The organism is Kitasatospora sp. NPDC057500 (genome assembly GCF_042802195.1).
Lineage (GTDB): Bacteria > Actinomycetota > Actinomycetes > Streptomycetales > Streptomycetaceae > Kitasatospora.
The window spans coordinates 1-57,102 of the sequence record NZ_JBHVER010000016.1 but is presented as its reverse complement, the minus strand read 5'-3'; the positions used below and the strand labels follow the sequence as shown (position 1 = coordinate 57,102).

At 73.9% G+C, this 57,102-nt stretch carries 49 protein-coding genes; 26 read left to right on the top strand and 23 right to left on the bottom strand.

Annotated features, from left to right (window positions below; all coding sequences use genetic code 11):
- The first annotated feature begins 150 nt into the window (after positions 1-150).
- The 6 genes from ACFU74_RS05975 (at position 151) to ACFU74_RS05950 (ending at position 9,240) form a co-directional block, all read left to right on the top strand.
- On the top strand, positions 151-2,928 hold the full coding sequence (locus ACFU74_RS05975) for a hypothetical protein (RefSeq protein ID WP_380752411.1): 2,778 nt from the start codon (positions 151-153) through the stop codon (positions 2,926-2,928).
- 104 nt (positions 2,929-3,032) lie between these two features.
- Positions 3,033-4,052 (top strand): phosphate ABC transporter permease subunit PstC, encoded by a 1,020-nt coding sequence (gene pstC, locus ACFU74_RS05970; protein ID WP_380752408.1) that lies wholly within the window; start codon positions 3,033-3,035, stop codon positions 4,050-4,052.
- A gap of 58 nt (positions 4,053-4,110) precedes the next feature.
- Positions 4,111-5,301, top strand: coding sequence for a phosphate ABC transporter permease PstA (gene pstA, locus ACFU74_RS05965; protein ID WP_380752405.1), 1,191 nt, complete (start codon positions 4,111-4,113; stop codon positions 5,299-5,301).
- A 47-nt stretch (positions 5,302-5,348) separates the two neighbouring features.
- Positions 5,349-7,322, top strand: coding sequence for a substrate-binding domain-containing protein (locus tag ACFU74_RS05960; RefSeq protein ID WP_380752402.1), 1,974 nt, complete (start codon positions 5,349-5,351; stop codon positions 7,320-7,322).
- A complete protein-coding gene (locus tag ACFU74_RS05955) occupies positions 7,319-8,275 on the top strand; it encodes a class E sortase (protein WP_380752399.1) in 957 nt (318 codons plus the stop codon). Before ACFU74_RS05960 ends, ACFU74_RS05955 begins: the two co-directional genes overlap by 4 nt.
- Positions 8,276-8,298: 23 nt before the next feature.
- On the top strand, positions 8,299-9,240 hold the full coding sequence (locus ACFU74_RS05950) for a phosphate ABC transporter ATP-binding protein (RefSeq protein WP_380752396.1): 942 nt from the start codon (positions 8,299-8,301) through the stop codon (positions 9,238-9,240).
- Positions 9,241-9,258: 18 nt separating this feature from the next.
- On the opposite strand, the gene ACFU74_RS05945 is transcribed toward ACFU74_RS05950, so the two are convergent.
- A complete protein-coding gene (locus ACFU74_RS05945) occupies positions 9,259-10,098 on the bottom strand; it encodes an HAD family hydrolase (protein WP_380752393.1) in 840 nt (279 codons plus the stop codon).
- Positions 10,099-10,280: 182 nt separating this feature from the next.
- Between ACFU74_RS05945 and ACFU74_RS05940 the strand changes: the two genes are divergently transcribed.
- The 6 genes from ACFU74_RS05940 to ACFU74_RS05915 all read left to right on the top strand — a co-directional run bounded on the left by ACFU74_RS05940 (position 10,281) and on the right by ACFU74_RS05915 (position 15,149).
- Complete coding sequence (locus ACFU74_RS05940; protein WP_380752390.1) at positions 10,281-10,469, top strand: hypothetical protein; 189 nt, start codon at positions 10,281-10,283, stop codon at positions 10,467-10,469.
- Positions 10,470-10,532: 63 nt separating this feature from the next.
- On the top strand, positions 10,533-11,420 hold the full coding sequence (locus ACFU74_RS05935; RefSeq protein WP_380752387.1) for an LLM class flavin-dependent oxidoreductase: 888 nt from the start codon (positions 10,533-10,535) through the stop codon (positions 11,418-11,420).
- A gap of 150 nt (positions 11,421-11,570) precedes the next feature.
- On the top strand, positions 11,571-12,545 hold the full coding sequence (locus ACFU74_RS05930; RefSeq protein WP_380752384.1) for an ABC transporter ATP-binding protein: 975 nt from the start codon (positions 11,571-11,573) through the stop codon (positions 12,543-12,545).
- Complete coding sequence (locus ACFU74_RS05925; RefSeq protein WP_380752381.1) at positions 12,529-13,440, top strand: ABC transporter permease; 912 nt, start codon at positions 12,529-12,531, stop codon at positions 13,438-13,440. The genes ACFU74_RS05930 and ACFU74_RS05925 overlap by 17 nt, the downstream gene beginning before the upstream one ends.
- Before the next feature lie 9 nt (positions 13,441-13,449).
- Positions 13,450-14,367 carry an ABC transporter ATP-binding protein gene (locus ACFU74_RS05920; protein ID WP_380752378.1) on the top strand — a complete coding sequence of 306 codons (918 nt, stop codon included), beginning with the start codon at positions 13,450-13,452 and terminating at the stop codon, positions 14,365-14,367.
- Positions 14,368-14,429: 62 nt separating this feature from the next.
- Complete coding sequence (locus tag ACFU74_RS05915; RefSeq protein ID WP_380752375.1) at positions 14,430-15,149, top strand: ABC transporter permease; 720 nt, start codon at positions 14,430-14,432, stop codon at positions 15,147-15,149.
- Between the two features lie 28 nt (positions 15,150-15,177).
- Here the strand turns inward: ACFU74_RS05915 and ACFU74_RS05910 are convergent, their stop codons facing one another.
- Entirely contained in the window at positions 15,178-16,440 is a 1,263-nt protein-coding gene (locus ACFU74_RS05910; RefSeq protein ID WP_380752372.1) for a CynX/NimT family MFS transporter, read from the bottom strand.
- Between the two features lie 76 nt (positions 16,441-16,516).
- Complete coding sequence (locus tag ACFU74_RS05905) at positions 16,517-17,257, bottom strand: FadR/GntR family transcriptional regulator (RefSeq protein WP_380752369.1); 741 nt, start codon at positions 17,255-17,257, stop codon at positions 16,517-16,519.
- Positions 17,258-17,476: 219 nt separating this feature from the next.
- On the opposite strand from ACFU74_RS05905, the gene ACFU74_RS05900 reads away from it, so the two are divergent.
- Positions 17,477-18,241, top strand: coding sequence for a sporulation protein (locus tag ACFU74_RS05900; RefSeq protein WP_380752366.1), 765 nt, complete (start codon positions 17,477-17,479; stop codon positions 18,239-18,241).
- 78 nt (positions 18,242-18,319) lie between these two features.
- Here ACFU74_RS05900 and ACFU74_RS05895 read toward each other — a convergent pair whose 3' ends face one another.
- From ACFU74_RS05895 to ACFU74_RS05850, 10 genes are all read right to left on the bottom strand, one after another.
- Positions 18,320-20,074 (bottom strand): LCP family protein, encoded by a 1,755-nt coding sequence (locus tag ACFU74_RS05895; protein ID WP_380752363.1) that lies wholly within the window; start codon positions 20,072-20,074, stop codon positions 18,320-18,322.
- A 215-nt stretch (positions 20,075-20,289) separates the two neighbouring features.
- Complete coding sequence (locus ACFU74_RS05890) at positions 20,290-21,144, bottom strand: HAD family hydrolase (protein ID WP_380752360.1); 855 nt, start codon at positions 21,142-21,144, stop codon at positions 20,290-20,292.
- A gap of 95 nt (positions 21,145-21,239) precedes the next feature.
- A complete protein-coding gene (gene serS, locus ACFU74_RS05885; RefSeq protein WP_380752357.1) occupies positions 21,240-22,514 on the bottom strand; it encodes a serine--tRNA ligase in 1,275 nt (424 codons plus the stop codon).
- A gap of 502 nt (positions 22,515-23,016) precedes the next feature.
- A complete protein-coding gene (gene pheA / locus ACFU74_RS05880; RefSeq protein ID WP_380752354.1) occupies positions 23,017-23,952 on the bottom strand; it encodes a prephenate dehydratase in 936 nt (311 codons plus the stop codon).
- Positions 23,953-24,100: 148 nt separating this feature from the next.
- Positions 24,101-25,399, bottom strand: coding sequence for an iron uptake transporter deferrochelatase/peroxidase subunit (gene efeB / locus ACFU74_RS05875; protein WP_380752351.1), 1,299 nt, complete (start codon positions 25,397-25,399; stop codon positions 24,101-24,103).
- A 13-nt stretch (positions 25,400-25,412) separates the two neighbouring features.
- Positions 25,413-27,464: a FixH family protein gene (locus ACFU74_RS05870; RefSeq protein ID WP_380752348.1), complete on the bottom strand. Its 2,052-nt coding sequence runs from the start codon at positions 27,462-27,464 to the stop codon at positions 25,413-25,415.
- 12 nt (positions 27,465-27,476) lie between these two features.
- A complete protein-coding gene (locus tag ACFU74_RS05865; RefSeq protein WP_380752346.1) occupies positions 27,477-27,986 on the bottom strand; it encodes a copper chaperone PCu(A)C in 510 nt (169 codons plus the stop codon).
- Positions 27,983-28,663: an SCO family protein gene (locus ACFU74_RS05860; RefSeq protein WP_380752343.1), complete on the bottom strand. Its 681-nt coding sequence runs from the start codon at positions 28,661-28,663 to the stop codon at positions 27,983-27,985. Before ACFU74_RS05860 ends, ACFU74_RS05865 begins: the two co-directional genes overlap by 4 nt.
- A gap of 102 nt (positions 28,664-28,765) precedes the next feature.
- Positions 28,766-29,530 carry a YcnI family protein gene (locus ACFU74_RS05855; protein ID WP_380752340.1) on the bottom strand — a complete coding sequence of 255 codons (765 nt, stop codon included), beginning with the start codon at positions 29,528-29,530 and terminating at the stop codon, positions 28,766-28,768.
- A 207-nt stretch (positions 29,531-29,737) separates the two neighbouring features.
- Positions 29,738-30,577 carry a hypothetical protein gene (locus tag ACFU74_RS05850; protein ID WP_380752337.1) on the bottom strand — a complete coding sequence of 280 codons (840 nt, stop codon included), beginning with the start codon at positions 30,575-30,577 and terminating at the stop codon, positions 29,738-29,740.
- A 228-nt stretch (positions 30,578-30,805) separates the two neighbouring features.
- Between ACFU74_RS05850 and ACFU74_RS05845 the strand changes: the two genes are divergently transcribed.
- A complete protein-coding gene (locus tag ACFU74_RS05845; protein ID WP_380752334.1) occupies positions 30,806-31,456 on the top strand; it encodes an ATP-binding protein in 651 nt (216 codons plus the stop codon).
- 120 nt (positions 31,457-31,576) lie between these two features.
- Here ACFU74_RS05845 and ACFU74_RS05840 read toward each other — a convergent pair whose 3' ends face one another.
- Positions 31,577-32,626: an LPXTG cell wall anchor domain-containing protein gene (locus tag ACFU74_RS05840; protein WP_380752331.1), complete on the bottom strand. Its 1,050-nt coding sequence runs from the start codon at positions 32,624-32,626 to the stop codon at positions 31,577-31,579.
- 106 nt (positions 32,627-32,732) lie between these two features.
- Positions 32,733-33,749 (bottom strand): LAETG motif-containing sortase-dependent surface protein, encoded by a 1,017-nt coding sequence (locus ACFU74_RS05835; protein WP_380752328.1) that lies wholly within the window; start codon positions 33,747-33,749, stop codon positions 32,733-32,735.
- Positions 33,750-33,938: 189 nt separating this feature from the next.
- Here ACFU74_RS05835 and alc point away from each other — a divergent pair, with 189 nt between their 5' ends.
- From alc to ACFU74_RS05820, 3 genes are all read left to right on the top strand, one after another.
- A complete protein-coding gene (alc, locus tag ACFU74_RS05830; protein ID WP_380752325.1) occupies positions 33,939-35,039 on the top strand; it encodes an allantoicase in 1,101 nt (366 codons plus the stop codon).
- Between the two features lie 70 nt (positions 35,040-35,109).
- Positions 35,110-35,373, top strand: coding sequence for a hypothetical protein (locus ACFU74_RS05825; RefSeq protein ID WP_380752322.1), 264 nt, complete (start codon positions 35,110-35,112; stop codon positions 35,371-35,373).
- 58 nt (positions 35,374-35,431) lie between these two features.
- The gene (locus ACFU74_RS05820) at positions 35,432-36,760 is read left to right on the top strand and encodes an amidase (protein WP_380752319.1); all 1,329 of its coding nucleotides are present in this window, start codon (positions 35,432-35,434) and stop codon (positions 36,758-36,760) included.
- A 10-nt stretch (positions 36,761-36,770) separates the two neighbouring features.
- On the opposite strand, the gene ACFU74_RS05815 is transcribed toward ACFU74_RS05820, so the two are convergent.
- On the bottom strand, positions 36,771-37,430 hold the full coding sequence (locus ACFU74_RS05815; protein ID WP_380752316.1) for a TetR/AcrR family transcriptional regulator: 660 nt from the start codon (positions 37,428-37,430) through the stop codon (positions 36,771-36,773).
- A 139-nt stretch (positions 37,431-37,569) separates the two neighbouring features.
- Between ACFU74_RS05815 and ACFU74_RS05810 the strand changes: the two genes are divergently transcribed.
- Both ACFU74_RS05810 and ACFU74_RS05805 read left to right on the top strand, forming a co-directional pair.
- A complete protein-coding gene (locus tag ACFU74_RS05810) occupies positions 37,570-38,493 on the top strand; it encodes an alpha/beta fold hydrolase (RefSeq protein ID WP_380752313.1) in 924 nt (307 codons plus the stop codon).
- On the top strand, positions 38,490-39,113 hold the full coding sequence (locus ACFU74_RS05805; RefSeq protein WP_380752310.1) for a TIGR03086 family metal-binding protein: 624 nt from the start codon (positions 38,490-38,492) through the stop codon (positions 39,111-39,113). Before ACFU74_RS05810 ends, ACFU74_RS05805 begins: the two co-directional genes overlap by 4 nt.
- A 1,019-nt stretch (positions 39,114-40,132) precedes the next feature.
- Here the strand turns inward: ACFU74_RS05805 and ACFU74_RS05800 are convergent.
- Together ACFU74_RS05800 and ACFU74_RS05795 are read right to left on the bottom strand one after the other, a co-directional pair.
- On the bottom strand, positions 40,133-42,043 hold the full coding sequence (locus ACFU74_RS05800; protein ID WP_380752307.1) for an acyl-CoA synthetase: 1,911 nt from the start codon (positions 42,041-42,043) through the stop codon (positions 40,133-40,135).
- 128 nt (positions 42,044-42,171) lie between these two features.
- Positions 42,172-43,455 carry an amidohydrolase gene (locus tag ACFU74_RS05795; RefSeq protein ID WP_380752304.1) on the bottom strand — a complete coding sequence of 428 codons (1,284 nt, stop codon included), beginning with the start codon at positions 43,453-43,455 and terminating at the stop codon, positions 42,172-42,174.
- 223 nt (positions 43,456-43,678) lie between these two features.
- Between ACFU74_RS05795 and ACFU74_RS05790 the strand changes: the two genes are divergently transcribed.
- Positions 43,679-44,749, top strand: coding sequence for an Lrp/AsnC family transcriptional regulator (locus ACFU74_RS05790; protein ID WP_380752301.1), 1,071 nt, complete (start codon positions 43,679-43,681; stop codon positions 44,747-44,749).
- 9 nt (positions 44,750-44,758) lie between these two features.
- On the opposite strand, the gene ACFU74_RS05785 is transcribed toward ACFU74_RS05790, so the two are convergent.
- Positions 44,759-45,523: an alpha/beta hydrolase gene (locus ACFU74_RS05785; RefSeq protein WP_380752298.1), complete on the bottom strand. Its 765-nt coding sequence runs from the start codon at positions 45,521-45,523 to the stop codon at positions 44,759-44,761.
- Entirely contained in the window at positions 45,520-45,723 is a 204-nt protein-coding gene (locus ACFU74_RS05780) for a hypothetical protein (protein WP_380752295.1), read from the bottom strand. The genes ACFU74_RS05785 and ACFU74_RS05780 overlap by 4 nt, the downstream gene beginning before the upstream one ends.
- A 169-nt stretch (positions 45,724-45,892) precedes the next feature.
- Here ACFU74_RS05780 and ACFU74_RS05775 point away from each other — a divergent pair, with 169 nt between their 5' ends.
- Both ACFU74_RS05775 and ACFU74_RS05770 read left to right on the top strand, forming a co-directional pair.
- Positions 45,893-46,456 (top strand): PadR family transcriptional regulator, encoded by a 564-nt coding sequence (locus tag ACFU74_RS05775; RefSeq protein ID WP_380752293.1) that lies wholly within the window; start codon positions 45,893-45,895, stop codon positions 46,454-46,456.
- A gap of 73 nt (positions 46,457-46,529) precedes the next feature.
- On the top strand, positions 46,530-47,891 hold the full coding sequence (locus tag ACFU74_RS05770; protein ID WP_380752290.1) for an MFS transporter: 1,362 nt from the start codon (positions 46,530-46,532) through the stop codon (positions 47,889-47,891).
- A gap of 30 nt (positions 47,892-47,921) precedes the next feature.
- Here the strand turns inward: ACFU74_RS05770 and ACFU74_RS05765 are convergent, their stop codons facing one another.
- Complete coding sequence (locus ACFU74_RS05765) at positions 47,922-48,539, bottom strand: TetR/AcrR family transcriptional regulator (protein ID WP_380752287.1); 618 nt, start codon at positions 48,537-48,539, stop codon at positions 47,922-47,924.
- A gap of 133 nt (positions 48,540-48,672) precedes the next feature.
- Between ACFU74_RS05765 and ACFU74_RS05760 the strand changes: the two genes are divergently transcribed.
- The 3 genes from ACFU74_RS05760 to ACFU74_RS05750 are packed head-to-tail and all read left to right on the top strand — an operon-like array spanning position 48,673 to position 53,179.
- Positions 48,673-49,950 (top strand): MFS transporter, encoded by a 1,278-nt coding sequence (locus ACFU74_RS05760; protein ID WP_380752284.1) that lies wholly within the window; start codon positions 48,673-48,675, stop codon positions 49,948-49,950.
- 53 nt (positions 49,951-50,003) lie between these two features.
- Positions 50,004-52,295 (top strand): glycoside hydrolase family 3 C-terminal domain-containing protein, encoded by a 2,292-nt coding sequence (locus tag ACFU74_RS05755; RefSeq protein WP_380752281.1) that lies wholly within the window; start codon positions 50,004-50,006, stop codon positions 52,293-52,295.
- Positions 52,292-53,179: a polysaccharide deacetylase family protein gene (locus ACFU74_RS05750; RefSeq protein ID WP_380752278.1), complete on the top strand. Its 888-nt coding sequence runs from the start codon at positions 52,292-52,294 to the stop codon at positions 53,177-53,179. The genes ACFU74_RS05755 and ACFU74_RS05750 overlap by 4 nt, the downstream gene beginning before the upstream one ends.
- 211 nt (positions 53,180-53,390) lie before the next feature.
- Here ACFU74_RS05750 and ACFU74_RS05745 read toward each other — a convergent pair whose 3' ends face one another.
- Together ACFU74_RS05745 and ACFU74_RS05740 are read right to left on the bottom strand one after the other, a co-directional pair.
- Complete coding sequence (locus ACFU74_RS05745) at positions 53,391-54,350, bottom strand: pirin family protein (protein WP_380752275.1); 960 nt, start codon at positions 54,348-54,350, stop codon at positions 53,391-53,393.
- A gap of 139 nt (positions 54,351-54,489) precedes the next feature.
- Positions 54,490-54,990, bottom strand: a complete 501-nt coding sequence (locus tag ACFU74_RS05740; RefSeq protein ID WP_376137792.1) for an SseB family protein — start codon at positions 54,988-54,990, stop codon at positions 54,490-54,492.
- Between the two features lie 226 nt (positions 54,991-55,216).
- On the opposite strand from ACFU74_RS05740, the gene ACFU74_RS05735 reads away from it, so the two are divergent.
- Positions 55,217-57,046 carry an acyl-CoA dehydrogenase gene (locus ACFU74_RS05735; protein WP_380752271.1) on the top strand — a complete coding sequence of 610 codons (1,830 nt, stop codon included), beginning with the start codon at positions 55,217-55,219 and terminating at the stop codon, positions 57,044-57,046.
- Positions 57,047-57,102: the final 56 nt, after the last annotated feature.

Sequence of the window (57,102 nt, the reverse complement as noted above, 5' to 3'; positions counted from 1 at the left end):
TGTGGTCCCGTACATCCGGGCGATCCGAGCCGTCCATGTACGGCTGGCCGAATGGTGACGGACCATCGGCTGCTTCTGGCCAGTCACATGTCCACGGTCCGGCCGGTTCCCTCGTCTACGCGCGCAGCGCGTTCCCTGGAGGTGCACGTCATGAGAGTCCGTCCACCGGGTTCGAGAGCCCTGGGGAGGTGGGGCAAGGGGCTGCTGGCGCTGGCGCTGGCCTGGGCCGTCGTCGGGGTCTCGGCGATCCTCCCGCTGGGCGCGGGCACGGTGTCCGAGGCGTCCGCCGCCTCGCCGAAGACCGTCGCGGGTCCGCGGCTCTGGAAGCCGAACGGCGAGGGCGGGACGTACGGTGATCCGGGCAAGGTCACCGTCTCGGACACCACCGACCTCTCCAACCAGGTCGTCCACGTCTCCTGGGAGGGCTTCACCCCGACCGTCGACCCGTCCGGCAAGCCGCTGCGCTCGGTCAAGCTGAACAGCAACACCGGCCAGGACCTCTACGCGGTCCGGGTCTACCAGTGCCGCGGCACGGACCCGACGATCTTCGACTGCTACGGCAGCAGCCTCTTCGGCGCCGCCGACCCGAGCAAGGGCTTCTTCCAGGAGCGGCCCGCGGCCGGCACCCAGAACCCCGAGTTCCCGTTCAACGGCAGCGTCCGGGTGACCGGCCCGGACGGCCGGGGCGAGGCCGACATCGAGGTCTGGACCTCGCAGGAGAGCCAGAAGCTGGGCTGCGACGCCGCGCACCCGTGCTCGATCGTGGTCGAGGCGAACTACGGCGGCGACTCGCTCGGGGCGAACAGCGGTGAGGCGCGGGCGGACTGCACCGACCACTCGCTGGACAACCCGGCGATCAACGGCTTCTACGCCAACGCCTCCGAGTCGGTCTACAGCACGAGCTCCGCGGTGAACGAGAACTGGTTCCCCGGCGAGGCCTGCTCCTGGGCGAACCGGGTCGTGGTCCCGCTGACCTTCGCCCCCACCCCCGGCGAGTGCGAGAGCGCCGCCATCGACCTGGAGATGGCCGGCCTGGCGATGGCGAACCGGGCGATCCAGCAGTGGCGCTCCGGGCTCTGCAAGGGCGAGGCGCCGCTCGGGATCTCCTACATCCCCTCGACCGGCGAGCCGCAGGCGCGTGCCGCCTTCCGCTCCCGCAAGGGGCCGGACCTGGCGCTGACCGCCCTGCCGGAGAGCGAACCGGCGACCCGTCCGCACGTCTACGCGCCGCTCGCCACCGGCGCGATCTCCGTCGTGTACGTGGTCGACGACCCGGTGAGCACCAAGCAGTTCAGGCACATGAACCTGACGCCGCTGCTGATCGCGAAGATGCTGACCCAGTCGTACACGCTGGCCATCGGCGCCAGCATCGAGTCGGTGGCCGGGAACCCGGACTGCGTCTTCGAGGACAAGGAGTTCCTGGCGGTCAACCCGATCCCGGCCGGCAGCGGCGAGGCCTGGCCCAAGTGCGGTTCCAGCCCGTGGGTCCCCAACTCGGCCCCGATCGTGCTCGCCGGGACGACGGACCTGATCCAGCAGCTCACCACCTGGATCGCCGCCGACCCGGAGGCCGCGCGCTTCCTCCAGGGCGCGCCCGACGCGTGGGGCACCCGGCTGAACGCCTTCTACCAGCGGCCGGCGTACAGCGGCTACCCGGTGGACGCCATCCGGGTGCAGGACTACTCCGGTCCGGGCAACGTGAAGCAGTTCGAGATGAACCCGGTGAACGGGCTGGCCCAGGTGGCCCGCAACGTCCTGCTGAACAAGCCCACCTGCCAGCTCTGGCAGGTGGACCCGGACGGCCGGCACGCCGCGTGCCCGCCGGTCGACCCCGGCCTGCGCGGGCTGTTCGCGATCATGGACAGCGGACAGGCGAAGGCGTACGAGCTGCCCGAGGCCGCGCTGCGCAACCCGGCGGGGCAGTTCGTCACCCCGAGCCTGACCGGCCTCCAGGCCGCCGTCGAGGTGATGGCCACCGACCCGGCCACCGGCACCCAGCGGCTGCCCTACGGCGCGGGCGGCGACTTCGCCCGTGCGGCCGGGGCGTACCCGCTGACCACGGTGCAGTACGCGATGGCCCCCACCGAGGGCCTCTCGCCGACCAAGGCCAAGGTCGCCTCGGAGTTCCTGCGGCGGGTCACCGACCGGGGCGAGGGGCAGCGCTACGGCTCCGACGCCGGCCGACTGGCCCGTGGCTTCCTCGCGCTGACCGACGCTCAGCTGGCCCAGGCGCAGAGCGCGGTGAAGCACGTCGCCGCCCAGGACGGCGCCTACCCCGGCAACCAGACCGGCCCGGTTCCCACGCCCACCCCGGAGTCCGGCGGCAACCCGGGCGGCGGCGGTTCCGGCGGCACCGGCGGCTCGGGCGGTACCGGCGGCACGGGTGGCACGGGCTCGACCGGCTCGGGCACCGGCGGTTCCGGCGCCTCGGGCGGCACGGGCACGGACGGTTCCGGCACACCGGTGTCCCCGGTCTCCGACGGCTCGGCCGGCACCGGCGGCACGAGCGGTGCGGGCGGCACGGGTGGCACGGGCTCGACCGGCTCGGGCACCGGCGGTACCGGCTCGCGCTCCGGGGGCACCTCCGGCACCGGCGGCACGGGCACCGGCGGCACCGCGGGCACCTCGGCCGGCACCGGTGGTGCCGCAGCGGGGGCCAAGCCCGCGGGGGCGGCGCCCGGCGCCACGCCCGCCCCGTCCGGCGCGGCCAAGGGCCCGCTCGCGGCGGCCCCGGTCGCCGCCGGCACGCCGGCCGCCGACCGGTCGGGCTCGGCCAGGCTGCTGCTGCCGATCGCGCTGATCGCCGGCATCGCCCTGCTCCTGGGCGGCCCGGCGGCGCTGCTCCTGGCGGGTACGCCCGCCGGCGCGCGGATCGCCGCGGGGGCGTCCGCCCTCCGTGCGCGGTTGCGTTCGGTCCGGCGGTCCTGAGGGCCGATCCGTGACGACTCGGCGGGGCCGCCGTTCAGGCCCCGCCGAGTCCCTTCCCCCGTTCCCCGCACCAGTTCCGTTCCGAGCGCGCCGGAGAGCAGACCATGACAGCCGCCGCCGGGCCCGCGACACCGTTCGCCGCGGCCCCCCACCAGCCGGACCCCGACGTACCCCGCACCATCACGGCCCCCTCCACGCCAGGCGACCGGGTCTTCCGCGGCCTGCTGAGGGCGGCCGGCCTCTCGGTCTTCGCGATCATGGGCCTGATCGCCTTCTTCCTGATCCTGCGCGGCGCGGACGCGCTGCGGGAGGTCGGATTCTCGTTCTTCACCGAGAAGAAGTGGCAGACCCAGGCGCACAACTTCGGCATCGCCTCGGTGCTGCCGAACGGTCTGCTGATCGCCGTGATCGCCCTGGTCATCGCCGTTCCGGTGGCCCTGGCGACGGCGATCTTCATCTCGGAGTACGCACCGGCCCGGATGCGCGCGACCCTGGTCTCGCTGGTCGACCTGATGGCCGCGATCCCCAGCATCGTCTACGGCCTCTGGGGCTTCTTCTTCCTCCAGCCGAGGATCATCGGCTTCTCCCGCTGGCTGACCAACCACCTCGGTGACGCGATCCCCTTCCTCAAGGTGCGCACCGGTGACATCGGCACCTCGTACACCTCGTCGACCTTCATCGCGGGCGTGGTCGTCTCGCTGATGATCATCCCGATCGTCACCTCGCTCTGCCGCGAGGTGTTCTCCCAGGCGCCCCAGGGCGAGCGCGAGGGCGCCTACGCGCTGGGCTCGACCCGCTGGGGCATGGTCCGCACGGTGGTGCTGCCGTTCGGCAAGGGCGGGGTGATCGGCGCGGTGATGCTCGGCTTCGGCCGCGCGATGGGCGAGACCATCGCCGTCGCGCTGATCATCTCGCCGAACTTCGAGGTCATCACCCACATCCTGGAGAACGGCGCCAACTCGATCTCGGCGCTGATCGCGCTGCGCTTCGGCGAGTCCGACCCGCTGGCGCTCTCCGCGCTGATGGCGGCCGGTCTGGTGCTCTTCATGCTCACCCTGCTGGTCAACCTGGCGGCCGGGTTCGTGATCAACCGGTCCCGCTCCGGCGCGGCCACGGCGGACTGACCATGACCCTCACCCCCCGCCCCCGCCCGTTGCCGCCCCGTCGTGAAGGGACGACCCGATGACCACGCTCGACCTGCCGGCCGACGCCGCGCCCGCCGCGCCCGCCGTGGCACCCGCCGCTCCGGAGGACGCCCGTCCCCCGCTGCCCGAGCGGAAGCTCAAGCTCGGAGGCGTCACCCGCGAGGACGTGCTGACGGTGTTCGGCGCGTTGTCCGGCTCGCTCGCGCTGGACTGGCTGCTCTACGAGCGGGTGCTGCCCTTCAGCGGCGCGTTCGGCTTCCTGCTCTGCTGGTACCTGTTCTTCCTCGGCGGCTACTTCCTGCTCGGCCGGCTCCAGTGGGGCGCCCTGCTGGTGCGCGAACGCCTGGTGTCCGTGGTCGCCTGGAGCTCGGGCGCGCTGGTGGTGGCGCTGATCGCCGAGCAGATCGGCTACGTGGCGCTGCGCGGCATGGACGCCGCCCGGCACTCCAACTTCTTCACCGAGTCGATGGAGACCACCGCGGCGCTCTCGCCGATCACCTCCGGCGGCGCGATCCACGCGGTGGTCGGTTCGCTCGAACAGCTGGGCCTGGCCACCCTGTTCGCGGTCCCGCTGGGCATCGCGGCGGCGGTCTTCATGTCCGAGGTCGGCGGTCGGATGGCCCGGCCGGTGCGGACCCTGGTGGAGGCGATGACCGCGCTGCCGTCCATCGTGGCCGGCCTGTTCGTGCTGGGTGTCGTGATCATCACCTTCGGCTTCGAGAAGAGCGGGTTCGCGGCCTCGCTGGCGCTCACCGTGATGATGATGCCGATCGTCACCCGGGCCGCCGAGGTGGTCATCCGGCTGGTGCCCGGCACCCTGCGGGAGGCGTCCTACGCGCTCGGCGGCAGCCAGTGGCGCACGGTGTGGAACGTCGTCCTGCCGACCGCCCGTCCGGGCCTGGTGACCGCGGTGGTGCTCGGCATGGCGCGCGGCGTCGGCGAGACCTCGCCGGTGCTGCTGACCGCCGGGTTCACCACGCAGTTCAACGGCAACCCGTTCAGCGACCGCCAGGTCTCGCTGCCGCTGTTCATCTGGAACTACGTCAAGCAGCCCTACCCCGACATGGTCGCGCGGGCCTTCGCGGCCGCGCTGACCCTGATGGTCGTGGTGCTGATCCTCTTCGTCACCGCCCGGGTGATCGGCGGCCGCCGCCCCGGCGACCTGAGCCGGCGGCAGCGGCGGCGCGAGCAGGTCCGACGGGCCATCACGGCCGGGAGCAACCGCTGATGTCACCACTGACCGCACCAACCACCCTCCGTACCAGAGGAGTTCCCATGTCGTGGGAGGCCGCAAGCCGCCCCGTGGCACGCACCTTCGCCATGCTGCTGACCCTGTCCCTCGCCGCGGCCTCGCTGCTGCTGGGCCAGAGCACCCCGGCGTTCGCGGCCACCTCGCTGAACGCCGACGGGTCGAGCTGGGCCGGCCCGGCCATCGACCAGTGGCGCAATGACGTCAACCCGCAGGGCATCAAGATCAACTTCAGTGCGACGGGTTCGGCCGCCGGCCGCAACCAGTGGTCCATCGGGCAGAACGACTTCACCGCCTCCGACGTGCCGTTCCGCACCAAGGAGGACACCGGTCTCGGCAGCGGCGGCCACGAGGGCGGCGCGGGCAACATCGAGAACCCCGTGTACGGGTACTCCTACGTCCCGATCACCGCCGGCGGCACCGCGTTCATGTACAACCTCTCGATCGGCAACAAGCAGGTCCGGGACCTGCGGCTGTCGCCGGACACCATCGTCGGCATCTTCACCAACAAGATCACCAACTGGAACGACCCGAAGATCACCGCCGACTACGGCAGGGCCCTCCCGTCGATCCCGATCACCCCGGTCATCCGTTCGGACGGCTCCGGCGCCACCGCGCAGTTCACCCGGTGGATGCAGCACACCCACCAGGCCGAGTGGGAGGCGTACTGCCGCAGCGTCAACGGCGTCGGCTGCGGTGACTACACCGAGTTCTTCCCCAAGGCGGGCCGGATGGCCGCGCAGAACGGCTCGGACGTCGTCGCCAACTACATCATGGGCGCCTCCGGCGCCGGCACCATCGGCTACGACGAGTACGCCTTCGCCAAGGGCAGCAACTGGCCGGTCGTCAAGGTCCTCAACCCGGCCGGCTACTACTCGCTCCCCACCGCGTCCAACGTCGCCGTGGCGCTGACCGCGGCCCGGATCCGCGGCGTCGACGACAACACCTCGCCGGACGACCCGAACTACCTCCAGCAGAACCTCGACGGCGTCTACACGATGAACGACCCGAGGTCCTACCCGATCTCCAGCTACAGCTACCTGATCGTGCCGCGCAAGGGAGCGGCGCTGCCGGTCCCGCCGCGCTTCAACGACGAGAAGGGCAGCGCGCTCAGCCGCTTCATCTCGTACGTGCTCTGCGCCGGCCAGGGCAAGGCCGACGACCTCGGGTACTCGCCGATCCCGCGCAACCTGGTCCGCGGCGGCATGCTGCAGACCCAGCACATCCCCGGCAACGCCAGCCCGGTCGACCCCAACTCGCTGTCGAACTGCGACAACCCGACCTTCAACGCCGCCGGTGAGCTGACTGTCCTCACCAACGCCCCGCAGCCCAACCCCTGCGACGCCAAGGGCACCCCGCTCGACTGCCCCAACGGCGGCGGCTCGGGCGGCTCGGGCTCCGGCGCCTCCGGCGGCAGCGGCTCGGGTGCCTCCGGCGGCAGCAGCACCGGCGGCACCGGCGGATCGGGTTCCGGCGGCACCGGCGCGGGCGCCGCCGCGTCGACCGGCGGCAACGGCGCGGTCGGCGGCAAGGCGGCCAACGCCACCACCGGCGGCACCGGCGCGGCCGGCGGCACCGGATCGGCCAACGGCTCCAACGCCGCCACCGGGGGCGCGGGTTCGGCCTCCGGCGGTTCCGGCGGGACCGGCACCGGCGGGACCGGCACCGCGGCTGACGGCGGAGCCGCCGGAGCCGCGCCGGCCGACCCGGCCGCCGACCCCGCGGCCGTCGACCCGGCGGCCGCCGACGGCGCGGTCGCCGGCGAGGAGCAGGCCGCCGAGCAGGTCGTCGACCCCCAGACCGGCCAGGTGGTCGCCCGTGCCCGCACCGGCGGCGGCTCCACCGAGGTGGCGGCCAACGTGGTGGAGGTCGGCGGACGCCCCGAGGACTGGACGCTGACCGTCCTGACGGCGCTCGAACTGCTCGCGGTCGTGATCGTCCCGCCGCTGCTCGGCCGCCGCCTGCTGCGCCGCCGCACCAACACCGGAGGCCGGTCATGACCGCCCCGGCGCTGGAGAAGCCGGCCTCCGCCACCCGGCCCGCGTCCCCGCCGGCCGGTCCGGCCGGACCGGCGGCGGCCCCCGCGGCCGGGAAGGAGCCCAAGCCGGGCGGCGGATCCGACGGCGGCACCGGCCGGACCGCCGGGCGCACCCGCTTCCTCCAGGGCGCCTGGGCGGTGAGCCTGCTGGCCGCGCTCACCCTGGGCTTCGTCGGCTACCTGTTCACCCTCTCGCACCTCCAGCAGAAGCACTTCCAGTCGACGTCCTACAAGACCTTCCGGGACCAGCTGGGCAAGGCGACCGCGCCGACCGGCAGGGCCGCGGACGGCGCCCCCGTCGCACTGCTGGACATCCCGGCGATCGGGCTGCACCAGGTGGTCGTGGTCGAGGGCACCACCGGCCGGGACCTCATGAAGGGCCCCGGCCACCGCCGCGACACCGCGCTGCCCGGCCAGACCGGCGTCGCGGTGCTGTTCGGCCGCGGCACGACCTTCGGTGCGCCGTTCGGCGACCTGGCCAAGCTCCGGGTGGGCGACAAGATCGAGGCCACCACCGGACAGGGCAGGTTCACCTACACCGTCAACGTGTACGGCGACGGCGACCACCCGATCGTGGACCCGGCCCGCAACCGGCTGGTGCTGGTCACCGGGGACTCCGACCTCGCCCCGCGCTCGACCGTGCTGGTCGGCGCCCGACTGGACGGCGACGCGCAGCCCAACCCCGGCGGCCGACCCGCCGGCACGCCGTACGACAAGGCGCTGGCCGCCGACAAGAGCGCGCTGGGCGCACTGCAGCTGTGGTCGCTGGCCCTGCTCGGAGCGGTGACCGCCGTTGTCGTGCTGGCCCGGTACTGGCGCCGCTCGGCCGCCTACCTCAGCCTCGCGCCGGTGATCGGCGCGCTGCTCTGGGCGGTCTACGAGAACGCCGCCGCCCTGCTGCCCAACCTCTACTGAAGCGCGCCCGGAGGACCGTACCGATGACGGATGCACCGATGACCGACCTGTCGCACGACCAGGCCCCGGGGGCCGACGAGACCACGATGACCCTGCCCGCCGTCCCGTCGGCCGGCGGCCACGGGCAGGACGGGCAGCACCTGCTGTACCCGCAGGACGCGCACTACGACGGCTACGACCAGGAGCCCGTCCTGGCCGGGCTGGAGACCCGCGACGTCTCCGCCTGGTTCGGCTCCCGCAAGGTGCTGGAGCGGGTCTCGCTCGCCATGCCCGCCGGCGAGGTGACCGCGCTGATCGGCCCGTCCGGCTGCGGCAAGTCCACCTACCTGCGGATCCTCAACCGGATGCACGAGATGGTCCGCGGCGCCGCGCTCTCCGGCGAGGTGCTGCTGGACGGCGACGACGTCTACCGGCCCGGCCGCCGCCCCGCCGAGGTGCGGCGCCGGATCGGCATGGTGTTCCAGCGGCCCAACCCGTTCCCGGCGATGTCCATCAAGGACAACGTCTCCAGCGGTCTCAAGCTCGCCGGGATCAAGGTGTCCAGGGACGAGCGCGAGCACCTGGTGGAGACCAGCCTGCGCCGCGCCGGCCTGTGGGAGGAGGTCGCCACCCGGCTCGACACGCCGGGCGGCTCGCTCTCCGGCGGCCAGCAGCAGCGCCTGTGCATCGCGCGCTCGCTGGCCGTCGAGCCGGACATCCTGCTGATGGACGAGCCGTGCTCGGCGCTGGACCCGACCTCGACCCGCCGGGTCGAGGAGACCATCGCGGAGCTGCGCGGCCGGCTGACCATCGTGATCGTCACCCACAACATGCAGCAGGCGCAGCGCGTCTCGCAGTCCTGCGCGTTCTTCCTGGCGACGCACGACACGCCCGGCCGGATCGTCGAGGCCGGGCCGACCGAGCAGGTGTTCAACTCCCCGCACGACCAGCGGACCTCGGACTACGTCAACGGCCGCTTCGGCTGATCCGGCCCCGGACCCGTCCTACTCGCCGCGGTGCCGGAGGATCTCCTCCAGCACCGCGGCGACGCCGTCCTGCTCATTGCTCACCGTGTGCAGCGGCACCGCCGCCAGCACCTGCGGATGGGCGTTCGCGACGGCGTACGCGGTGCCGGCCCAGGCCAGCATCTCCAGGTCGTTCGGCATGTCGCCGAAGGCCACCACCTCGCTCCGGTCGATCCCCCGCCCGGCGCACCAGCGGGCCAGCGTGCTGGCCTTGGTGACGCCGGGCGCGCTGATCTCCAGCAGCGGTATCGGCGCCGAGCGGGTGATCTCGGCGAGGCCCGCGGCGGCCTCCCTGGCCTGCGCGAGCAGCTTGTCCGGCTCCAGGTCCGGGTGCTTGGCGAGCAGCTTGAACAGCCCGCGCACCGGACCGCCCGGGCCGAGCAGCTCCTCGGCCGGCCCGACCGGGTGGTTCTCGTCCTGCCCCCACATCTGCACCTCGTACCCGGGCTCGCGGGCGAACCCGGCCGGGTACTCGAAGGCGAACGCGGTGCCCGGCAGCCTGGCCCGCAGCCGCCCCACCACCGCGAGCGCGTCCTCCGCCGCCAGCGGGAACGACTCCAGCAGCGCGCCGCGCCGCACGTCCACCACGGCGCCGCCGTTCGAGCAGATCGCCACCCCGTGGCCGCCGATGTGCGCGCTCACCTGCTGCATCCAGCGCGGCGGCCGGCCGGTCACGAACACCACCTGGATCCCGGCCGCCTCGGCGGCGGCCAGGGCGGCGGCGGTGCGCTCGCTGACGGTGCCGCCGGAGCAGAGCAGGGTGCCGTCCAGGTCGGTGGCGATCAGCCGGGTCGGGGGAGCGGTGCGCGGTGTGGTCACCGCTCCATCTTCGCCCACCGCCGGAACACGCCCGCACGCCCCGCCCCGCGGCCCCGCCGCGATCACCGCGACGCGTTTCGGCCCCCGCTGCGCCAGTTCCGGCCGATCCGCCGGCTTCCGGGGTGTCCCACCCCCGCCGACCGGGCAGAACCCCCTCGGCCACCCCGTCGGCAGGAAGAGCCATGCGAACTCGCCAGGTCCCAGACGAGATCGAGATCGAGCCCGCGCCCCTCCCCGAGGAGGAGGCCCCACCGGCCTCCCGCGAACCCGTGCTGATCGGCGACATCCTCTTCGAGACCCTCGCCGACCTCGCCCGCCGCACCACCCCCGCCCACCCCCTCCACCTCCCCGCCCAACGCCCGCACCCCTGACCACCCCGCTCCCCGGCGAGTCGCCCACCACTCCGGCCCCCGGCACCCGAATAGGGTCGGGCCATGCGACTGAGCACGGTGATCCTCCCCATCCATCGGTGGGGCGAGGGTCAGAAGATCTGGCGGCGGGCCGAGGACCTCGGCTTCCACGCCGTGTACACCTATGACCACCTCTCCTGGCGGAGCTTCCGCGACGGGCCGTGGTTCGGCGCCGTTCCGACGCTGACGGCGGCGGCCGCGGCGACCGAGCGAATCCGGCTGGGGACGCTGGTGACCTCGCCGAACTTCCGGCACCCGGTGACGCTGGCCAAGGACCTGATCACCATCGACGACGTGTCCGGCGGGCGGCTGACCGTGGGGATCGGGGCCGGCGGGACCGGGTTCGACGCGACGGTGACCGGGCAGGAGGCGTGGTCGCCGAAGGAGCGGGCGGACCGGTTCGGGGAGTTCCTGCCGCTGCTGGACGAGCTGCTGCGCAACGACGCGACGACCAGCGAGGGCCGGTACTACTCCGCCGTCGAGGCGCGGAACGTCCCGGGCTGCGTGCAGACCCCGCGGGTGCCCTTCTACGTCGCCGCCGCCGGGCCGCGCGGGATGCGGCTGGCGGCCGAGTACGGGCAGGGCTGGGTGACGTACGGCGACCCGAAGGCACCGGCGGACGTGCCGGTGGAGCAGGCGCCCGCCGTCATCGCGACGCAGATCGAGAAGCTGACGGCGGCCTGTGCGGAGCGCGGCCGGGACGTCGCGACGCTGGAGAAGATGCTGCTCCAGGGCTCGACGGCGGAGCGTCCGCTGGAGTCGCTGGACGCGTTCGTCGACTGGGCCGGCACCTACCGGGAGCTCGGCATCACCGAGCTGGTGGTGCACTGGCCGGTCCCCGACTCGGTCTTCGCCAACGACCTGGCGGTCTTCGAGCGCATCGCCACCGAGGCCCTCGCCCAGCTGGGCTGACCGGCGGTCCGGGGACGGCGGTGCGTCACGGCCGCCGTCCCCGGGCGCATCCCCTAGGGGAAGGGCGGGGCGCCGTCATACCGGAGCAGCAGGCGGGGTCGTCATCGCAGCTCATGACCGGGCGCGCGGACGGGCACTACGTTGAAGCGCGTGTCCACTGTCATCAAGACGGACGGCCTCACCAAGAGGTTCCCCCGGGTGACCGCCCTCGATCAGCTGACCGTTGAGGTCGAGCCCGGGGTGGTCGGTCTGGTGGGGGCGAACGGGGCGGGCAAGTCCACACTCATCAAGATCCTGCTGGGGCTGGCCCCGGCGACCTCCGGGACCGGGCGGGTGCTCGGGCTGGACATCGCCACCCAGGGGTCGGAGATCCGCGAGCAGGTCGGCTACATGCCGGAGCACGACTGCCTGCCGCCCGACGTCTCGGCCACCGAGTTCGTGGTGCACATGGCGCGGATGGCCGGGCTGCCGGCCGCCGCCGCGCGTGAGCGGACCGCGGACACGCTGCGGCACGTCGGACTGTACGAGGAGCGCTACCGCCCCATGGGCGGCTACTCGACCGGCATGAAGCAGCGGGTGAAGCTGGCGCAGGCGCTGGTGCACGACCCCAAGCTGGTGCTGCTGGACGAGCCCACCAACGGGCTGGACCCGGTCGGCCGGGACGACATGCTGGCGCTGATCCGCCGGGTGTACACGGACTTCGGCATCTCGGTGCTGGTCACCACCCACCTGCTGGGCGAGCTGGAGCGCACCTGCGACCACCTGGTGGTGATCGACGGCGGCCGGCTGCTGCGCTCCTCGTCCACCGCCTCCTTCACCGGTACGACGGCCACCCTGGCGGTCGAGGTGACGGACCACCCCGAGGACCACGCCCTGGACGCGAGCGCCGCGGTGCGCGAGCGGCTGGCGGCGCGCGGGCTCGCGGTGGAGACGGACGGCGCGCGGATCCTGCTGGTCCGGCTGGCGGGCGACGACACGTACGACACGATCCGGGACGCGGTCGCGGACCTCGGGCTCGGGCTGGTCCGGCTGGAGGAGCGGCGGCACCGGGTCGCCGAACTGTTCACGCAGAACGCGGAGACGACGCAGCACGAAGGGGGTACCGCAGATGTCGCTGCCTCCTGAGTCCCGGCCGGCCGACACCGGCGTCATCCATGACATCGGCTACCGCGGCTACACCGGCCCCCGGCTCGGCCGGGCGTACGCCGCGCGCTCGCTGTTCACCCAGAGCCTGCGCGGTGCGTACGGCCTGGGGCGGTCCGGCAAGTCCAAGGTGCTGCCGATGATCGTGCTGGGCGTGGCCACCGTGCCGGCCCTGATCATCGTGGCGGTCGCGGTGATGACCGCCTCCGAGGAGCTGCCGGTCGACTACGCGCAGTACCTGAGCGCGATCGGCCTGGTGATCTCGATCTTCCTGGCCTCGCAGGCGCCGGTGCTGTTCTCCCGGGACCTGCGCCACCACACCGTGCCGCTGTACTTCTCCCGCCCGATCACCCGCGCCGACTACGTGCGGGCCAAGTTCGGCGCGATGGTCTGCGCGCAGCTGCTGCTGATGATCGCCCCGCTGCTGGTGCTGTACGTCGGATCGCTGCTGATCAAGCTGGACTTCGGCGAGCAGACCGCGCACTTCCTCTACGGCCTGGTGGCCGCGGTGCTCTACGCGCTGGTGCCGACCTCGGTCGCGGTGGTGATCGCCGCCGCCACCCCGCGGCGCGGCTTCGGGGTGGCCGCGATCATGGGCTACCTCGCGGTCAGCGCCACGGTGTTCGGCGTGGTGGTCGGGATGAGCCTGGACTCCGCCGGCTTCGGCGAGGGGCTCCCGGACTCCGCGCAGTGGGCGGCGCTGATGTCGCCCGTCGCGATGGTGGAGAGCCTGACCAACCAGCTGTTCGACCTCGGCTCCGGCCCCGAGCGGATCCACGCGCCGGGCGGGCTCGGCCTGCTGGTGTTCACCGCCGTCGCCGCCGCGATGGTGGCCGGCTCCTACCGGCTGCTGCTGCGCCGCTACCGGAACGTTTGAGAGGGCGTCATGGCCACCATCACCATCGACAAGGTCTCCCGCTGGTTCGGGAACGTGGTCGCCGTCAACGACGTCAGCATGGCGATCGGCCCCGGCATCACCGGCCTGCTGGGGCCGAACGGGGCCGGGAAGTCGACCCTCATCCACATGATGAGCGGCTTCCTGGCGCCGTCCAGCGGGGCGGTGACCCTGGACGGCGCGCCGATCTGGCGCAACCAGCAGGTGTACCGGCAGATCGGCCTGGTCCCCGAGCGGGAGTCGATGTACGACTACCTGACCGGCTGGGAGTTCGTCCTCGCCAACGCCGAACTGCACGGACTGGCGCACCCGGGCGCCGCCGCCCGCAGGGCGCTCGCCCTGGTCGAGATGGAGTACGCCCAGGAGCGGCGGACCGGCACCTACTCCAAGGGCATGAAGCAGCGGGTCAAGATGGCCTCGGCGCTGGTCCACGACCCGGCCGTGCTGCTGCTGGACGAGCCGTTCAACGGCATGGACCCGCGCCAGCGGCTCCAGCTGATGGACCTGCTGCGCCGGTTCGGCGAGGACGGCCGCACGGTGCTGTTCTCCTCGCACATCCTGGAGGAGGTCGAGCAGCTGGCCCGGCACATCGAGGTCGTGGTGGCCGGACGGCACGCCGCGTCCGGCGACTTCCGGAAGATCCGCCGACTGATGACCGACCGCCCGCACCGCTACCTGGTGCGTTCCAGCGACGACCGGCGGCTCGCGGCGGCGCTGATCGCCGACCCGTCGACCTTCGGCATCGAGCTGGACCGGCAGGAGGACGCGCTGCGCATCCAGGCGGTGAACTTCCAGGGGTTCACCACGCTGCTGCCGAAGGTCGCCCAGCGGGCCGGCATCCGGCTGTACACCGTGGCACCGGCGGACGAGTCGCTGGAGAGCGTGTTCTCCTACCTCGTCTCCGCCTAGCGCGGGCAGCACCCGCCGACCGGAACCCACCACCACCAGGACCCCAGGAAGGCCGACCCACCATGAACCCGACCGTCGCCAGGCTGACGCTGCGCGGCCTGCTCGGCCGCCGCCGCGGCCTGCTGCTGCTGGTGGTCCCCGCTCTGCTGCTGACCGTCTCGGCGATCGCCGCGGGGTCCAGTGGCGACAAGCACGACCTCGTCGTGAACGTCCTCGGCAAGCTCGGCCTCGGCACCCTGCTTCCGATCCTGGGCCTGGTCGTCGGCACCGGCGCCATCGCCACCGAGATCGACGACGGCTCGATCGTCTACCTGCTCGCCAAGCCGCTGCCGCGGTGGAAGATCATCACCACCAAGCTGGCGGTCGCGATCGGCACCACCTGGGTCTTCGCGGCGGTGCCGACGCTGATCGCCGGGCTGCTGCTGTACGGGACCAAGGAGGGCCTGGCGCTCGGCTACACGGTCGCCGCGCTGGTCTCCGGGGCCGCGTACAGCGCGCTGTTCCTGCTGCTCGGCGTGGTGACCCGGCACGCGGTGGTGGCCGGGCTGGCGTACGCGCTGGTGTGGGAGTCGCTGTTCGGCAACTTCATCGAGGGCGCCCGGACGCTCAGCGTCCAGCAGTGGGGCCTGGCGGTGGCCGAGGCGGTGGCCGCCGAGGGCTCGGTCACCTCGGCGGTCTCGCTCGGCGCGGCCGTGCCGCTGCTGCTGGTGGTCGCGGTGGCGGCGACCGTGCTGGCCTCGGTGCGGCTGGCCGGGCTCACCCTGGCCTCGGAGGAGTCGTAGGGTCCGCCCGTAGTCCGGGCGGACGGCGTCAGAGCGTCCGGTTGCGCCCGGCGCCCCAGCCCGCGGCGGCGACCACGGCGGCCAGCACCAGCATCAGCGCCAGCGGCGTGGTCCAGCCGCCGGTCAGCTGGTGCAGGGCGCCGGCGCCGACCGGGCCGGCCGCCGCGACCAGATAGCCGACCGCCTGCGACATGCCGCCCAGCTGGGCGGCGCCGCCGACGCTGTCGGTGCGCAGCACGATGAAGGCGAGCCCGAGGCCCAGCGAGCCGCCCTGGGCGACGCCCAGGATGGTGGCCGCCACCCAGGCGCCGGGCACCGGGGCGATCAGCAGGACGGCGATGCCGAGCCCGTTGAGCGCGGCCATCGAGACGGCGAGCGCCCGCTGGCGGGTCATCCGGCCGGCGAACAGCGGCACCAGGAAGGCGCCGGCCACCTGCACCAGGTTGGAGAAGGCGAAGACCAGGCCGGCCTCGCCCCGGTCCATGCCGTGGTCGGCCAGGATGGTCGGCATCCAGGCGACCAGGGTGTAGACCAGCAGCGACGAGATGCCCATGAACAGGCTGATCTGCCAGGCCAGCGGCGAGCGCCAGATGCCCTCGATCGGGCGGGAGGAGGCCGCCGGGGCGGCCGGCCCCGAGGCGCCCGCGGCAGCGCCGGCGGCCCGCGCCCGCAGCACCTGCGGCAGCCAGGCCACCGCCGCGACCAGCGCCAGCACCGACCAGGAGCCGAGCGAGGCCTGCCAGCCGCCGCCGAGCGCGTGCTCCAGCGGCACCGAGAGACCGGCCGCCATCGTCGCGCCGACCAGCATGGTGGTCGAGTAGACGCCGGTCATCGCCGCGGCCCGGCCCGGGAACTCGCGCTTCACCAGGCCCGGCATCGACACGTTCAGCACGGCGATCGCGACGCCGATCACCACGCACCCGGCGTACAGCGCCGGCACCGACGGCAGCACCCGGAGCAGCACGCCCGCGCCGAGCACCAGCACCGCGCCCAGCACCACCCGCTCGGTGCCGAACCGCCGGGTCAGCCGCGGGGTGAGCGGGGCGCCGACGCCCTGGAAGAGCACCGGCACGGTGGTGATCAGCCCGCTCGCGGTGGCGGAGAGCCCGAAGGTCTGCTGGATCTCGGCCACCATCGGCGACACCGCCGCCAGGCAGGCGCGCATGTTCAGGGCGACCAGCACGATGCCGGTCAGCAGCAGCGCGGGGTGGGCCAGCCGGCTGCGGACGGGGAGCGCGGCGGAGCCGGCGGCGGTGGTGACAACCGGCTGCTGGGCACGGGTGACGGCCATGGGTGGTGCTGCTTTCGTGGAGTTCGAGGCGTGCGGGGGCACACCGGAGGAGCGGGGAACGGGGGCCTCGGCCCGTTCACTTCCGGGCGGCGATGGCGGCGAGGAGCTGCTCGACGGCGGCGGTCGGCTCGGCGAGCAGCGCGCGACACGCCCGCTCGGCCAGCTCCGGGTCGCCGCTCTCGATCGCGTCGACGAGCGCCTGGTGGGTCGCCACGACCACCTCGGGCATCTCGTGGTCGCCGAACGCCGTCCGCATCGACTCCCGCACCGAGGCGCCGAAGTAGCGGTACACCTCGGTCAGTGCCGGGTTGTGCGCGGCCTCGACGACGGCGGTGTGGAACTCCAGGTCGTGCTCGACGGTCGCCTCGCGGCCGGCCCGCTCGGGGTGCGCCGCGATCACCTCGGCCTCGCGGGCCAGCGCGGCCCGCATCCGCCGGACGTCCTCGGGGGTGTGCCGCAGCGCCGCCAGCCGGGCGGCCTCGGCCTCCAGCGCGGCGCGGACCTCCAGGACGTCCCGCACGCCGGAGCGCTGCACGCCGCGCAGGACGGCGGCCGGGTCGCTGGTGGAGCGCACGAAGGTGCCCTCGCCCTGACGGGAGACCAGCATGCCCGCGTGCACCAGCACCCGGATCGCCTCGCGCACGGTGTTGCGTCCGATGCCGAGGCGCTCGGCGAGCTCGTGCTCGGTCGGGATGCGCGAGCCGACCGGCCAGACGCCGGCGCTCAGCTGCTCCCGCAGCTGCTCGATGGCGGTGTCGACCAGGGAGCGCCGCCCGGCGGTCTGCAGCGTGTCGTTGCCGCTGTTCGCGCTGCTCATGGCGGGCTCTCCTCCCGGGGGCGGGCCGGCACGGGCCCGGCGCACGGCCTCGTCGGCCTCGGTCGTCGGTCATCCTACAACTGCTTGTCCGGTCATCCTACAACCAGAGTTGAAATGGGCCGGGAACCGTCCGGGGCGGCCTGGCGTTCCTCCGGACGACCGGCGATCCGGTAGGACGGAGCCCGGTCCACACCCATTTGATGCGAGGAGAGCGTCCGCATGGTGTTCAAGAAGCTGCTCGGTGCCCTGGGCGTCGGCGGTCCCGGTGTCGACACCGTCCTGAGCACGCCGGTCGTGCAGCCCGGCGGGACGATGGCCGGCACGGTCGAGCTGACCGGCGGGACGGTGGAGGCGGACATCCGGGGGATCACGCTGACCCTGGTCGCCCGGGTGGAGATCGAGCACGAGGACGGGGAGAGCACCGGCCTGTACCCGTTCGCGCGCTTCTCGGTGACCGCGCCGCTGAAGCTGGCGCCGGGCGAGAACCGCTCGATCCCGTTCGCCGTCCAGGTGCCGTGGGAGACGCCGGTCACCAGTGTCGCCGGGCAGCGCCTGCACGGCATGCAGCTCGGGGTGCGCACCGAGGTCGACATCGCGGGCGCGCTGGACAAGGGCGACTCCGACCCGCTGGAGGTCGAGCCGCTGCCGGTGCAGCGCGGGATCCTGGACACCCTGCTCCAGCTGGGCTTCCGGTTCCGCTCGGCGGACCTGGAGGCCGGGCACATCCGCGGCACCGGGCAGACGCTGCCGTTCTACCAGGAGATCGAGTACTCCTCGGCGCCGCAGTACGCGCACGCCTGCAACTCGCTGGAGATCAGCTTCGTGACCACCGAGGGCAAGGTCGAGGTGGTCCTGGAGGCCGACCGGCGCGGCGGTCTGTTCGGCGGCGGCGGGGACGTGATCCGCACCCATGTGGTCGGCCACGGCCAGGCGGACGAGGACCTCACGGGCCTGGTCGACGGCTGGATCCGCGCCGCGCTCTGAGCCCGCGCTCCGGCCCGCGCACGGGACCACGCGCTCCGGGCCCGCCCCGCCCGGCCGCCGGCCGTCAGCCGTCAGCCGTCAGCCGTAGGAGACGTTGCTGCAGATGTCGTCGTCGGCGGACCGGGCCCCGCCCACCACCTCGGCGGGCAGCCGGGCCGGGGCGCTGGCCGCCGCCGCGGCGGCGGCCGGGGAGGGCGCGCCGAGCGCGGCCCCGGCGTAGTCCAGGCCGAGCCGCACGCTGATCCCGGCCCTCGGGCCGGGGGCCACCGCGGCGCCCGGGAACAGTGCGGCGACCTTCTGCGCGTTGGTCCGCTGCCCGGCCCCGTACTCGACGGTGGTGGTCGCCGCCCGGGCGCCGCCGCGCGCGGTGGCCGTGGCGGAGACGGTGACCCGGGCCGCCCGGAGCGTCTCGGCGGCCCGGGCGGCCAGGCCGGGGGTGCCGGTGCCGTTGTGGACGGTGACCCGGATCGGCGCGCCGTCGGCGCCGAGCGTCGCGGGCGGGGACGGCGGGGAGGCCGGCGGCGGGGGCGGTGCGGCGGCCGCGTCCGGCTGGTGGCCGGTGGCGTCCTGGCCGTCGATGGTCCGGTCGGCCTGGAGGGTCCGCCACAGGGTGTCGACCGCCGGGTGCACCAGGTCGATCCGCGCGCCGTTGTAACGCCAGGGCGTGGTCAGGAACTTGACCTCGTGCAGGTCGATGTCCTTGAGCGTCAGCGCGAAGTCCACCAGCTTGGCGGCCGAGTCGAGGCCCGGGTCGACGGTCATCGACCGGGTGGCGGCGTCGGCCAGCGGCAGCAGCGTCGCCGGGTTCAGGCCCCTGCTCTTGATCCGGGCCAGCAGCGAGGCCAGGAATGCCTGCTGACGCTTCATCCGGCCGACGTCGGAGTCGTCGCCGATGCCGTGCCGCAGCCGGACGTAGTCCAGCGCCTGCTGCCCGGAGACCCGCTGGCGCCCCTTGGCCAGCACCACCTTGCCCTTGCGGCCCAGGTTGGGGTTGATGTCCCCCTCGTGGACGGCGTTCGGCAGGCAGACGTCGACGCCGCCGACGGCGCCGGTCATCGCGGCGAAGCCGGCGAAGTTGACCTCGATGGTGTGGTCGATCCTGATGCCGGTGAGGCGCTCCACCGTGTTCTGCGTGCAGGCCGGGTTGCCGGCCTCGTAATTACCGACCGAGAAAGCGGAGTTGAACATCTGTCCGGGCTGCTCCCGGGTCCAGGTGCCGTTCGGGAGCTTGCACCGGGGGACGGTCACCAGGGCGTCGCGCGGGATCGAGACGCCGACCGCGTGCCGGTGGTCGGCGTGGACGTGCAGCAGGATCGTGGTGTCGGAGCGGGCGCCGACCTCGTTGCCGCCACCGAGGTCGCTGTTGCGCCCGGCGCGGGAGTCGGAGCCGATCAGCAGCAGGTTGACGGGCCGGTGGCCGTGCGCGTCGGCGGTCGGTTCGGGCGGGCGGTCGGGGGCGATGGCGTCGGGGTCGAAGGACCGGAGGTTGCCGTTCAGCCGGTAGTACACCGCGCCGCCGGCGCCGGCCAGGACCACCAGCAGCCCGGCCACCGACCAGGCGATCAGCCGCCGGGCGCCGCGCCGGCCGTCGCGCGGCCGGGCCTGCGGGGCGGCCCGCCGCCGGGTCGGGGCGCCGCGGCCCTGGGCGGCGCGGTTCTGCGCGCCGCGGTTCCAGGTGACCCGGTTCTGCGCGGCACGCCGGGCCTCGGCGCGGCCGCCGCGCGGCACCGGGATCCGGCCGGGGGCGTCCTCGGGAGGGTCGGTCCGCAGACCGCCGTCGGCGCGCCGACGCCCAGCCGGATCCGGCGGGCTCTCGCCCCACTGGACTGACATGGCGCGCACCTCTCAGCGGCGGAAGCGGGCAACCCTGGGAGCATACAAACTCCTCCGGTGCCGCCCGGCCGCCGAAGACGGCCGCACCCCCGCCGACCCGCGGCTTCGCCGGACCGGCTCGCCGCAGCGTCACTCCAACGGCTGAATCCGCGGGGCCGGGGCGGACGTTCACCCGGTGGAGCCGGCGGACCCGGCGGGCCCTGCGGGGCGGGTCGTCAGAGCAGTCCGGCCGGGTACAGCCGCTCCAGCACGGCCGCGACGCCGTCCTCGTCGTTGCTCAGGGTCACCTCGTCGGCCACCGCGAGCAGTTCCCGGTGCGCGTTGGCCATCGCGACGCCGTGCCGCGCCCAGCCGAACATCGGCACGTCGTTGGGCATGTCGCCGAAGGCGATGGTGTCGGCGGCCTTCACCCCGAGCCGACGGGCGGCGATGGCCAGCCCGGTGGCCTTGGAGAGGCCCAGCGGCAGCAGCTCGACGATGCCGGCGCCGGCCATCACCACGCCGACCAGGTCGCCGGCCGCGCGGCGGGCGGCCTCGGCGAGGGCGTCGTCGGTCAGGCCGTGGTGCTGGATGTACAGCTTGCTGATCGGGGCGGTGAGCAACTGGTCCTTGGGGGTCCGGACGACCGGCAGGTCGGAGCCGATCTGCAGCTCGTAGCCGGGACCGGCCAGCACGTCGCCGTCCAGGCCGTCCTGGTTGGCGGCGACCGCCAGCGGTCCGGTCTCCTCCTCGATCCGCTCGATCGCGAGGGCGGCCACCCGGCGGTCCAGGGTGAGCGAGGTGAGCAGCCGGTGCTCGCCCGCGTCGTAGACCTGGGCGCCCTGGCCGCAGACGGCTATGCCCCGGTAGCCGATCTCGTCGAAGACCGGGCGGGCCCAGACGGCCGAGCGGCCGGTGACGATGATGTGCACCGCCCCGGCCGCGGTGGCGTCGGCCAGCGCCGCGCGGTTGCGCGCCGAGACGCTCTCGACGCTGTTCAGCAGGGTGCCGTCGAGGTCGGTGGCGACCAGCCTGAAGGGCAGGCCGCCACCGTCCAGGGGGGAGACGGGGCTGGGGCTGGTGGTGCTCATGGGCCGTGGTCTCCCGGGAGTTGCTTCGTTACTGCGTTCCGCGTCGCCGCGGTGCCGGCCGGTGCCGGGCGGGTTCGGGCCGGCCGGTGCCGGTGCTACTTGGCCGGCGTCAGGACGGTGCGACCGCCGAGGTAGGGGCGGAGCGCCTCGGGGACGACGACCGAGCCGTCGGCCTGCTGGTGGTTCTCCAGGATCGCCACGATGGTGCGCGGGACGGCGACCAGGGTGCCGTTCAGCGTGGCCAGCGGGCGGACCTTGCCCTCCTCGCGCATCCGGATGGCGAGGCGGCGCGACTGGTACTCGGTGGTGTTCGAGGTCGAGGTGACCTCGCGGTACTTGCCCTGGGTGGGGATCCAGGCCTCGATGTCGAACTTGCGCGCGGCCGAGGCGCCGAGGTCGCCGGAGGCGACGTCGATCACCCGGTAGGGCAGTTCGAGGGCGTTGAGGAAGTCCTTCTCCCACTGGAGCAGGCGGCGGTGCTCGTTCTCGGCGTCCTCGGGCGTGGTGAAGACGAACATCTCCACCTTCTCGAACTGGTGGACGCGGATGATGCCGCGGGTGTCCTTGCCGTAGGTGCCGGCCTCGCGGCGGAAGCAGGACGAGTAGCCGGCGTAGCGCAGCGGCAGCTTGTCGGCGTCGAGGATCTCGTCCATGTGGTACGCCGCGAGCGGGACCTCGCTGGTGCCGACCAGGTAGCGGTCGTCGCCCTCCAGGAAGTACACGTTCTCGGCGGCCTGGCCGAGGAAGCCGGTGCCGTCCATGGCCGCCGGGCGGACCAGGGCCGGGGTGATCATCGGGGTGAAGCCGGCCGCGGTGGCCTGGGCGATCGCCATGTTGACCAGGGCGAGCTCCAGCAGCGCGCCGACACCGGTCAGGTAGTACGACCGGGCACCGGCGACCTTGGCGCCGCGCTCGGTGTCGATCGCGCCCAGCAGCTGGCCCAGCTCGACGTGGTCGCGGGGCTCGAAGCCCTCGGCGGCGAAGTCGCGCGGAGTGCCGATCTCCTCCAGGGTGACGAAGTCCTCCTCGCCGCCGACCGGGGCGGCCGGGTCGATGAGGTTCGCCAGCGAGCGGAGCAGCCGCTCGGCCTCCTCCTTGGCCCCGGCCTGCTCGGCGTCGGCGGCCTTGACCTCGGCGGCCAGCTCCTTGGTGCGCTGGAGCAGGGCGGCCTTCTCCTCGCCCTGGGCCTTGGCGACGAGCTTGCCGAGCGACTTCTGCTCGTTGCGCAGCTCGTCGAAGCGGGTGCCCGAGGACCTGCGGCGCTCGTCGGCGGAGAGGAGGGCGTCGACCAGGTCGACGTCCTCGCCACGGACGCGCTGCGAGGCGCGCACTCGGTCAGGGTCCTCACGGAGCAGGCGAAGGTCAATCACGGGCCCAAGCCTACCGGGCGGGGACCTGTCCACCGGTACCGGATTTCCCCTGGGGATAACTCGCCCCAGCCTGTGGATAACCTTTGTGGGCAACCGCCCCGCCGCTGGTTATCCACAGGCTGGGGCCGTCGGCTGTGGATCGTGGGACGGCGCCGGTGGGCGGCACGGCGAACCAGGGAATTCAAGTTTCAAACCTGAATTGACCTTCTCGGGTGAGCGAATTGAAGCACTCGGACGGGTGATTTGCTGGCACCTGGGTGACTCTGGTCTGATTAGTCATCTCTGCGACGCAAACCGATGATCCGACCGAAACGTGCAGTGGCTATACCGGTTTGTCGACTCGTCCCCAAGCCTGTGGATAACTCGGGCCTGTGGACAGCGCCCACCCCTGTGGACAAGCCCCGCACCGGGGCGGCCGCCCTGTGGACGGCCGCCCGGCGGGGTGGAAAACGGTTCGAAAAGGACGGACGGCCGCCGAATGGCGCCCCGGTGTCCGGCCGGTTCAGATGTCCCCGCGCCCGTCCAGGCACCGCGAGAGCCAGTCCGCGGCCGCGCCGAAATCCGCGTCCGAGGTGCCGGGCCGCTGGTGCACCGAGGCCTGCCGGTCGGCGCGCGGATAGGAGCCGAGGAACCGCACCTGCGGGCAGATCCGCTTGAGGCCCATCATCGCCTCGCCCACCCGGCGGTCGCTGAGGTGCCCCTCGCAGTCGATCAGGAAGCAGTAGTTGCCCAGCCCCTCCCCGGTCGGCCGGGACTCGATCCGCATCAGGTTGACCCCGCGCACCGCGAACTCCTGGAGCAGCTCCAGCAGCGCGCCCGGGCGGTCGTCCGGCAGCCAGACCACCATCGAGGTCTTGTCCGCCCCGGTCGGCGAGGAGACCCGCCCGGGGCGGCCCACCAGCACGAACCGGGTGGTCGCGCTCTGCGCGTCCACGATGTCCTTGACCAGCGGGTCGAGGCCGTAGATCGGCGCCGCGAACTCGCCCGCGAACGCCCCGTCGTACCGGCCCTCGGCCACCAGCCGGGCGCCGTCCGCGTTCGAGGCGGCGGACTCCCAGTGTGCGTCCGGCAGGTTGGCGGCCAGCCAGCGGCGGACCTGCGCCTGGGCCACCGGGTGGCTGGTGACGGTCTTCACGTCGGCCAGCGCGGTGCCCGGCCGCACCAGCAGCGCGAAGGTGATCGGCAGCAGCACCTCGCGGTAGATCATCAGCGGCGCGCCGGACGCCAGCTCGTCGTTGGTCGCCGTGACGGCGCCCTCGACCGAGTTCTCGATCGGCACGAACGCGCCGGACGCCTCGCCGCCGCGCACCGCGTCCAGCACCAGCAGCACCGAGGACATCGGCACCAGCTCCCGGGTCGCCGCCTCCGGCAGGGTGCGCAGGGCCGCCTCGGTAAAGGTGCCCGCCGGCCCGAGGTACGTGTAGCGGGTTGCCGACATGACGCCTCCAAGGGGAACGGGGCCTGTGGGAAGAACGGCGGATCGCCGAAAGGAGTCACCTTAGCCACTTCGTCCCCCGCCCGTGATCGCGTTCCGCTCCGTGGGCGGGGGAGGTACGAGTGCTGGACGGCCGGGCCGTCCCGGCAGGTCAGCCGAGCAGGCCCTGCCCGACGTAGCCGCCCTGCGGCGCGCCGGGCGGGACGGCGTACACGCCGCTCGCCTCGTGCCGCAGGAACCGGGAGAGCCCGTCGCCGCGGGCCAGCTTGCGCTGCACGGGGGTGAACCCCTTGCGCGGGTCGGCCTGGAAGGCGAGGAAGAGCAGCCCGGCGTCCGGCGAGCCGTCGGCCAGCAGCCCGTCGTGGTACGAGAACCCGCGCCGCAGCATGGCCGCCCCGCCGTTGGCGGCCGGGGCGGCGACCCGGACGTGCGCGTCCGAGGGGATGGCCAGCGACCCGTCCGGCGCCTGCGCGGCGAGGTCCACCGGCGCCCGCTCGCCCGCCCCGTCGGGCGCGCCGAGCGGGGCGCCGTCCGACTTGCGCCGCCCGATCACCCGCTCCTGGCGGTCCACCGGCAGCGCCTCCCAGTTGTCCAGCAGCATCCGGATCCGCCGGAACACCAGGAACGAGCCGCCCGTCAGCCAGTCCGGCTGCTCCCCCCCGGCGGCGACGAACACCTTGGACCCGAAGCCCTCCTCGCCGGGCCGGGGGTTGTTGGTGCCGTCGATCTGGCCCATCAGGTTGCGTCCGGTCATCGGAGCGGCGGTGGCGCCGGGCGTGCGGGCGAAGCCGGACATCTGCCAGCGCAGCGCCGCCGTGCCGGCAGCCTGGCGCTGCAGCACCCGCAGGGCGTGCACGGCCACCAGCGCGTCGTCGGCACCGATCTGCACGAACAGGTCGCCGTCCCCGCGCGCCGGGTCCAGCGCGTCGGCCGGGAACGCGGGCAGCGGCTCAAGACCGGCCGGGCGGCGGTCGGCCAGGCCGGTCTTGTCGAACAGGCCCGTGCCGAAGCCGAAGGTGACGGTGAGCGAGCAGGGGCCGGCGTCCAGGGCGACCTGGTTCTCGAACTCGTCGGCGGGCTCGCCCGCGGCCATCCGGTCGGCCGTCCGCGACCAGCGTCGGAGCAGGGTCCGCAGGCCGTCCCGGCCGGCGCCGGCGGCCAGGTCGAAGGCGGCCAGCTGGACCCGGGCCTGCTGGGGTTCGAGGATGCCGCCCTGGTGCTCGCCGTGGAACGGCACCCGGGCGGGGCCGAGGCCGCCGGCCGGAGCCGCGGCACGCCGCGCGCCGGGCCGGTCCACGGCCAGGGCGGTGGCGGCGCCGGCGCCCGCGCCGACCACCAGGCCGGCCCCGGCGGTGCCCAGCAGGGCCCGCCGGGTCAGACCGCCCCCGGGGCTCCCGGCGGTGCCGTCGTGCCCGACGGCGCCGCCGGTGAGGTCGGTGCTGCTCTCCATCAGGGTGGTCCGCCTATCCGATCTTCAGCTGCTTGATCTCCGTGGTCTGGTCGATCTCGGAGGATCTGACCACCACCGACACCACCCAGTTCCCGGCGAGCGGCAGCTGCGCCGTCCCGGTCCAGCGACCGGTGCCCTCGGCGGTCAGCGGGACGTCGAGCGGGCCGAGGTCGCGGTCCGGCAGGGTGAAGGCGAGCTGCACCTCCGGCACCTCGACCGGCTGCCCGTCGGAGCCGTCCAGCTTCAGGTGCACCTCGTTCGACCCGGTGCCCGCCGGGTTGAGGGTGACCGTCGCGGTGCCCTTGGCGTTCGGCGTGCGGCCCTTGGTGTCGTACGGGAGCTTGAGCTCCACGGTCCGGCCCGGGTCCGTCTGCGGGGCGGGTGCCGCGCCGCCGGCCGCCGGGGCGGCGCCGTTCGCCGGTCCGGCGCCGATCTCGTCGGCCACCCGTCCGGGCGGGGCGTTGGTGAGCAGCGTGGTGGCGACCAGGACGGCGACCGCGACGGCCGCCTCGGTCAGCACCGAGCGGCGCAGCCCGGCGCGGGCCGGGGTGAGCCCGCGGTCCCGGTCGGCGTTCTCCCTGGCGGCCCGCTGCCGGGCCAGCTGGGCCCGCCGCACCGGGTCGTCGGAGTCCGCGCCGCCCTCGCCGGTACGGCTGGTGGAGGTGCCGGTGGTGGCGGTGCCGCCGTCCGGGCCGGCCGCGACGGCGACCGCCGCCGGGACGACCTCGGCCGCCTCCTGCGGGGTGGCGCGCAGCCGGGCCAGCCAGCCGCGGGACAGCCAGGCGGCGCCGAGCATGGCGATCACGCAGCCGGTCTTCACCAGCAGCAGCCGCCCGTACTCGGTGCCGGTCAGCGCGCCCCAGCTGCCGACGCCGCGCCAGGACTGGTAGACGCCGGTGGCGGCCAGCACCACGACGGCGCCGAAGGCGAGCTTGGAGAAGCGGTCGGCGACGTCCGCGCCGATCCCCTCGCGCAGCCCGATCAGCAGGGCCGCCAAGCCGCCCAGCCAGAGCGCCATCGCGACCAGGTGGAGCATGCCGAGCGGCAGCGCGAGCCAGACCTGGATGCCCACCGAGGCGTGGTCGGCGCCGACCCAGGTCGCCGAGAGCGCGACGGCCAGCACCAGTCCGGCCACCCCGAGGCCCAGCCGGGCCTCGCGCTGCGGGCGTTCGGCGGCGCGCCGCTCCAGCTCCCGCAGTTCGGCCTCCTCGCCGTCGGCGTCGTCGACGGAACCGTCCGCAGCCCCGGCGGCGCGGCCGGCGGGCTGGCCGAGCTGGCCGACCAGCAGCGACAGGAACACCCCGCTCGCCGCGAGCAGCAGCAGCCGGGCGGCCAGCGCGGTGCCGATCCGCTCGTCCAGGGTGCTGCGGACCAGCGACAGGTCGAAGGCCTTGGCGATCCCCGAGCCCCGCTCGTACGGGCCGCGCAGCATCAGCACCGCGACGGTGGACACCAGCAGTGCCACCCAGCCGGTCATCAGCAGCCGCTGCACCGGGCGCCGGGCCGCCCCGGCGGGCCAGCAGAGCAGCACGAAGCCGGCCGCGCCGGCGAGCAGCGCGAACGCCCCGTACGCGACGGCCCGTCCGGTGCCGTAGAGCGCGGCGACCAGCCCGTCCGCGTCGGCGTTCTGCAGCGCGGTGGCGGAGACGGTGGTGGCCGAGGGTGCGCCGATGGAGAAGATGAACGCCCCGCCGATGGGGTGGGAGTCCTCGGAGACGGCCCGCCAGGCGACGGTGTAGGTGCCGTCGGCGAGCCCGCTGCCGAGTCCCACCCGGGCGGTGTTGTCCTTGCCGTCGGCGTGGGTGGGGCCGCCCGCGTCCACGGCCTTGCCGGCCGGGTCGAGCACCCGCACCGAGTCCGGGGAGAGCGAGACGGCCTCGCTGAAGGTCAGGGTGACGGACGGCGGCGCGGTGGGCAGGACGGCGTTCTGCGCGGGGTCGGAGGACTGCAGGGCGGCGTGCGCGGAGGCCGGTCCGGCGCCGGCGAGCAGCAGCGCGAGGACGGCGCCGAGCACGCCGAGCAGCCCGGCGATCCGCCGTCCCATCAGTCTCGGTGCGATCAGCATCGTGGGGGTCCCTTACTGCTGGCCGGGGCGGTAGGTGAGCTCCTTGACCGGCACCTTGACCGAGATGGTGCCGGTGCGGGCGAAGGTCAGGTCGAGTTCGAGTTCGTCACCGAGGGCGGGGGCCTTCTGCCATCCCATGATCATCAGGTGGTTGCCGCCGCGGGCGAGCTGGAGCGCGCCGTTCGCGGGCACGTCCAGCCGCTCGACCTGCTCCATGGTGCTGGCCGTGGAGCGGTGCATGGTGACCGAGGAGGCGCTGGGGCTGGAGACCTTGACCAGTTCGTCGCCCTGGCCGCCGTCGTTGCGCACCGTCAGGTAGCCAGCCGCCATCCCGCCGGCCGGCGGCAGCGGGATGTAGGAGTCGGCGACGCTCAGCCGGGCCGGTGTGCCGGCCGCCGCGGGGGCGCCGCCGTCGCCCTGGCCGCCGGCCCCGCAGGCGACCAGGAACGCGCCGCCGCCCAGTGCCGTCGCCAGCGCCGCCCCCGCCAGGGCCGTCCGGCGGAAGCCGAGGGAGCCCTTCACGCGGCGACCCCCTTCGCGAGCAGCGGCAGGTCGTGCTCGTAGGTCTTCACCTCGGTGCCGCTCAGGTAGAGCAGGTGGGCCTTGTCGTCGGACGGCAGGAAGGCCAGCACCTGGGCGCCGTGGGTGGAGGTGACGGTGCCGTCCCCGTTGACCACCGGGTCCTCGATCAGGATGCCGAGCGACTTGGCGGCCGCCTTCACCTTCTCCAGGTCCCCGGTCAGGCCTATGAAGTCGCTGCCCATCGAGTCCAGCCAGGTGCGCAGCACCTGCGGGGTGTCGCGCTGCGGGTCGGTGGAGACGAACACGATGTTGACCTTCTCCCGCTCCTCGGGGGAGAGCTTCTTCATCGCCACGCCGATGTCGCCCATGGTGGTCGGGCAGACGTCCGGGCAGCTGGTGTAGCCGAAGAACAGCAGGGTGGTCTTGCCGTTGGTCTGCTGGCGCAGGTCGAACGGCCGGCCGGCGGTGTCGGTCAGCTGGAGGTCCGGCTTCTCGAAGTGCTTGCCGAGCACGGTGCCCTCGTAGGGCGAGTCGGACTTCTGCTGGACGACCTTGGCGGGGGAGGCGGAGCCGCCGCCGTCGGAGCCGCAGGCGGTCAGGGCGAGCGCGGAGGCCAGGGCGACGGCGACGGCGCCGGCCATCCGGACGGAACGGGGGGTGCGGGCGGTGCGGGACATGGAGGGGGTCCGATCGTGTGCGGTGGATCACCGGCGGGGCCGCGCCCGGGACGCGGGCGGGGGCCCGCGACGGGTGCCGGGCGCGGCGCCGCCGGTGCTGGGTCAGGAGGCCGAGCCGCCGCGGCGCAGGCCGACGAAGCCGATGGCGGTGCCGATCACGCCGACCACGATGCCGACGACGCCGAGCACCCGGGCGGTGGAGTCACTGGCCTTGTCGTCGGACGCGGCGCTCGCGCTCTTGCCCTCGGCCGCGTCGCCGCCGTGCCCGCCGTCGGCGGCGGCCGACGGGGCGGCGGTGGCGGTCACGCCGTGGGCGTCGCCGGTGGCCTTGGTCAGCTTCAGCACCGGGGCGGGCTTGGCCGGCTCCGGCTGGCCGTCCTTGGCCTCGTCGATCCAGCGGACGATGTCGCCGTTCTCGTAGCTCTGCAGCGCCTTGAAGACCAGGGTGTCGGTGTCGGTCGGCAGCGGGCCGAGCGAGACGCGGAAGTCCTGGAACTGGCCGGGGGCGATCTTCACCCCGGCGTCGGCGGTCCAGGTGATCTTGGAGACGGCCTCGTTGACGTCGTTGCCGTGCACCTTGATCGGCTTGTCCAGCTTGGACTTCTCGACGACGGTGGTCCAGCCCGGCAGCGGCTGGGTGCGGACCGAGGCCAGCGGGTGGTCCAGCGGGAGGTTGACCTCCAGCTTCACCGTGCCGGCGTTGTCGTTCTCGTTCGGGACCCGGAAGTCGACGGCGGTGTAGCCGCCCTGCTCGGCGCTGCCCGGGTTCACCGAGACGTGCGCGGAGGCGGGGCCGGCCAGCGCCAGCACGGCGGCGGCTGCGGTGAGGGCGACGGCGGCGGTACGGCGGGCGGGAAGGGAACGCATGGGGTTCGTGTCTCCGTTCGGAGGCTCGGCGGGCAGGCCCGCTCCCGGGCACGGGAGGACCCGTGCCGCGGCGGGGCCGCGCGGCGTGGGGACGAGGTGGGGGAGACCGCGGACCGGACGGGTCGGCGGGTACGGCTCGGCTGCCGCGTACACCCGTCAGCCGTCGGGCCGGCACCGGTGGGGGACCGGGGAGACCGGGGGCGCGGGTCAGTACGCGAGGGCCCCGAGCGGCGGGCCGCGCCGCACCACGCTGTGCCGCAGCGCGGCACCGGCCGGCAGCGGGTCGTCGCCGCCGCGGCCGGCGGCCCTGCGGACCGGGCCGGCGGGCAGGCCGAACAGCCCGCGCAGCAGCACCGCGGCCAGCGCGCACGCGGTGCGCAGCGGAGCCGCCGCGTGGGTCCGCGCGGCCGTCGCGGCGATCCGCACCAGCCGCCAGAGCGCCGCCTCGCCGCGCCGCAGCCACCAGCCGGCCACCAGGGCGGCGGCCAGGTGGGCGGTCACCATGGTCGGCGTCATCCCGAGCACGCCGCCCTGCCACCAGGGCGCGGTCGCGTACGCCTGCGGGTCCAGCCCCGCGCCGGCCACCAACTGCTCGGCGGTCGGGCTGCCGGGCAGGCCGGCCAGGGTGCCCGGCCGGCCCTCGTTGCAGACCAGCCGGCCGGCCACCTGGGGCAGGGTCAGCGGGCCGGAGCCCGGCGGACCGCCGTGGTGCGCGCCGACCGCGCCGGCGGCCGCGTGGCCGCCGTAGGAGTGGAAGAGGCAGTGCAGGCCGAACTGGCCCGCCGCCAGCGCCCCCGCGATCGCGCCGAGCGAGCGCTCCCGCCCGCCGAAGGCGGCGGCGAGCACCAGGACGGCGGCGAATCCGGTCGCGAGCGCGGGAAGGGCGACGTCCCCGCCGCCCGCCAGCGCGTGCCCGGCCGCCGCGATCAGCGTGCAGACCAGGGCGAACGGGACCGCCCGGGCAAGCCGCAGGTCCCAGGCGGCGGCCCCCACCGGCGCGTCCGGTGCGGGGGCGCCCGGGTGCGGGGCGGCGGCTGGGGCAGTCATGGCCGGGCCATCATCTCATCGCCTACCCCTCCCGGACCGGCAGGGTGGGAAATCCCTATGAATGCCCCGTTCGGCCCCGCGCACCACCCGGTCGGCGCGCCGCCCGGCACATGCCCGTCCCCCCGTCCATCCGCCGAACGGGCGGTAGCGGACCCCCGGCACGGTTCACCTGCGCACCGTCCGGAGATACCTCGTTATATGTGGAGCCGCAGCCAGGAGGGACCTCCCGTGGACATCTGGTGGACTCTGCACCTCAAGCGCGACCCGGCCAGCGTGCCGCTGGCCCGCCGCATACTGCTGGGCGCGATGGCGACCGCGGGCGTCGACCCGCAGATCGCCCAGGACCTAGGGGTCGCCCTCAGCGAGGCCTGCGCCAACGCCGTCGAGCACGGCGCGGGCCGCCGTCCCGACGACGGCTACCAGGTCACCGCGTCGATCAGCGGGGACCTGCTGCGGATCGAGGTGACCGACTCGGGCCCCGGCCTGCCCGGCCCCGCCGCCCCGGCGGCCCGCCGTCCGGCCCCCGCCCCCGCCCCCGCCCGGCCGTCCGGGCGGGCGCAGCCCCGCCCCCGCTCCCGGCGCGGCCGCCCCACCGTCCCCGGACCGCTGCCCGCCGGGCGCCGCCCGCGCCGCGACGGCCGCCCGTACGACACCCACGTCCTGCCACCGGCCCCCGACCCGGCGCCGCTGCCCTCCCTGCGGCCGCTGGACCTCGACGCCCTGCCCGACCTCACCGCCGAGTCCGGCCGCGGCCTCTTCCTCATCCACGCGCTCACCGACCACGTCCAGCTCCGCAACCATCCGCTGCGCGGCGCGATCGTCAGCTTCGACAAGATCCTCAAGTGGCAGGACGACGCCCTGCTGCGCCGGGCCTCGTAGCGCGCTCCGGCTGTTCGGCCCGTCGGACGCGCTGTCGCGTCGTTCGCGGCGGAAACGCGACGTCCCGCCCGGGCGGCGGTGCACGCGGGCGGGACGGGGCGGGGCGGGTGGCGCAGTGGGTCAGTCGCGGGCGGCCTTGCGGCGGCGGGCGATCAGCAGGGCGCCGGCGCCGAGCAGGACGGCGACGCCGCCGGTGACGGCGAGCGGCATGGTGGAGCTGTTCGCACCGGTGTCGGCGAGGCGGGTGCCGTTCGCGCCGGTGCCGTTCGAGCCGCCGGTGGTGCCGGCCGGCCGGGTGGCGCTCGGGGAGGGCGAGGTGCTCGCGGTGGCGCTCGCGGTGGCGCTCGTGCTCGCGGTCGCGGTGGCGGTCGGGGTGGCGGTGGCCGTCGGAGCCTTGGTCGCGGTGGAGCTCGGCGCGGTGGTGGCCGAGGGGGACGCGGTGGGCTTGTCGACGGCCTTGATGGTGGACGAGTACGTGCCGATCAGCCGGTTGCAGGTGTACTTGACGTTCTCCGGGCCCACCCCGTAGGGGAGCACCTCGGAGGCGCCGTTGAGGTCGAGGTAGAACTCCTGCCACGGCGAGTCCTCGACGGTCAGCCGGATCCTCGTGGTGATCGTCTCGTTCGGCTTGACCTGGAAGGTGCCGAGGGCCACCGAGCCGTGGTCGGCGGTCGCGTTGGCCGGCTTCCACTCGCCGTTCTGGACCTTCACCTCGGACTTGGGCCGCCAGAGGCTCTTGTTCGAGTCGATCCGGTAGGTGAGCTTGAAGTCCGTCAGCGTGGTCGAGCTGGTGTTCTGGAAGGAGATCGCGATCTCCTGCGCCGTGCCGTCCTTGACGATCCTGAAGTCGGCCGGGCCGGCCTGCACCGGCATCTTGACGTCGCGCTGGGACGTGCAGCCCTCGGGCAGGGTCGCCGTGGCCGAGGGGGCCGCGGTCGGGGTGGGCGTGCCGGTGGCCGTCGGCTCGGTGGTCGCGGACGGCTCGGCGGCGGCCGACGGGGTTCCGGTCGCCTCGGCGGTGGCCGACGGGGCAGCGGTCGGCTCGGCCGTCGCGGTGGCCGACGGGCTGGAGGTCGGGTCCGCGGCGAAGGCGCCGGTGGTGCCTGCCACGGTCGTCCCGGTGGTCAGGACGAGCAGGGCGGCGGTGGCGGCAAGTCGGGAAATGCGCACGATCACGGCTCCGGCGTTCGGTGGTGAGGGAGGGTCAATGCTGTGTCGGATAGACGTACGGGGGATACGAACGGTTGTGCGCATCCCCCGTACTCCTCCGACCGGATCAGCCGTGCGCGCCGGCCTTGCGGCGGCGCAGCGCCAGCAGCGTCCCGGCGCCGGCCGCGAGCACGACGGCGCCGCCGACGGCGATCGGCAGGGTGTTGGAGCTGGAGCCGGTCTCGGCCAGGTGCGGCCCGCTCACCGCGGACGGCGAGACGGAGGGGGAGGTCGCGGGCTTGGTGGAGGTGGAGGCGGACGCGGCGCCGGTGGCACCGGCCCTGGTCAGCTTGAACGCGCCCTCGTAGTAGTTGATGTACTGCGTGCAGCCGTCCTTGTCGGGCTGGGCCGGGTGCGGCAGCGCGGTGTTGGGCATGGCGGTGTCGCCGCCGCCGAAGTTGCCGCCGAACGAGCCGAGCGGCGCCTTGTCGGTGGGCGTGATGCGGAAGTGGAGGGTGAGCTTCTCACCCTTGCCGAGTCGGAAGAAACCGGTGTCGGCGGAGTGGTCGTTCAGCTGGATCGGCTTCCAGTCCTGGCCGGGGGCGCGGAACTGGACGGCGAAGTAGTCCTTGTTCCAGTCGTATCCGCCGACGCCGTCCTCCCGCTCGTTCGCGGCCAGGTAGAGGTAGGTGTGGAAGTTCGGCAGGTCGACGCCGCTGAGGTTCTCCCAGGTCACGGACGTCTCCTGGGTCTCGCCCGGGGCGATGGTGCGGTTCCACAGCCCGGTGCCGGTGGCCTTGAGCCAGTCGTAGCCCTGGTACACGCCGCCCGAGCAGGTGAAGCCCGGCGCGGTCGTCGGGGCGGAGGGGCGGCCGGTGGGCTTCGTCGAAGGCGTGGCGGTGGCGCTCGGGGTGGCGCTCGCCGACGGCGAGGCGCTGGCCGAAGGGGTGCCGGTCGGGCTGCCGGTGGGGGTGCCGGTGGGGGTCGGCGTGGCGCTCGGCGTGGCGCTCGGGGTGTCGGTCGCGGTGGCCGACGGTGTCGGCGTGGGCACGACGGGGGAGGCGCCGGCGGTGGCCGCGCCGACCGTCGTGCCGAGGGAGAGCGCGAGCAGCGTGGACGCGGCCAGGAGGCGGGAAGAGCGCAAGTGCTTGGCTCCAGCGTTTTGATGAAGTCTGTCCGAATTAAGGCAACTTGACGGCCGGAAATGATTCCTGGCGTCGTCGCAGGAGCGGCACCCTATCGGGACGTGGTCGAAGGGTCCCGCCCGGGGTGGCGGCGAACTGCCCGGTCCTTGTGATGGACCTGACCGGTCGTCCGGGGCGAGGGTGGCTGCATGGCCGTCGAAGCGAACTCCAGCCCCGATCCCGACCACTTGTCCGATGCCGCCGCCCCGCCGTACGGCGGCGGCGACCCGTACGCCGACTACCGCGCCGCCGCGTTCCCGTTCACCGCGCTGGTCGACCTCGCCGACCGCCGTCTCGGCGGCGCCGTGATCGCCGCCAACGACGAACTGTTCGCCGAACGGGAGAACCTGCTGCTGCCGCGGCCGGCCGAGTTCCGCCCGCACACCTTCGGCAACAAGGGCCAGCTCATGGACGGTTGGGAGACCAGGCGGCGGCGCGGCGCCGACGCCGGGCACCCGCACCCGGCCGACGGCGACCACGACTGGGCCCTGGTCCGGCTGGGCGTGCCGGGCGTGGTGCACGGCGTCGTCGTCGACACCGCGCACTTCCGGGGCAACCACCCGCGGCGGATCGCCGTCGAGGGGGCCGAACTCCCCGGCACCCCGGGCCCGGAGGAACTGCTGGCGCCGGAGACCGACTGGCACCCGCTGGTCCCCCGCTCCCCGGTGCGCGGCCACGCCGCCAACGGCTTCGCCGTCACCGACCGCCGCCGCGTCACCCACCTGCGGCTCAGCCAGTACCCCGACGGCGGCATCGCGCGCTTCCGGGTGCACGGCGAGGCCAGGCCCGACCCCGGATGGCTGGCCGCGCTCGGCACCTTCGACCTGGCCGCGGTCGAGAACGGCGGCGCCGTGGAGGACGCCTCGGACCGCTTCTACTCCGCCCCGGTCAGCCTCCTGCTGCCCGGCAAGTCCCGGGCGATGGGCGACGGTTGGGAGAACCGCCGGCGCCGTGACGGCGGCCACGACTGGGTCCGGCTGCGCCTGGCCGGGCGGGGGGCGGTCCGCGCGGTGGAGGTCGACACCGGCTACTACGTCGGCAACGCGGCCGGCTGGGCGGCGCTGTCCGGCCGGGACGAGCACGGCGCGGACCCCGAGCGGTGGTTCGAGCTGCTGCCGCGCACCCGGCTGCAGCCGGACGCCGTGCACCGCCTGGTGGTCGACGCGCCGCGCCCGGCCACCCACGTCCGGCTGGACGTCTTCCCGGACGGCGGGATCGCCCGGCTGCGGCTGTGGGGCTCGCTGGTCTGAGCGCCCCCGGGCCCGGCCTCCGCTTGCCGGGCCCGGCGGGCCGCCGGACGATGGGGGAATGATGCACCGGATGCGTGCCGAGTACGCCCCCGGCGGGGCCTCCGCCGGGGTCCGGCTGTGGCACCTGGTCCGCGGCGGCGGGAGCGTCGCGATGTGCGGGCGGGAGCTGGACGCCGAGGCGCCCTCCCGGGAGGCGGTGGACTGGGGCCGCACCCCCGAACTCTGCTGCCACACCTGCGGCGCCTACCTGCTGCGCGAGGCCCCCTGGCTGGCCGACGAGCACCGGCCGCGCCCGCCCGGCGAGCAGCGGGAGACGGCCTGGCCGACGGGGTGAGCGCGCCACCGGTGGTGCGGTGAACGCCCGCCCCGGGGCCGGGGCTAACGTGGTCGCCATGGAGGAATTCCTGGTCCGGCCGCGGTCGTTGACCCGTGAGGCCGCCGCGCTGCGCGCGGGCGTACCCGCCCTGGCCATCCACGTCGACCGGCTCTGCGCCCGGATCGACCGGGTGGACCCGCTGATCCACGCCTTCGTGCCGGAGCCCGGCCGCACCGACCGGCTGCACGCCGAGGCCCGGGCGCTCACCGCCCGCCACCCCGACCCGGCGCAGGCGCCGCCGCTGTACGGGGTGGCCGTCGGGGTCAAGGACATCGTGCACGTGGACGGCCTGCCCACGCACGCCGGCTCCGCGCTGCCGCCGGGCGTGCTGGCCGGGCCGCAGGCCGCCGTGGTGGACCGGCTGCGGGCGGCCGGCGCGCTGGTCGCGGGCAAGACGGTGACCGCCGAGTTCGCGGGCGCCGCCCCGGGGCCGACCCGGAATCCGCACCACCCGGGCCACACCCCGGGCGGCTCCAGCAGCGGCTCGGCGGCGGCGGTCGCGGCCGGGCTGGTGCCGCTGGCGATCGGCACCCAGACGGTCGGCTCGGTGGTCCGCCCGGCCGCCTACTGCGGGGTGGTGGGCTTCCGGCCGACGCACGGGCGGATCCCGATGGCGGGGGTGATCCCGAACGCGCCGAGCCTGGACACCCTGGGCCTGTTCACCGCCGACCTGGCGGGTGTCGCGCTGGCCGCCCCGCTGCTCTGCGACGACTGGGACGGTCGGGGCGGCGTCCGGCCGCACCACGAGGACGGCGACGTGCCGGTGCTCGGCGTCCCGGTCGGCCCCTATCTGGAGCGGGCCCGCCCGGAGGCGGTGCAGGCCTTCCGGCGGCAGCTGGAGCTGCTGTCCGCCCGGGGGCTGATGGTGCGCCAGCTCGATCTGCTGCCGGACTTCGCCGAGCTGGAGCGGCAGTGTCGGACGATCAACCGGTTCGAGACGGCGGCCTCCCACGCCGAGTGGTTCGACCGCTTCGGCGGCCTCTACCGGCCGGAGACGGTGGCGGGCATCCGGCACGGCCGGGCTGTCCGGCCGGCCGCCTACCGGGCGGCGTTGGACTTCCGGGCGGACTTCCGCGCCCGGCTCGCCGAGCGGCGCCGGCGGGCCGGGGTGGACCTGCTGCTGGCCCCCTCGGCGACCGGTGCGGCCCCGCCCGGGCTGGACGGCACTGGCAGCGCCGTGATGTCGCTGCCGTGGAGCTGCGCCGGGCTGCCCGCGCTGAGCCTGCCCGCCGGGGTGACGGAGCCGGGCCTGCCGCTGGGCCTCCAGGTGGTCGGCGAGGCCGGGGCGGACGAGGGTCTGCTCGCCCGGGCGGCGGTCCTGGAGCGGGTGCTGGACACCGCCTGAGCGCGGCGGCTCAGTCCGCCCGCAGCGCGGGGGTGTCCGGGTCGGTGGCGTCCGTGCGCAGTCGGCGCAGCGCGGCGCGGTGGGCGCGCTCGTACGGGGTGTCGTCGTCGAGCAGCAGGGCCTGCGGGTTGGCGTTCTCCAGCAGGGCGATCAGGGTGAACGCGATGTCCTCCGGGTCGGCGTCGGCGCGCAGTTCGCCGGTGTCGCGGGCCCCGTTCACCAGGCCGAGGACGGTGGCGTGCCACTCCCGCCAGTTGGCCGCGAGGGCGTCGCGCAGCGGGCCGGGGCGGGCGTCGTACTCGGCGTTGACCTCGTAGAAGAAGCAGCCGCCGGGGAAGACCCGGGCGCGCGAGTAGGCCAGCCAGGCCTCGCAGAGCAGGCGGATCCGGCGCAGCCCGGGCGGCTCGGCGGCGATCGGGTCGAGCACCGCGTCGGAGAAGATCCGCCGGGCGGCCCGGATCGTGGCGAGCTGGAGTTCCTCCTTGGAGCCGAAGCCGGCGAAGACCCCGCTCTTGCTGAGCCCGAGGTCGGTGGCGAGCCGGCCGATCGACAGGGCGTCCAGGCCCTCGACGGAGGCGATCTCCACGGCCCGGCGCAGGACCGTCCGGCGGGTCTCCTCGCCGCGCAGGACCCGTCCGTCCGTGGACGCGTTCGTGCTCGATCCGGCCACCGTTCACCCCAGTTCTCCGGCCTCTGTCCGTGCCGCCAGGGTAGCGGGGCGGCCGGCCGTCCATAAAAAAGCACGAACGGTCGTGCTAATATCTCGCCCAGTTCGGCTCTTGCCCCTCGGCATCCACAGGGAGTTCCGCATGGACCCGGCCGTCGCACTGATCCGCACCACCCTGAACGCCGCCGCGCTGGCCGCCCCCGGCCTCGCCGGCCGGGCCGCGTTCGAGCTCTACCGCCACCCCCTGCGGCGCGGCCGCGTCCGCACCCGCGAACGCGCGGTGCACGACCGGGCCGCCACCCGGACGCTGCGCCACCGCGGCGAGCGGGTGGTCGTCCAGCGCTGGGGCGACGGCGACCGGCCCGTCCTGCTGATGCACGGCTGGCAGTCCCGGGCCTCCCGCTTCGCGGACTTCGTGCCCCGGCTGCGCGGGCTCGGCCTCACCGCCGTCGGCTACGACCTCCCCGGGCACGGCGACTCCGGCGGCCGGACCGCCACCGTGCTGGACCACCGCGCCATCGCGCTGCGGCTGCAGGAGGAGTACGGCCCCTTCGAGGCGGTGATCGCCCACTCGCTGGGCGTCAACGCGGCCTTCCTGGCGCTGCGCGAGGGGCTGCGCGCCGGCCGGCTGGCCGCCGTGGCCGGGGTCGGCGAGATCTCCTGGCTGCCCGCCGGGTTCTGCGCCGCACTCGGCCTGAACGCCACCGTGGAACGGGAGTTGCGGCGCCGGGTGGAAAGCGGCGCGATGTTCCCCGGGATCGCCGACGTGCGGGCGCACTTCGACGCCACCCGCGACCCCGAGGAGATCGCCCTGCCGATCCTGGTGGCGCACGACGAGGACGACGACGTCGTCCCCTTCGACCAGGCACGCCGGCTGCGGGCCGCGTACGGGGAGCGGCTGGAACTGCTGGCCACCCGGGGGCTGGGGCACCGGCGGATCCTCACCGAGCCGACCGTGATCGACAACGTGATCGGCTTCCTGTCCGCCGGGACCGGGGCCGGGGCCGGGGCCGGGGCAGCGGCCGGGACCGGGACGGCGGCCGGCGCGGCGGCGGGTGCGGCGTGAGGCTGCTCGAACTCCACACCCGCTCGCTGGAGTTGGCCGCCTCCGTGGTGGACGCCGTGCAGCCGGAGCAACTGGTCCTGCCGACGCCCTGCGCCGGCTGGTCGCTGCGGCGGCTGCTGGAGCACGTGGTCGGACAGCACCGGGGCTTCGCCGCGGCCGCCGACGGGGCCGGCCCGGACCTCGCGCTCTGGCGCGACGTCCCGGTGCACGGCGATCCGGCCGGCGCGTTCCGGCACTCGGCCGCGCGGCTGACCGCCGCCTTCTCCCTGGCCGCCGCCGCGCCGCACCCGGCCTCGCTCCGGCTGCCGGAGATCCGCGACGGCGGGCCGTTCCCGCTCGACCGGGCGGTCGGCCTCCACCTGCTGGACACCCTGGTGCACGCCTGGGACGTGGCGGCCACCCTGGGCTCGCCGGCCCGGCTGACGGCCGCCGTGGAGGGCGAGCCGGAGCTCGCGGGGGAACTGCTCGCGGTGGCCGGCGCGGTACCGGCCGCCCCGGCGGACCGGGCGCCGGGACGGGCCTTCGCCGCCGTACTGACCGCCCGGGAGTCCGCCGGGCCGTTCGAGCGCGCGCTCGCCCTGCTGGGCCGCGACACCGCCTGGGCGCTGTCGGCGCGCTGACCGGCTAGTGGCCCTCGCGCCGCTCGTCGGGGAAGCGGGGCCCGCCGATGAAGAAGAGCAGTACGGCGGTCGGGAAGCCTAACGCGGCGACCACCACCACGATGAACTGCCAGAACATCCGTCGCTCCTCACCTCGGCCGGCATCCCCGCCCGTGGTCCGACGGTATGGCCGGATCCACCGGGCTGCCACCGGGAGCGGCGCGCGGCGCCCGGACCGCGGGAGCGAGGACTTCGCGGCGGAACCCCGGAGGCGCTGGTGCTGCTCGACGGTTCGAGTCCGCCGTCCGGCCCGGAGTCCGGCTGCCGGCACGGCACCGCCCGGTACGGCCGCAGACTCGGGGTGCACCTGCTCGCCGGGCTCACCGACCGCGCGGACCGTTCGGTCGCCGAGTGCCCGGCCGACGTGATCGCCGGGACCGCCGCCCTGCACGGCGGGCGCTGCGACCTCGCCCACCCCGACACCCCGGCGGCGACGGTGGTGGCGGCCCGCCGGTACGGGTCCGCGCCGGAGTGCCTGGTGCCCCGGCGGCTCGCTGCTGGTGCTGGAACCGGCCGACGGCCCGCCCCGGGTGACCGGCGACGACCAGCGCTTCCCGGGCGGGGAGGAGCTGCGCCGACAGGTCTGCTCGACGGTGCCCGGCACCTGGAGTACGCGTCGGCCGTCCGGGCCGCCTGCAACTCCGGCCGCGGCCCGTGGATCGCCGCCACCCCGCGGGCGGCCTCGCGCGCCGAGACCGGCTTCGTCCCCTTGCCGGCCTGCGCGCGGTGGCCGCCCTGTCGGGCGGCGCCGCCCGCTTCACCGACCACGTCGGCCTGGGCAGCCGGGGCGACGCAGTGCGACTGCTCGCGGAGTCCGGCCCGGCCGAACCGATCGCCCGGGTGCGCGCGGCGGAGCGGGCCGACGCCGCCTGCGAGCGCCGGCCTCGCGGCAGGGCCTACGACGACGCCTCGGCCCTCTGCGCCCGGCTCCGGACGGACCGGGGGAGGGCCGGGGGAGGGCCGGGGCGACCGAAGGGCTCCTACTGGAACGACCACTCGATCCCGGACAGGGCGAGCCCGGCGGTGAGCTGCGGCCCGAGGCGCGGGTCCTCGGCCTGCGGAATCGTCACGGTGGTGCGGCCGTCGGCCACGGTGCAGAGGATCCGCTCGTGGTCGACGGTGACGCCGAGGTCGGCCAGGGCGGCGGCGACGGCGCGGCGGGTGGCGTCCAGGCGCAGGGGGACCTTGTTGGGCTTGCCGATGTCCGTCAGCGGCAGGGCCGGCAGGACGATCACGTCCTTGGGGGCGGCGGCGCGCTCGGGTACGAGCCGGGCGGCGAAGGCCATCAGTTCGCCGGCCACGGTGTCGGCCGTGCCCGGGGCGAGGGTGACGTAGGCGACCGGGACCTCTCCGGCGTGCGGGTCGGGGCGGCCGACCGCGCTCGCGCCCGTGACGGCCGGATGGGCGAGCAGGGCGTCCTCGACGACGGCGGGGTCGATGTTGTGGCCGCCCCGGATGATCAGGTCCTTGGCGCGGCCCAGCAGGTGGATGAAGCCCTCGGGGTCCAGGCGGGCGAGGTCCCCGGTGTTGAGCCAGCCGTCGCGCACGCTGCCGAGGGTGTCCAGCCGGGGCCCGTGCCCGTCGTGGCCGACGACGTAGCCGGGGAAGACGGTGGGGCCGCTGAGCGCGAGGATCCCCGGTCGCCCCGGTGGGAGGTCGTGCCACCGGCCGTCGTCGTCGATCCGTACCGTCTTCGCGCGCTGGTACGGCATGCGCTGTCCCACCGCCCCGGGCCGGCCGTGTTCGCCGAGGAAGCCGCGGGCGCTGCCGCAGGTGGCCTCGGTCAGTCCGTACCCCTGGCAGAGGGGGACACCGGTGTGCCGTTCGAAGGCCTCGCGCACCGCCTCCGGAAGGGGCGAGGCGCCGACGATCGCGAAGCGCAGCGAGGTGATGTCGGCGTCGACCGGGACCCGGGCGAGGCCGGCGTAGACGGTCGGCACCGCGGACATGGCGGCGATCCGGAAGCGTTCGACGATCTTCCACAGGTGTGCGAACAGCGCCGGTTCGCGGTAGCCGAGCGGTCCGGCCCAGACGCTGTGCTGCCCGCGCAGCAGAGGGGCCAGCAGCGTGACGACCAGGGCGTTGACGTGGAACAGCGGCAGCCCGGCGAAGAGCGCCGCGTCGGGCTCCAGCAGGCTGTTCGCGGCGATCATCCAGGCGTCGGCCACCTCGTTGGCGTGGGTGTGCGCGGCCAGTTTGGGGTCGCCGGTGGTGCCGCCGGTGTGGAAGCAGGCGGCCAGGTCGCCGGCCTGCGGGGGGATCACGCCGGGGTCGAGCTCCACCGGCTGCCCGGCTGCGGCGGCGTGCAGATAGGCGACCTCGACGCCCGCGACCGGTTCCAGTTCGGGCCCGGCCCCGGGCGCGTCCAGGGGGCGCAGGGCGAACAGCGCCGTGACGCCGGGGGCGGCCGCGGCGGCGCGGGCCGTTCGCCAGGCCCCGGCGTCGAGTTCGGGTCCGGCGGCGACCAGGATCCGCGCTCCGCCCAGGCGCAGCAGCCGTTCGGCGTGCTCGGCGGCGAGTGCCGGATTGACCGGCGCCGCGATGCCCGCGAGCTGCGCGGCCAGCAGGGTGGCGGGCAGCAGGCCGGTGTTGGGGGTGAGCAGGCCGACCGCGGTGGTGCGGCGGACGCCGTGCCGGTGGAACAGGTTCGCGATGCGGTGCACCTGGTCGCGCAGCCCGGCGAAGTCCGTGGTGGTGCCGTCCGTCCACCGCTCCGCGCTCGGCAGCACGGTGAGGGCCGGCCGGTCGGGCCACAGGTCGGCGGCGCGGGTCAGGACGTCGTAGGTCGACCCGGGCAGGCCGCGCTCCTGGAGCGGGACGGCTTCGATCGCCGCGAGGTGGTCCGGCCGGTCGTACGCCGGCCAGAGCGGGTCGGGGTGCGGGGCGTTCACAGGGAGCTTCCTTTCCGTGGGATCAGGTGCCTGCGAGCGGCATTCGTCCGGACCGTCGCGTCGCCGGCGGCCGGGCCGGGTCCACGGTGAGGACCGGGCCGCCGGTGAGGACCGGGTCGGGGGCGGTGTCAGGCACGGCCGGCCCCCTCGCACAGCCAGTGGGCGGCGGCGGCGAGCAGGGTCGTCACGCCGGTCTCGATGGTGGGTTCGGGGACGGGGGCGAAGTGCGGGGAGTGGTTGGAGGGGACCGCGTCGGGCAGGCCGTCCTCCAGCAGTGCGGCGGGGTCGACGTCCCGGTAGAGGGCGGGATCGGCGCCGCCGAAGTACCAGAAGACCGAGGGGACGCCGAGGGCCGCGCCGAAGACGCCGAAGTCCTCGCTGCCGGTGAGGGGTTGGGGCAGGGTGAAGACGTGGCCGTCGCCGAGCGCGGCGGTCAGCGCCGCCTGGACGGTTCCGGTGGCCTGCGGGTCGTTGACGGTGACCGGGAAGGAGGGGAGCGCGGTGATCTCCGGCTCCTTCGGGGCGCCGGAGGCGGCGGCTTCGGCGCGGACGATCCGTTCGACGGCCTCCAGGACCCGGGCCCGCACGGCCGGAGTCGTGCTGCGGATGTTGATCCGCAGCTCGGCGGTGTCGGGGATGATGTTCTCCTTGGTCCCGGCGTGGATCGACCCGACCGTCACCACGGCGGTCTGGGCGGCGCCCACCTCGCGGGCGACGACCGTCTGGAGCCGCAGGACGACCGCCGCCGCCATCACGATCGGATCGACCGTCGCCTCCGGCATGGACCCGTGCCCGCCGCGTCCGAAGAGCCGGACCCGCAGGCTGTCGGAGGCGGCCATCATCGGCCCGGGACGGGTGCCGACGAAGCCGACGGGGGCGGGCGCCACGTGCTGGCCCAGGCAGACCTCGGCCCGGGGGAACCGCTCCAGGAAGCCGTCCTCGACCATGGCCGGCGCGCCGCCGACCTCCTCGGCCGGCTGGAACACGGCGACGACCGTGCCGCGCCACCCCTCGCGCCGGGCGGCGAGCTGGGCGGTGGCGCCGAGCAGACAGGTGACGTGCATGTCGTGGCCGCACGCGTGCATGACCGGCACCTCGTTGCCGTCCGGGTCGGTGCCCGTGGCGGTGGAGGCGTAGGGCAGGCCGGTCTCCTCCCGCACCGGCAGCGCGTCCATGTCGGCGCGGAGCAGGACCACCGGGCCCTCGCCGTTGGCGAGCACGCCCACCACACCGGTGCCGCCGACGCCCTCGGTGACCTGCCAGCCCTGTTCGCGCAGCAGCGCGGCGACGACGCCGGCCGTGCGGAACTCCTGGAAGGACAGCTCCGGGTGGGCGTGCAGGTCCTGGTAGAGGGCGCGGAGGCCGGGCAGCCGGTCGGTGAGTCCGGAGAGCAACTGGGCGGGAGCGTTCACGAGGGTTCCTCCATCGAGGCGGGCGGGAAGACGCCCTCGGCGGCTCCGAAGGCGAAGCGCATCACCAGCAGCGCGGCGAAGGACCACGCGGGAGGCAGGCTCCCTGAGGGCCGCGGACGGGGGGCTGAGCGGACACGGTTCTCCTCTCGCCGGGCCGGCCGGTGCTGGGCAATGGCCGGGAAGTGCCCCTACGATCCGGTCTGTGCAGCAAGAAGCCGTGGAAATGCAGGAAAGCTTCTCTGAGGCCGCGAATCCGCCGGATTCCCGCGCGGCCGACCCGGATGTCCGTTTCACCGAGCTGGACCTGGCACTGGTCGAGGCGCTCCAGGCCGCCCCCCGCGCGCCCTGGTCGCGGATCGGCCGGGCGCTCGGCGTCGACGCGACCACGGCCGCCCGCCGCTGGGAACGCCTGCGGGCCGGCGGGCTCGCCTGGGTCACCGCCTACGACGCGGCCAAGTCGACCACCGTCGGCTATGTCGAGGTGCGCTGCCGGCCGCGCTCCCTGGAAGCGGTCACCACGGCCGTGACCGGGCTGCCCTGGGTGTTCAACGTCGACGAGACCACCGGGGACCACGACCTGCTGCTGCAGGTCGCGGCCGCCGACCTGCCCGCCCTGGGACGGTCGGTCAACCGCGCGATCGGCGGCCTGCGCGGGGTGCGCTCCACCCGTACGCGGCTGGGCATCACCTTGTACGGCGAGGGCGGCGACTGGCGGATGCGGGCCATGGACCCCTCCGGCCGGGCGGAGCTCGCCACCCCGCGCGCCTCCCGCCGCGCCGTGTACAGCGCCCACATGCACGACCGGCCGTCCCCCGAGGACCAGGCCCTTCTGACGCTGCTCGGCGACGACGGCAGGCTCGGCTACACCGAGCTCGGGGCCGCCACGGGCATGAGCGAGCACACCGTCCGCCGCAGGCTCCAGCGGATGGTCCGCGACGGCGACATCACCATCCGCTGCGACCTCGCCCACCCGCTGGCGGGGCTGTCGACGATGCTCATCTACCGGATTGCCGTTCCGCACGCCTGGACGGAGGCGACGGGCAACGCGCTGGCGCGGATGGAGGAGGTCCGGCTGTGCGTGTCCGTCAGCGGTCCGGACAACCTGCTGGTGATGGTCTGGCTGCACGGCCTGCACGCCATCGACCCCTTCGAGGCCGTGCTCGCGGAGCGCTTCCCGCTCCTGGAGATCAGGGACCGCACGGTCGTCCTCCGCTCGCCCAAGCGGATGGGCCGGCTCCTCGACGACGCCGGCCGCGCGACCGGGCGCGTCCCGCTCGCGCTGCCGCAGCCCTGACGCCGCCGGTCAGTTCCCCCTCTCCGCCAGGCCGAGGAGGAACTCCGCCGTCTCCCGCAGCGTCGAGCGGTACCGGGGGTCGCCGGGTCCGGCGTTGAAGAAGCCGTGCTCCGCACCCGGGTACTCCACGAGGCGGCAGTCGTCGCCCCCGGCCGTCATCAGCTCGCGCAGCCGCCGGACGTGGGCGATGGGCACGATCCGGTCGTCGGTGCCGTGCAGGACGAGGAGACGGGGAGCGCCGGGGCGCAGCAGCCGCAGCGGGGAGAGGCGCTCCGCCGTGTCGGCGGGGATGCCGACGACCTGGCTCAGCGAGGTCCCGGAGCCTTCGGCCGCCGAGACCAGGTCGACCGCCGGGTTGAACAGGACGAGCGCGGGAACGTCCGCCCGGCCGGTCAGCGCCGCGGTGAGGGCGAGGTGGCCGCCGGCCGAGCCGCCCCCGGCCGCGACGAGCCGGGGCGGGAGGCCGTGGGACGCGGCGACGGCGCGGAAGTGGTGGACCGCCGCCGTGGCGTCGTCCAGGCAGTCGTCGAGGCTCTCGGCGCCGGAGCCGAGCAGCCGGTAGCCGGCGGTGGCGGCGAGCACGCCCTGCCGGGCGAGGTCCTCGCACTGGGGGGTGAACTGGTCGGGGGTGCCGGTGCGCCAGCCGCCGCCGTGGAAGAGGATCACGGCGACCCTCGGCGGCCCGCTCCGCGGGGCGTGCACGTGGAGCGGGAGCGACCGCCCGTCGGGGGACCGGAAGGAGGTCGCCGTCAGGGTCGTGTCGTGGGCGCTCATCGTCGGCCTCCGGTCGCGGCGAGTTCGTTGGAGAGTGCGGTGGGCCTGTCGCGGTCCAGCAGGCCGACGGCGAAGGCGGTGGTCTGGAGCGGCGAGAGTTCGGCGACCACGCGGGCGAAGGGCCCGTCGAGGGGCGGGCCGAAGTGCCCCCGCAGGACGCGTTCGGCGCCCGGGTCGAACATCACCATGATGGCCTTCATCGAAACCCTTCCTGAAGTCTGGGAATCAGGTGTCTATGTACGCTAGAACATAGATAACTGGGTCGCCACCGTCTGTTTCGCGGAATATTGCGTGTCCAAGACCTTGACATTGCCGCCGCGTGACCGCAGCCTGTCTCCACCGCTAGATACGAATGAATATAGGGGCCCCATGCAGCTCGACTTTGTGATCCTGGGGCTCCTGGCCCTGCGCCGATTCTCCGGGTACGACCTGCGCCGGTGGATGGACGGCAAGGGGCAGTACCTCGGGTACGGCGTCCACCTGCCCCAGATCTACCGCAGGCTCGCGAAGCTGGTGGAGCGCGGCTGGGTCGAGTACGACGTCGACGCCCGCGACGCGGCTCCCGACGCGAAGGTCTACCGGCTCACCGAGGACGGCCGCGCGGCCCTGCTCGACTGGGCGCGCTCACCCTACGAGCCGTCCGTCCGCCCGACGGACTCCGATTTCAGGATCCGCTTCATCTTCGCCGGCCAGCTCGACCGCGCCATCGCCATCGGCCTGGTGCGGACCGAACTGGACTACCGCCTGAACCAGGTCGCCGGTAAGAACGGCGCTCTGGAACTGCCCGACGCCTACGAGTCGCAGATCCCCGAGCTGGACGCCGACCTGGCCCGCGAGGTCCATCTCCTGGCCCACGAACGCGGCTACGCGTCCATGCACTCGTACATCGTCTGGCTCCAGCTCACCCTGCAGCGACTGGAGTCCGGCCGGTGACCCCCCACCCTTCACCGGCGCGCCCCCCACCACCGCCCCCGCACCGCGCGTGCGCCCCCGCAAGGAGTTCCTCGTGCGCAACACCCTCCCCGGAGCACGGCCGAAGAAGAGAGGCCGTCAGCTCGGCCTGCTCGTCGGCATCAGCAGCATGGACAACACCGAGATGAGCGTCACCTCGGTGATGTTCCCCGCGCTGCGGGCCGCCCTCGGCCTGCCGCTCGCCGCGCTCGGTGTCCTCGTCGCCGTGTCCAAGCTCGTCGGGGTCGTCACCGGCCCGCTCTGGGTGCTCGTCGCCCAGCGCTACAGCCGGAGGACGGTGCTCGCCGCGTGCTCCGGACTGTGGGGCGTGTGGACGATCGCGACGGGGTTCGTCCAGAACTACCCCCAGCTCATCGTCATGAGCGTGATCGCGGCGGCCGGGGTGGCGGGCGGCGGCCCGCTCGTCAACGCGATCCTGTCCGACCTCTACGACGACGCCTCCCGGGGCCGGGCGGCCGGCTACCTGTACGGCTTCATCGCCCTGTTCACCGCCGTCGTCGGGCCCCTGATGGGACAGCTCTCCCGCTTCGAGGACGGCTGGCGGTACGGATTCTTCGCCGGCGGCACCCTCCAGATCTGCTTCGGCGTCCTGATCCTGCTGTTCCTGCGCGACCCCGGCGTCGGGGCCTCCGAACCGGGCCTCGCCCCCGGGTCGGACTCGAAGGCGCCGGGAGCCGCCCCGCTGACCTGGCGGCGGTTCCGTGAGCTGCTCCGCATCCGGACCTTCGTCCTGGTCCTCGTCCAGCGGCTGACGACGGGTCAGTTCATCCTGCTCAGCTTCGGCGTGGTGTTCCTGACCGAGGTCCACGGCTACAGCAACGCCGAGGCGTCCCTCGTCGTCCTGCCCATGGCGCTGGCCTTCTTCGTGGGGACCCTGGTGGGCGGTGTGGTCACCGACCGGGTCCACCGCCGGCACCCGGACGCCGGCCGGATCGCCGTGTTCCAGACCGCACTGATCGCCTGGGCGCTGCTGGCCTGGGTCGCCACCCAGGTCGCCTGGGGGTCCATCACCCTCTTCGCCGTGTTCTTCTCCCTGCTGACGTTCATCTCGGGCTTCAACCCCGGTGTCAACCGACCCCTGGTCAGCTCCGTCACACCGCCCGAACTCCGGGGCGCGGCCTACGCGCTGATGCTCTCCGCCGAATCGGTCGGCTGGGCGCTCAGCACGGTGGGCGTCGGCTACCTCGGTGACCTGGTCGGCCTGAAGACCGCGTTCCTGTGGCTGCTGGTGCTGATGACCCTGGCCAACGGCCTGTTCATCTCGCTCTTCTACCGGCCCTACGTGCGGGACACCGCGGCGGTCCGGGCCGAGCTGGCCCGCCGCTCCGGGGCGAGCACCCCTTCGGCCGACCAGGAGAGGACGACGGCCTCCGGCCGGGCCCTGATCAAGGAATGAGCGACCGTCCGGGCTGCCCGGCCGTCCCGGCTATGGCGCGCCGGCGTCGGCGCCGTCGGACGACTCGGCGCCCTTCGTGAGCAGCCGCCAGACGCGGCGGACGTGGTCGGGCATGTCGATGGTCGGGTCGCTCAGCCACTGGAGCTGGATGCCGTCGCATGCCGCGACCAGGGCCGCGGCGAGGAAGTGCGGATCGAAGCCGGGCTTCATCCGGCCCGCGCGCTCCTCGGCCAGGAGGTGGTCGGCGATCGTGCCGCGGATGAAGGCGAAGCGTTCCTTGAAGTAGGCGTGCGCCGGGTGCGCCGGGTCGATCGAGGCGGCGGCAAGAGTGACGTAGAGGCGAGCCCGGCCGGGGTCGGCGGCGTTGAGGGCCATGCTCTGCGCCAGGAACTCGCCGGGATCGCCCTCGGCGTTCTGGGCGCGGTAACGCTTGTAGCCCGCCTGGTTGCTCGCGCGCAGGACCTCGGTCAGCAGGTCGTCCTTCGACTCGAAGTGGTGCCTCAGACCGGTCAGGCTGATGCGGCTCTCCTGGGCGACCGTCCGCAGCGTCGTGTTGCGCTCGCCCTCACGGCCGAAGATCTCCAAAGCCACCCTGAGGATCTCCTCACGCTTGGCGATCCCTTTCGCGTAGGAGGTTCTGGCGTTCACGGGACCACCTTAGTCCGTGACCTCCCTGGCCGATCCCGGGTCGAGTCCCACCGGCGACCCCTTGCCCACAGAAACAGTACACCGTACTGTTTTCAGCTACCCGCGGGACGCGGCCGCCCAGAAGAAGGTCCTCATGTCCAGAGCCACCAGCAATCCCCCCGCCCCACCCTCCGCCCCGACCGGGGAGCCGGAACCCACCGGCCGAGCGCTGCGACGCCTCATGGCCTGCATCGGCCCCGCCAATCTCTCGATCGCCCTCGTCTGGGGCGCGGTGCCCGGCATCCTGCTGGCGCTCCAGGTCCAGCGCATGGTCGGCGAGCAGGCCAAGGTCGGCACGCTCGCGCTGGTGACCACGGTCGGGGCGGTCTTCGCGATGACGGCCCAGCCGATCGCGGGAGTCGTCTCGGACCGGACCCGCAGCCGCTTCGGCCCGCGCGCACCGTGGATCGTGGCGGGCACGGTGACGGGCGCCGCGGCGCTGGTGGCGATGGCCTTCATGCCGTCGATTCCCCTGCTGATGGCCGCCTGGTGCGTGGTTCAGCTCGGCTACAACTTCGCGATGGGCCCGCTGTCGGCGGTCATGCCCGACCGGGTGCCCGTCCAGAAGCGGGGCCTGTTCTCCGCCGTGTTCGGCCTCGGCACCATGCTGGGCTCCCTGTTCGGCCAGATCCTCGCCGCGACCTTCGAGCAGCGGATCACGCTCGCGTACATCGTCCTCGCCACGCTCACGGCGATCGCGGTGACCGTCTTCGTCATCCTCAACCCGGACCGGTCGAACCAGGACGAGCCCCGGGAACCCTTCCGCACCGGGGAGTTCCTGCGCGGCTTCGCGCCCAGTCCGCGCATGTACCCGGACTTCTGGTGGGTCTTCCTCGGCAGGCTCTTCACCTACCTCGCGTACTTCCTGGTCTTCGGCTACAAGCTCTACATCCTCCAGGACTACATCGGCCTGCACGACGAGGCCGTCGACCACGTGCCCGCACTCGCGCTCGCCACGGTCGCCGGGATCCTGCCGGCCACCGTGATCTGCGGCCCCCTGTCCGACCGGCTCGGCCGGCGCAAGATCTTCGTCATCGCCTCGGCGGCGCTGATCGGCTGCTCACTGGTGATCCCGCTCGTGGTCCCCGACATGACGGGGATGCTCGCGATGGGGTTCACCGCCGGCCTCGGCTTCGGCTGCTTCCAGGGCGTGGACACCGCGCTGATCTCCCAGGTGCTCCCCTCCGAACAGTCCTTCGCCAAGGACCTCGGCGTCGTCAACGTCGCCTCCACCCTGCCCCAGGTCCTCGCACCGGCCATCTCAGGAGCCGTCGTCCTCGCCCTCGGCGGATTCCGCACGCTCTTCCTCGCCGCGGCGGCCTTCGGACTCATCGGCGCCGCCGCGGTCCTACGCGTCAGAAGCGTCCGATGACCGCACCCACGCCCTCCCCCCACCCGCAACGCACGCCCCCAGGGAAAGACACCATGACCGACACGCCCCACCCGACCGGGACGACGCGCACTCTCGCGGCGCTGAGCCTCGAAGAGAAGGCCGCCCTGACCACCGGCGCGGGCTGGTGGCACACGGCCTCCCTGCCCCAGGCCCGCATCCCCCCGGTCCGGCTCTCGGACGGACCGCACGGCCTGCGGGTCCAGGACGAGGCGGCGGCCGATCATCTCGGGCTCAACCACAGCGACGCGGCCACCTGCTTCCCGCCCGCCGTCACGCTCGCCTGCAGCTGGGACGCCGAGCTGGCCGCCCGGGTCGGCCGCGCGCTGGCCCGCGAATCCCTGGCCCACGGCGTACACGTGCTGCTCGGCCCCGGCGTGAACATCAAGCGCAGCCCGCTGTGCGGGCGGAACTTCGAGTACTTCTCCGAGGACCCGCTGCTCAGCGGGGTGCTGGGAACAGCCTGGGTGAACGGTCTGCAGGCGGAGGGCGTCGGCGCCTCGGTCAAGCACTTCGCCGTGAACAACCAGGAGACCGACAGGATGACGGTCAGCGCGGACGTCGACCCGCGCCCCCTGCACGAGATCTACCTGCGGGCCTTCCACCGGGTGGTCACCGAGGCCGCGCCCTGGACCGTCATGTGCGCCTACAACCGGGTCAACGGGGTGCACGCCTCGCAGAGCCCGTGGCTGCTGACCGAGGTGTTGAGGAAGGAGTGGGGCTACCAGGGCCTGGTGGTCTCGGACTGGGGCGCCGTGGTCGACCGGGTACGAGCCCTCGCCGCGGGCCTCGACCTGGAGATGCCCTCCTCCTCGGGCGTCGGTCCCGCCCAGGTCGTGGCAGCCGTCGAAGCCGGGCGACTCGACGAAGAGGTGCTGGACCGCAGCGCGGCCCGGGTGATCGAACTCGCCCGGAAGGCGGCCGAGGGCAGCCGACCGGGCGCGGACTTCGACGCCGACCGGCACCACGGGCTCGCCCGCGAGGTCGCCGCGCGCGGCGCCGTGCTGCTCAAGAACGAGGGCGGACTGCTCCCGCTGGATCCGACCGCCGCACTGCGGATCGCCGTGCTGGGCGAGTTCGCCCGCACCCCCCGCTACCAGGGCGAGGGCAGCTCACGGGTCACCCCGACCCGGCTGGACGACGCCCTCACGGCGATCACCGCCGCCGCCCCCGCGGCAACGGTCGCCTTCGCCCCCGGCTTCCCCGTGGACGACCCGCACGCCGACGCGGACGCCCTGCGCGGGGCCGCGGTGCGCGCCGCCGCGGCGGCGGACGTGACCGTGCTGTTCCTCGGGCTTCCGCCGAGCTACGAGTCCGAGGGCTACGACCGCGACCACCTCGAACTCCCGGCCGAGCAGATCGGGTTGCTCGACGAGGTGGCCGCGGTGAACCCGAACCTGGTCGTGGTCCTGGCCAACGGCGGCGTGGTTCGCCTGGCGGGCTGGATCGACGCGGTTCCCGCGGTGCTGGAGGGCTGGCTGCTCGGACAGGCCGGCGGATCCGCGACCGCGGACCTGCTGTTCGGCGCCGCCAACCCGTCCGGACGGCTCGCCGAGACCATCCCGCTGCGGCTCGCCGACACCCCCGCGCACCTGGACTGGCCCGGCCACAACGGCCACGCCCGCTACGGCGAGGGGCTGTTCGTCGGGTACCGCTACTACGACGCCCGCGAGCTGGAGGTCTCCTTCCCCTTCGGTCACGGTCTGTCCTACACGACGTTCGCGTACGAGAACCTGCGCACGACGTCCGACGACGCGGGTCTCGCCGTCACCGTGGCCGTCACCAACACCGGGGACCGCGCCGGTCACGAGGTCGTCCAGGCGTACCTCGCGGTGCCGGGTTCGCGCGTCCAGCGCCCGGTCCGCGAGCTCAAGGGCTTCGCCGTGGCGCACCTCGGTCCCGGGGAGACGGCGGACGTGACCCTCCGGATCGCCCGCGCGGACCTCGCCCACTACGACCCGGAGGCACACGCCTGGGTCGTCGAGGACATCGACCACCGCCTGGACATCGGCGGGTCCAGCCGCGACATCAGGCTGACCGCGACCGTCGCCGTCGCGGGAGACCCCGCCACCTCCCTCCCCGACGCCGACTCCACGGTGGCCCAGTGGCTCGCCCACCCCGTCGGCGGCCCGGCCATCACCGAACTGCTGAGCACGGTCCGGGAGTCGATGGGCGACGGCTATCCGCAGGAGGACAGCCCACGCCACCGCATGATGGCCCAGCTGCGGCTGAGCCAGCTCGCCCAGCTCCCCATCGTGCCCGTCGGCCCGGATGACCTGCACCGGCTGATCGCGACCGTCAACTCCCCGAAGGGACCTTCCTCATGAGCCTCGCCCGGCAACTCGGCCACGGTCCGGACGAACGACTGCTGATCATCAACGCCGACGACTACGGCATGTGCCACGCCGCCAACACCGGCATCACCTCGCTGCTCGAAGCCCGGGCCGTCAGCTCCGCCACCGTGATGCTCCCGTGCGCCTGGGCGCCCGACGCCATCGCCCGCGCCAAGGCCGGCGGCTTCGACGCGGGTGTCCATCTCACCTTCACCAGCGAATGGCAGGACTACCGCTGGGGGCCGGTCGCCAAGGACCGACCGGTCCCCACCCTCGTCGACGACGCCGGCTTCTTCCCACGCGACCCCAGGGCCGTCGAGGAGAACGCCGACGCGGAGGACGTCCGCACGGAGATCCTGGCCCAGCTGAGCAGGGCCACGGCCCTGGGACTGGACCCGAGCCACCTCGACAACCACATGGTCAGTCTCCACGGACTGCACACCGGCCGGCACTTCCTCGACGTCGTCCTCGACGTCTGCGCCGACCGCGGCCTCCCCTTCCGGCTGCCCCGCAGCCCGGAGGGCTTCGGGCTCCCCGCCGCCGCCCGGCCCCTGCACGAAGAGGCGGTCCGGCTGGCCGACGCCGCCGGCGTGGTGCTCCCGGACCACCTCAGGGGCCTCCCCTTCCACCGGACCGAGGGGGAGACCTACGAATCCTTCCGCGAGTCCTTCATCACCATGATCAGGACACTCGCCCCCGGGGTGACCGAGGTCTTCCTCCACCCCTTCTCCGACACCGCGGAACTCCGCGCCATCACCCCCGAACACACCAAGCGCGCCTGGGAACTGCGCGTCCTCACCGACCCCGAGGCGCAGTCGGCCCTCCGCGACGTCACCCTGATCGGGTGGTCCCGGCTCCGGGACGTGCAACGCGCATGAGCTCCGAACGCGGCAGGGCGAGGAACGCCCGGTGGACGCGGGAACGGCACCGGTGCCCCGCCGCCTGGCCGGTGGACCCGCCGTCGAGTGGCGTGGGCAGCGCGCTGCGGGCGCCGGCCGGCGTGGGGCCGGCCGGCGCCGGGGCCGGTGGTTCGGGCGGCGTGCAGGGCCAGGGTGGGGGAGAGCCGGTCCTACGCCGTGCCCCGCTACCTCAGTGGCCGTCGGCGGGGATGGTGCCGAGGCGGCCGGCCTGGAAGTCCTCCATGGCCTGCTGGAGTTCGCGGTGGCTGTTCATGACGAACGGGCCGTAGTGGGCGACGGGCTCGCGGATGGGGAGGCCGCCGAGGAGGACGACCTCGAAGTTGGGGTCGCGGGAGTCCTGCTTCTCGCCGGCGCGCAGGGTGATCGAGTCGCCGTCGCCGAAGACCACGGCCTGGCCGCGGTGGAAGGGGCGGTGCTCGGTGCCGGCCGAGCCGTTGCCGGCGAGGCCGTAGGCGAGGGCGTTGAAGTCGGAGCGCCAGGGCAGGGTGATCTGGGCGCCGGGGCTGATCGAGGCGTGGATCATGGTGATCGGGGTGAAGGTGGTGCCGGGGCCCTGGTGGCCGTCCAGCTCGCCGGCGATGACGCGCAGCAGCGCGCCGCCGTCCTCGGTGCTGAGCAGCTTGACGCTGCCGCCGCGGATGTCCTGGTACTTCGGGGTGATCATCTTGTCCGAGGCGGGCAGGTTGACCCAGAGCTGGAGGCCGTGGAAGAGGCCGCCGGACTGCACCAGGGACTCCGGCGGGGTCTCGATGTGCAGGAGGCCGGAGCCGGCGGTCATCCACTGGGTGTCGCCGTCGGTGATGGTGCCGCCGCCGCCGTGGGAGTCCCGGTGGATGAAGGTCCCGTCGATGATGTAGGTGACGGTCTCGAAGCCGCGGTGGGGGTGCCAGGGGGTTCCCTTGGGCTCGCCGGCCGCGTAGTCCACCTCGCCCATCTGGTCCATCATGATGAACGGGTCGAGGTACTTCTGGTTGATCTTGGCGAAGGCGCGGCGGACCGGGAAGCCCTCCCCCTCGAAGCCTTCGGGGGCGGTGGCCACGGTGAGGACCGGCCGGGCGCTCGTGACGGTGGGGTCGGGGGTGGCGACGCGCGGGAGGGTCAGCGGGTTTTCGACGGTCACGGCGGGCATGTCGGCCTCCTTCGGTGGATGTTCCTCTGGCCTGTGTCCACGAGATTAGTTCAATGCTCAACAAGAAGCAAGTTGAATGTTGAACTAATTACTTGCGGGGCGGTCGCCCGGCCGGGGGCGGGCCCCCGTCCATCGTCCGTCAGCCGTACATCCGCCGCATGGTGAAGTCGACCATCTGCTCGACCGCCTTGGCGTCGAACACCATCCGGTGCTCGCCCTCCATGTCCAGCGCGAAGCCGTAGCCGGTCGGCAGCAGGTCGAGGACCTCGGCGCCGGTGACGGTGAAGTGCTTGGAGTCCTTGCCGGCGTAGCGGCGCAGCTCCTTCAGCGAGCTGAACATCGGGATGACCGGCGTCGGCGTGTTGTGCAGCGCCAGGAAGCCGGGCCGCTCGCCGCGCGGGCAGTGCACCTTGGAGGTGATGAAGATGGCCTGGAAGTCCTCCACCGCCATGGAGCCGGTGGTGAAGGCGCGGACCGCGTCCGCCAGGGATGGCGGCGACGGTTCCGGGTAGAGGGACTGCTGTGCGCTCGGCGGCTGCTCGCCGTACGGGCCCGGGCCGGGCATGCCGTTCATGCCCGGCTGCGGCCCCGCCTGCTGGTAGGGGTCGCCCGGGTACGCGTTCTGGTCATAGCCGTACACACGGACAGGCTATCGGGAGCGCGGGTCCCCGCGCGGGCGTCGATCCTGACAAGAGCGGACCGTCCCGGCTTGTGGGACGTGACCACGTTCATACGCCGATCCGCGGAGGATTGTCGGGCGGGGGCTTGAAACAAGTTACCGCCGGGTAGCATCATGAGGCCTACTGGTGGGTACGGGCGCCCGAAAGCGGAGATGTCCCGGAAGCGACGAACCGGAGATAACGGCCATGGGTCACTACAAGTCCAACCTGCGGGACGTGGAGTTCAACCTCTTCGAGGTGTTCGGCCGCGAGCAGGTGTACGGCACCGGACCGTTCGCGGAGATGGACGTCGAGACCGCGAAGAGCATCCTGAGCGAGATCTCGCGCCTCGCCGAGAACGACCTCGCGGCGTCCTTCACCGACACCGACCGCAACCCCCCGGTCTTCGACCCGGAGACCAGCACCGCGCCGATCCCGGCGGCCTTCAAGAAGAGCTACCAGGCCTTCATGGACGCCGAGTGGTGGCGCCTGGGCATCCCGGAGTCGATCGGCGGCCAGGTCACCCCGAACTCGCTGATCTGGGCCTTCGCGGAGCAGATCCTCGGCTCCAACCCGGCCATCTGGATGTACTCCTCCGGCCCGGCCTTCGCCGGCGTCATCGCCGAGGAGGGCACCGAGGCCCAGCTGGAGGTCGCCAAGCGGATGACCGACCGGCTGTGGGGCTCCACCATGGTCCTCACCGAGCCGGACGCCGGCTCGGACGTGGGCGCCGGCCGCACCAAGGCCGTCCGGCAGGAGGACGGCTCCTGGCACATCGAGGGCGTCAAGCGCTTCATCACCTCGGGCGAGCACGACATGTCCGAGAACATCGTCCACCTGGTGCTGGCCCGCCCCGAGGGCGGCAAGCCCGGCACCAAGGGCCTGGGCCTGTTCATCGTCCCCAAGTTCGACTTCGACTGGGAGACCGGCGAGCTGGGCGAGCGCAACGGCGTCTACGCCACCAACGTCGAGCACAAGATGGGCCTGAAGGCCTCGAACACCTGCGAGATGACCTTCGGCGCCAAGCACCCGGCCAAGGGCTGGCTGCTCGGCGAGAAGGTCGACGGCATCCGCCAGATGTTCAAGATCATCGAGTTCGCCCGGATGATGGTCGGCACGAAGGCCATAGCCACCCTCTCCACCGGCTACCTGAACGCGCTGGAGTACGCCAAGGAGCGCGTGCAGGGCGCCGACATCTCGCAGTTCCTGGACAAGACCGCCCCGCGCGTCACCATCACCCACCACCCGGACGTGCGCCGCTCGCTGCTGAACCAGAAGGCGTACGCCGAGGGCATGCGCGCCCTGGTGCTGTTCACCGCCTCCGTCCAGGACGACATGGCGGCCGCCAAGCTGCGCGGCGAGCACGACGAGGCGGCCGAGCGCCTGAACGACCTGCTGCTGCCGATCGTCAAGGGCTACGGCTCGGAGAAGTCCTACGAGCAGCTCGCCCAGTCCCTGCAGACCTTCGGCGGCTCCGGGTACCTCCAGGAGTACCCGATCGAGCAGTACATCCGGGACGCCAAGATCGACACCCTCTACGAGGGCACCACGGCCATCCAGGGCCAGGACTTCTTCTTCCGCAAGATCGTCAAGGACGGCGGCCAGGCGCTCACCGCGCTGTCCGAGCAGATCCAGAAGTTCCTCGGCTCCGCCGAGGGCGGCGACGCCCTGGCCGCCGAGCGCGAGCTGCTCGCCAAGGCCGCCGGCGACCTGGAGGCCATCGTCGGCAAGCTGCTCGCCGACCTCTCCTCGGTCGAGCAGGACGTCAAGAACATGTACAAGGTGGGCCTCAACACCACCCGCCTGCTGATGGTCTCCGGCGACGTCGTGGTCGGCTGGCTGCTGCTGCGCCAGGCCGCGGTGGCCCTGGCCAAGCTGGAGGCCGGCGCCTCCGAGAAGGACGTGCCGTTCTACCAGGGCAAGGTCGCGGCCGCCCGCTTCTTCGCCCGGAACGTGCTGCCGACCGTCGCCCCGCAGCGCCTGATCGCCGAGGGTGTCGACAACGAGATCATGGAGCTGGCGGAGGAGGCGTTCTGACGCCGCCCGCGCCGCCCGCCTGACCCCACCCCACCCTCGCGCCGAAGGGCCCGGTC

Coding starts and splice junctions, on each gene's coding strand:
- ACFU74_RS05975 (WP_380752411.1), top strand. CDS start 151: ATGAGAGTCCGTCCACCGGGTTCGAGAGCCCTGGGGAGGTGGGGCAAG.
- pstC (WP_380752408.1), top strand. CDS start 3,033: ATGACAGCCGCCGCCGGGCCCGCGACACCGTTCGCCGCGGCCCCCCAC.
- pstA (WP_380752405.1), top strand. CDS start 4,111: ATGACCACGCTCGACCTGCCGGCCGACGCCGCGCCCGCCGCGCCCGCC.
- ACFU74_RS05960 (WP_380752402.1), top strand. CDS start 5,349: ATGTCGTGGGAGGCCGCAAGCCGCCCCGTGGCACGCACCTTCGCCATG.
- ACFU74_RS05955 (WP_380752399.1), top strand. CDS start 7,319: ATGACCGCCCCGGCGCTGGAGAAGCCGGCCTCCGCCACCCGGCCCGCG.
- ACFU74_RS05950 (WP_380752396.1), top strand. CDS start 8,299: ATGACGGATGCACCGATGACCGACCTGTCGCACGACCAGGCCCCGGGG.
- ACFU74_RS05940 (WP_380752390.1), top strand. CDS start 10,281: ATGCGAACTCGCCAGGTCCCAGACGAGATCGAGATCGAGCCCGCGCCC.
- ACFU74_RS05935 (WP_380752387.1), top strand. CDS start 10,533: ATGCGACTGAGCACGGTGATCCTCCCCATCCATCGGTGGGGCGAGGGT.
- ACFU74_RS05925 (WP_380752381.1), top strand. CDS start 12,529: ATGTCGCTGCCTCCTGAGTCCCGGCCGGCCGACACCGGCGTCATCCAT.
- ACFU74_RS05920 (WP_380752378.1), top strand. CDS start 13,450: ATGGCCACCATCACCATCGACAAGGTCTCCCGCTGGTTCGGGAACGTG.
- ACFU74_RS05915 (WP_380752375.1), top strand. CDS start 14,430: ATGAACCCGACCGTCGCCAGGCTGACGCTGCGCGGCCTGCTCGGCCGC.
- ACFU74_RS05910 (WP_380752372.1), bottom strand. CDS start 16,440: ATGGCCGTCACCCGTGCCCAGCAGCCGGTTGTCACCACCGCCGCCGGC.
- ACFU74_RS05905 (WP_380752369.1), bottom strand. CDS start 17,257: ATGAGCAGCGCGAACAGCGGCAACGACACGCTGCAGACCGCCGGGCGG.
- ACFU74_RS05900 (WP_380752366.1), top strand. CDS start 17,477: ATGGTGTTCAAGAAGCTGCTCGGTGCCCTGGGCGTCGGCGGTCCCGGT.
- ACFU74_RS05895 (WP_380752363.1), bottom strand. CDS start 20,074: ATGTCAGTCCAGTGGGGCGAGAGCCCGCCGGATCCGGCTGGGCGTCGG.
- ACFU74_RS05890 (WP_380752360.1), bottom strand. CDS start 21,144: ATGAGCACCACCAGCCCCAGCCCCGTCTCCCCCCTGGACGGTGGCGGC.
- pheA (WP_380752354.1), bottom strand. CDS start 23,952: ATGTCGGCAACCCGCTACACGTACCTCGGGCCGGCGGGCACCTTTACC.
- efeB (WP_380752351.1), bottom strand. CDS start 25,399: ATGGAGAGCAGCACCGACCTCACCGGCGGCGCCGTCGGGCACGACGGC.
- ACFU74_RS05870 (WP_380752348.1), bottom strand. CDS start 27,464: ATGCTGATCGCACCGAGACTGATGGGACGGCGGATCGCCGGGCTGCTC.
- ACFU74_RS05860 (WP_380752343.1), bottom strand. CDS start 28,663: ATGTCCCGCACCGCCCGCACCCCCCGTTCCGTCCGGATGGCCGGCGCC.
- ACFU74_RS05855 (WP_380752340.1), bottom strand. CDS start 29,530: ATGCGTTCCCTTCCCGCCCGCCGTACCGCCGCCGTCGCCCTCACCGCA.
- ACFU74_RS05850 (WP_380752337.1), bottom strand. CDS start 30,577: ATGACTGCCCCAGCCGCCGCCCCGCACCCGGGCGCCCCCGCACCGGAC.
- alc (WP_380752325.1), top strand. CDS start 33,939: ATGGCCGTCGAAGCGAACTCCAGCCCCGATCCCGACCACTTGTCCGAT.
- ACFU74_RS05825 (WP_380752322.1), top strand. CDS start 35,110: ATGCGTGCCGAGTACGCCCCCGGCGGGGCCTCCGCCGGGGTCCGGCTG.
- ACFU74_RS05820 (WP_380752319.1), top strand. CDS start 35,432: ATGGAGGAATTCCTGGTCCGGCCGCGGTCGTTGACCCGTGAGGCCGCC.
- ACFU74_RS05810 (WP_380752313.1), top strand. CDS start 37,570: ATGGACCCGGCCGTCGCACTGATCCGCACCACCCTGAACGCCGCCGCG.
- ACFU74_RS05790 (WP_380752301.1), top strand. CDS start 43,679: ATGCAGGAAAGCTTCTCTGAGGCCGCGAATCCGCCGGATTCCCGCGCG.
- ACFU74_RS05785 (WP_380752298.1), bottom strand. CDS start 45,523: ATGAGCGCCCACGACACGACCCTGACGGCGACCTCCTTCCGGTCCCCC.
- ACFU74_RS05780 (WP_380752295.1), bottom strand. CDS start 45,723: ATGAAGGCCATCATGGTGATGTTCGACCCGGGCGCCGAACGCGTCCTG.
- ACFU74_RS05775 (WP_380752293.1), top strand. CDS start 45,893: ATGCAGCTCGACTTTGTGATCCTGGGGCTCCTGGCCCTGCGCCGATTC.
- ACFU74_RS05760 (WP_380752284.1), top strand. CDS start 48,673: ATGTCCAGAGCCACCAGCAATCCCCCCGCCCCACCCTCCGCCCCGACC.
- ACFU74_RS05755 (WP_380752281.1), top strand. CDS start 50,004: ATGACCGACACGCCCCACCCGACCGGGACGACGCGCACTCTCGCGGCG.
- ACFU74_RS05750 (WP_380752278.1), top strand. CDS start 52,292: ATGAGCCTCGCCCGGCAACTCGGCCACGGTCCGGACGAACGACTGCTG.
- ACFU74_RS05745 (WP_380752275.1), bottom strand. CDS start 54,350: ATGCCCGCCGTGACCGTCGAAAACCCGCTGACCCTCCCGCGCGTCGCC.
- ACFU74_RS05735 (WP_380752271.1), top strand. CDS start 55,217: ATGGGTCACTACAAGTCCAACCTGCGGGACGTGGAGTTCAACCTCTTC.